Annotated in this window: 45 protein-coding genes and 7 pseudogenes (1 of these 52 cut by a window edge); 24 read left to right on the forward strand and 28 right to left on the reverse strand. The window is 70.8% G+C overall.

Annotation, left to right across the window (positions count from 1 at the left end):
* Window positions 1-828 precede the first annotated feature (828 nt).
* Window positions 829-3,093 (reverse strand): catalase, encoded by a 2,265-nt coding sequence (locus ACZ4UX_RS14600; protein WP_465706864.1) that lies wholly within the window; start codon window positions 3,091-3,093, stop codon window positions 829-831.
* A 146-nt stretch (window positions 3,094-3,239) separates the two neighbouring features.
* Window positions 3,240-3,740, reverse strand: coding sequence for a hemerythrin domain-containing protein (locus ACZ4UX_RS14605; RefSeq protein ID WP_352292618.1), 501 nt, complete (start codon window positions 3,738-3,740; stop codon window positions 3,240-3,242).
* Between the two features lie 448 nt (window positions 3,741-4,188).
* On the opposite strand from ACZ4UX_RS14605, the gene ACZ4UX_RS14610 reads away from it, so the two are divergent.
* The 4 genes from ACZ4UX_RS14610 to ACZ4UX_RS14625 all read left to right on the forward strand — a co-directional run bounded on the left by ACZ4UX_RS14610 (window position 4,189) and on the right by ACZ4UX_RS14625 (window position 7,662).
* Window positions 4,189-4,605 carry an SRPBCC family protein gene (locus ACZ4UX_RS14610; RefSeq protein ID WP_465706865.1) on the forward strand — a complete coding sequence of 139 codons (417 nt, stop codon included), beginning with the start codon at window positions 4,189-4,191 and terminating at the stop codon, window positions 4,603-4,605.
* Complete coding sequence (locus ACZ4UX_RS14615) at window positions 4,605-5,033, forward strand: MarR family winged helix-turn-helix transcriptional regulator (RefSeq protein ID WP_465706866.1); 429 nt, start codon at window positions 4,605-4,607, stop codon at window positions 5,031-5,033. The genes ACZ4UX_RS14610 and ACZ4UX_RS14615 overlap by 1 nt, the downstream gene beginning before the upstream one ends.
* 282 nt (window positions 5,034-5,315) lie before the next feature.
* Complete coding sequence (locus tag ACZ4UX_RS14620) at window positions 5,316-5,762, forward strand: hypothetical protein (protein WP_465706867.1); 447 nt, start codon at window positions 5,316-5,318, stop codon at window positions 5,760-5,762.
* 298 nt (window positions 5,763-6,060) lie between these two features.
* Window positions 6,061-7,662: a protein kinase domain-containing protein gene (locus ACZ4UX_RS14625; RefSeq protein ID WP_465707013.1), complete on the forward strand. Its 1,602-nt coding sequence runs from the start codon at window positions 6,061-6,063 to the stop codon at window positions 7,660-7,662.
* 60 nt (window positions 7,663-7,722) lie between these two features.
* Here the strand turns inward: ACZ4UX_RS14625 and ACZ4UX_RS14630 are convergent, their stop codons facing one another.
* Window positions 7,723-8,436, reverse strand: coding sequence for a response regulator (locus tag ACZ4UX_RS14630; RefSeq protein ID WP_465706868.1), 714 nt, complete (start codon window positions 8,434-8,436; stop codon window positions 7,723-7,725).
* Window positions 8,437-8,480: 44 nt separating this feature from the next.
* Window positions 8,481-9,677 (reverse strand): sensor histidine kinase, encoded by a 1,197-nt coding sequence (locus ACZ4UX_RS14635; RefSeq protein ID WP_465706869.1) that lies wholly within the window; start codon window positions 9,675-9,677, stop codon window positions 8,481-8,483.
* Window positions 9,678-9,746: 69 nt separating this feature from the next.
* Between ACZ4UX_RS14635 and ACZ4UX_RS14640 the strand changes: the two genes are divergently transcribed.
* The 3 genes and pseudogenes from ACZ4UX_RS14640 to ACZ4UX_RS14650 all read left to right on the forward strand — a co-directional run.
* Window positions 9,747-10,601 (forward strand): hypothetical protein, encoded by an 855-nt coding sequence (locus ACZ4UX_RS14640; protein ID WP_465706870.1) that lies wholly within the window; start codon window positions 9,747-9,749, stop codon window positions 10,599-10,601.
* Window positions 10,602-11,813: 1,212 nt separating this feature from the next.
* Window positions 11,814-14,786: a hypothetical protein gene (locus ACZ4UX_RS14645; RefSeq protein WP_465706871.1), complete on the forward strand. Its 2,973-nt coding sequence runs from the start codon at window positions 11,814-11,816 to the stop codon at window positions 14,784-14,786.
* A gap of 85 nt (window positions 14,787-14,871) precedes the next feature.
* Window positions 14,872-15,000 (forward strand): annotated as a pseudogene (locus ACZ4UX_RS14650) (transposase); the annotation flags it as partial.
* 545 nt (window positions 15,001-15,545) lie between these two features.
* Here the strand turns inward: ACZ4UX_RS14650 and ACZ4UX_RS14655 are convergent.
* From ACZ4UX_RS14655 to ACZ4UX_RS14670, 4 genes are all read right to left on the reverse strand, one after another.
* Entirely contained in the window at window positions 15,546-17,081 is a 1,536-nt protein-coding gene (locus tag ACZ4UX_RS14655; RefSeq protein ID WP_465706872.1) for a glycoside hydrolase family 30 beta sandwich domain-containing protein, read from the reverse strand.
* Window positions 17,082-17,772: 691 nt separating this feature from the next.
* Window positions 17,773-18,660, reverse strand: a complete 888-nt coding sequence (locus tag ACZ4UX_RS14660; protein WP_465706873.1) for an SMP-30/gluconolactonase/LRE family protein — start codon at window positions 18,658-18,660, stop codon at window positions 17,773-17,775.
* Window positions 18,657-19,571, reverse strand: coding sequence for a sugar kinase (locus ACZ4UX_RS14665; RefSeq protein WP_465707014.1), 915 nt, complete (start codon window positions 19,569-19,571; stop codon window positions 18,657-18,659). Before ACZ4UX_RS14665 ends, ACZ4UX_RS14660 begins: the two co-directional genes overlap by 4 nt.
* 14 nt (window positions 19,572-19,585) lie before the next feature.
* Window positions 19,586-20,233: a bifunctional 4-hydroxy-2-oxoglutarate aldolase/2-dehydro-3-deoxy-phosphogluconate aldolase gene (locus ACZ4UX_RS14670; RefSeq protein WP_465706874.1), complete on the reverse strand. Its 648-nt coding sequence runs from the start codon at window positions 20,231-20,233 to the stop codon at window positions 19,586-19,588.
* A gap of 151 nt (window positions 20,234-20,384) precedes the next feature.
* On the opposite strand from ACZ4UX_RS14670, the gene ACZ4UX_RS14675 reads away from it, so the two are divergent.
* Window positions 20,385-21,161, forward strand: coding sequence for an SDR family NAD(P)-dependent oxidoreductase (locus tag ACZ4UX_RS14675; RefSeq protein WP_465706875.1), 777 nt, complete (start codon window positions 20,385-20,387; stop codon window positions 21,159-21,161).
* Between the two features lie 92 nt (window positions 21,162-21,253).
* On the opposite strand, the gene ACZ4UX_RS14680 is transcribed toward ACZ4UX_RS14675, so the two are convergent.
* The 6 genes from ACZ4UX_RS14680 to ACZ4UX_RS14705 form a co-directional block, all read right to left on the reverse strand.
* Window positions 21,254-21,691 carry a GntR family transcriptional regulator gene (locus ACZ4UX_RS14680; RefSeq protein ID WP_465706876.1) on the reverse strand — a complete coding sequence of 146 codons (438 nt, stop codon included), beginning with the start codon at window positions 21,689-21,691 and terminating at the stop codon, window positions 21,254-21,256.
* 671 nt (window positions 21,692-22,362) lie between these two features.
* Window positions 22,363-23,226: a carbohydrate ABC transporter permease gene (locus ACZ4UX_RS14685; protein ID WP_465706877.1), complete on the reverse strand. Its 864-nt coding sequence runs from the start codon at window positions 23,224-23,226 to the stop codon at window positions 22,363-22,365.
* Window positions 23,223-24,161: a carbohydrate ABC transporter permease gene (locus ACZ4UX_RS14690; protein ID WP_465706878.1), complete on the reverse strand. Its 939-nt coding sequence runs from the start codon at window positions 24,159-24,161 to the stop codon at window positions 23,223-23,225. The genes ACZ4UX_RS14685 and ACZ4UX_RS14690 overlap by 4 nt, the downstream gene beginning before the upstream one ends.
* Window positions 24,162-24,167: 6 nt before the next feature.
* Window positions 24,168-25,487, reverse strand: a complete 1,320-nt coding sequence (locus ACZ4UX_RS14695; protein ID WP_465706879.1) for an ABC transporter substrate-binding protein — start codon at window positions 25,485-25,487, stop codon at window positions 24,168-24,170.
* Between the two features lie 92 nt (window positions 25,488-25,579).
* Window positions 25,580-25,882 carry a twin-arginine translocation signal domain-containing protein gene (locus tag ACZ4UX_RS14700; RefSeq protein WP_465706880.1) on the reverse strand — a complete coding sequence of 101 codons (303 nt, stop codon included), beginning with the start codon at window positions 25,880-25,882 and terminating at the stop codon, window positions 25,580-25,582.
* 39 nt (window positions 25,883-25,921) lie between these two features.
* On the reverse strand, window positions 25,922-27,097 hold the full coding sequence (locus tag ACZ4UX_RS14705) for a mandelate racemase/muconate lactonizing enzyme family protein (protein WP_465706881.1): 1,176 nt from the start codon (window positions 27,095-27,097) through the stop codon (window positions 25,922-25,924).
* Window positions 27,098-27,575: 478 nt separating this feature from the next.
* On the opposite strand from ACZ4UX_RS14705, the gene ACZ4UX_RS14710 reads away from it, so the two are divergent.
* Window positions 27,576-28,244 carry a GntR family transcriptional regulator gene (locus ACZ4UX_RS14710; RefSeq protein ID WP_465706882.1) on the forward strand — a complete coding sequence of 223 codons (669 nt, stop codon included), beginning with the start codon at window positions 27,576-27,578 and terminating at the stop codon, window positions 28,242-28,244.
* 1,268 nt (window positions 28,245-29,512) lie between these two features.
* Here ACZ4UX_RS14710 and ACZ4UX_RS14715 read toward each other — a convergent pair.
* Window positions 29,513-30,100, reverse strand: a complete 588-nt coding sequence (locus ACZ4UX_RS14715) for a TetR/AcrR family transcriptional regulator (protein WP_465706883.1) — start codon at window positions 30,098-30,100, stop codon at window positions 29,513-29,515.
* 100 nt (window positions 30,101-30,200) lie between these two features.
* Between ACZ4UX_RS14715 and ACZ4UX_RS14720 the strand changes: the two genes are divergently transcribed.
* The 3 genes from ACZ4UX_RS14720 (at window position 30,201) to ACZ4UX_RS14730 (ending at window position 33,834) form a co-directional block, all read left to right on the forward strand.
* The gene (locus ACZ4UX_RS14720; RefSeq protein WP_465706884.1) at window positions 30,201-31,475 is read left to right on the forward strand and encodes an MFS transporter; all 1,275 of its coding nucleotides are present in this window, start codon (window positions 30,201-30,203) and stop codon (window positions 31,473-31,475) included.
* 99 nt (window positions 31,476-31,574) lie between these two features.
* The gene (locus ACZ4UX_RS14725; protein ID WP_465706885.1) at window positions 31,575-31,964 is read left to right on the forward strand and encodes a nuclear transport factor 2 family protein; all 390 of its coding nucleotides are present in this window, start codon (window positions 31,575-31,577) and stop codon (window positions 31,962-31,964) included.
* Window positions 31,965-32,655: 691 nt separating this feature from the next.
* Entirely contained in the window at window positions 32,656-33,834 is a 1,179-nt protein-coding gene (locus tag ACZ4UX_RS14730) for a Cmx/CmrA family chloramphenicol efflux MFS transporter (RefSeq protein WP_465706886.1), read from the forward strand.
* A gap of 787 nt (window positions 33,835-34,621) precedes the next feature.
* On the opposite strand, the gene ACZ4UX_RS14735 is transcribed toward ACZ4UX_RS14730, so the two are convergent.
* Window positions 34,622-35,086, reverse strand: coding sequence for a DUF6228 family protein (locus ACZ4UX_RS14735; protein ID WP_465706887.1), 465 nt, complete (start codon window positions 35,084-35,086; stop codon window positions 34,622-34,624).
* A gap of 32 nt (window positions 35,087-35,118) precedes the next feature.
* Window positions 35,119-35,361: a hypothetical protein gene (locus tag ACZ4UX_RS14740; protein ID WP_465706888.1), complete on the reverse strand. Its 243-nt coding sequence runs from the start codon at window positions 35,359-35,361 to the stop codon at window positions 35,119-35,121.
* A gap of 318 nt (window positions 35,362-35,679) precedes the next feature.
* On the opposite strand from ACZ4UX_RS14740, the gene ACZ4UX_RS14745 reads away from it, so the two are divergent.
* The 3 genes and pseudogenes from ACZ4UX_RS14745 to ACZ4UX_RS14755 all read left to right on the forward strand — a co-directional run.
* Window positions 35,680-36,117: a hypothetical protein gene (locus ACZ4UX_RS14745; protein WP_465706889.1), complete on the forward strand. Its 438-nt coding sequence runs from the start codon at window positions 35,680-35,682 to the stop codon at window positions 36,115-36,117.
* Between the two features lie 355 nt (window positions 36,118-36,472).
* Window positions 36,473-37,940, forward strand: a pseudogene (locus ACZ4UX_RS14750) (NF041680 family putative transposase).
* Between the two features lie 50 nt (window positions 37,941-37,990).
* Window positions 37,991-38,170, forward strand: a pseudogene (locus ACZ4UX_RS14755) (transposase); the annotation flags it as partial.
* 190 nt (window positions 38,171-38,360) lie between these two features.
* Here ACZ4UX_RS14755 and ACZ4UX_RS14760 read toward each other — a convergent pair.
* A complete protein-coding gene (locus tag ACZ4UX_RS14760; RefSeq protein WP_465706890.1) occupies window positions 38,361-39,563 on the reverse strand; it encodes an IS110 family RNA-guided transposase in 1,203 nt (400 codons plus the stop codon).
* A 163-nt stretch (window positions 39,564-39,726) separates the two neighbouring features.
* Here ACZ4UX_RS14760 and ACZ4UX_RS14765 point away from each other — a divergent pair, with 163 nt between their 5' ends.
* Window positions 39,727-40,332 carry an IS5 family transposase gene (locus ACZ4UX_RS14765; RefSeq protein ID WP_465706891.1) on the forward strand — a complete coding sequence of 202 codons (606 nt, stop codon included), beginning with the start codon at window positions 39,727-39,729 and terminating at the stop codon, window positions 40,330-40,332.
* 7 nt (window positions 40,333-40,339) lie between these two features.
* Here the strand turns inward: ACZ4UX_RS14765 and ACZ4UX_RS14770 are convergent, their stop codons facing one another.
* Window positions 40,340-40,801 carry a GNAT family N-acetyltransferase gene (locus ACZ4UX_RS14770; RefSeq protein ID WP_465706892.1) on the reverse strand — a complete coding sequence of 154 codons (462 nt, stop codon included), beginning with the start codon at window positions 40,799-40,801 and terminating at the stop codon, window positions 40,340-40,342.
* 245 nt (window positions 40,802-41,046) lie between these two features.
* On the opposite strand from ACZ4UX_RS14770, the gene ACZ4UX_RS14775 reads away from it, so the two are divergent.
* The 3 genes and pseudogenes from ACZ4UX_RS14775 to ACZ4UX_RS14785 all read left to right on the forward strand — a co-directional run bounded on the left by ACZ4UX_RS14775 (window position 41,047) and on the right by ACZ4UX_RS14785 (window position 43,313).
* Window positions 41,047-41,556 carry a helix-turn-helix domain-containing protein gene (locus ACZ4UX_RS14775; RefSeq protein ID WP_465706893.1) on the forward strand — a complete coding sequence of 170 codons (510 nt, stop codon included), beginning with the start codon at window positions 41,047-41,049 and terminating at the stop codon, window positions 41,554-41,556.
* Window positions 41,462-42,079: a transposase gene (locus tag ACZ4UX_RS14780; protein WP_465706894.1), complete on the forward strand. Its 618-nt coding sequence runs from the start codon at window positions 41,462-41,464 to the stop codon at window positions 42,077-42,079. Before ACZ4UX_RS14775 ends, ACZ4UX_RS14780 begins: the two co-directional genes overlap by 95 nt.
* 102 nt (window positions 42,080-42,181) lie before the next feature.
* Window positions 42,182-43,313: pseudogene (locus ACZ4UX_RS14785) on the forward strand (IS630 family transposase).
* A 21-nt stretch (window positions 43,314-43,334) separates the two neighbouring features.
* Here the strand turns inward: ACZ4UX_RS14785 and ACZ4UX_RS14790 are convergent.
* Window positions 43,335-43,718 carry a hypothetical protein gene (locus ACZ4UX_RS14790; protein WP_465706895.1) on the reverse strand — a complete coding sequence of 128 codons (384 nt, stop codon included), beginning with the start codon at window positions 43,716-43,718 and terminating at the stop codon, window positions 43,335-43,337.
* 68 nt (window positions 43,719-43,786) lie between these two features.
* Here ACZ4UX_RS14790 and ACZ4UX_RS14795 point away from each other — a divergent pair, with 68 nt between their 5' ends.
* Window positions 43,787-44,101 (forward strand): DUF6896 domain-containing protein, encoded by a 315-nt coding sequence (locus tag ACZ4UX_RS14795; RefSeq protein WP_465706896.1) that lies wholly within the window; start codon window positions 43,787-43,789, stop codon window positions 44,099-44,101.
* A gap of 5 nt (window positions 44,102-44,106) precedes the next feature.
* Here the strand turns inward: ACZ4UX_RS14795 and ACZ4UX_RS14800 are convergent.
* From ACZ4UX_RS14800 to ACZ4UX_RS14810, 3 genes and pseudogenes are all read right to left on the reverse strand, one after another.
* Window positions 44,107-44,914: pseudogene (locus tag ACZ4UX_RS14800) on the reverse strand (IS5 family transposase).
* A gap of 249 nt (window positions 44,915-45,163) precedes the next feature.
* Window positions 45,164-46,777, reverse strand: a complete 1,614-nt coding sequence (locus tag ACZ4UX_RS14805) for a serine/threonine-protein kinase (RefSeq protein WP_465706897.1) — start codon at window positions 46,775-46,777, stop codon at window positions 45,164-45,166.
* Complete coding sequence (locus ACZ4UX_RS14810; protein ID WP_465706898.1) at window positions 46,774-48,465, reverse strand: serine/threonine-protein kinase; 1,692 nt, start codon at window positions 48,463-48,465, stop codon at window positions 46,774-46,776. The genes ACZ4UX_RS14805 and ACZ4UX_RS14810 overlap by 4 nt, the downstream gene beginning before the upstream one ends.
* A 397-nt stretch (window positions 48,466-48,862) precedes the next feature.
* Between ACZ4UX_RS14810 and ACZ4UX_RS14815 the strand changes: the two genes are divergently transcribed.
* A complete protein-coding gene (locus tag ACZ4UX_RS14815) occupies window positions 48,863-49,171 on the forward strand; it encodes a transposase (protein ID WP_465706899.1) in 309 nt (102 codons plus the stop codon).
* Window positions 49,172-49,173: 2 nt separating this feature from the next.
* Window positions 49,174-49,758, forward strand: coding sequence for an IS3 family transposase (locus ACZ4UX_RS14820; RefSeq protein WP_465707015.1), 585 nt, complete (start codon window positions 49,174-49,176; stop codon window positions 49,756-49,758).
* On the opposite strand, the pseudogene ACZ4UX_RS14825 reads toward ACZ4UX_RS14820, so the two are convergent.
* Window positions 49,754-50,344: pseudogene (locus ACZ4UX_RS14825) on the reverse strand (IS110 family transposase); the annotation flags it as partial. The gene ACZ4UX_RS14820 and the pseudogene ACZ4UX_RS14825 overlap by 5 nt on opposite strands.
* A gap of 343 nt (window positions 50,345-50,687) precedes the next feature.
* Here ACZ4UX_RS14825 and ACZ4UX_RS14830 point away from each other — a divergent pair.
* Both ACZ4UX_RS14830 and lysS read left to right on the forward strand, forming a co-directional pair.
* Window positions 50,688-50,987 (forward strand): annotated as a pseudogene (locus ACZ4UX_RS14830) (transposase); the annotation flags it as partial.
* Window positions 50,988-51,186: 199 nt separating this feature from the next.
* Window positions 51,187-52,851 (forward strand): lysine--tRNA ligase, encoded by a 1,665-nt coding sequence (lysS, locus tag ACZ4UX_RS14835; protein ID WP_465706900.1) that lies wholly within the window; start codon window positions 51,187-51,189, stop codon window positions 52,849-52,851.
* Between the two features lie 97 nt (window positions 52,852-52,948).
* Here lysS and ACZ4UX_RS14840 read toward each other — a convergent pair whose 3' ends face one another.
* The 4 genes in view from ACZ4UX_RS14840 to ACZ4UX_RS14855 are tightly spaced (at most 28 nt apart) and all read right to left on the reverse strand, a layout consistent with a single transcriptional unit that may run on beyond the window.
* Window positions 52,949-53,488 (reverse strand): AAA family ATPase, encoded by a 540-nt coding sequence (locus ACZ4UX_RS14840; RefSeq protein WP_465706901.1) that lies wholly within the window; start codon window positions 53,486-53,488, stop codon window positions 52,949-52,951.
* 28 nt (window positions 53,489-53,516) lie between these two features.
* Window positions 53,517-54,362, reverse strand: a complete 846-nt coding sequence (locus ACZ4UX_RS14845) for a class I SAM-dependent methyltransferase (RefSeq protein ID WP_465706902.1) — start codon at window positions 54,360-54,362, stop codon at window positions 53,517-53,519.
* Window positions 54,359-56,122, reverse strand: a complete 1,764-nt coding sequence (locus tag ACZ4UX_RS14850; RefSeq protein WP_465706903.1) for an amino acid--tRNA ligase-related protein — start codon at window positions 56,120-56,122, stop codon at window positions 54,359-54,361. Before ACZ4UX_RS14850 ends, ACZ4UX_RS14845 begins: the two co-directional genes overlap by 4 nt.
* Window positions 56,119-56,536: the 3' portion of a hypothetical protein gene (locus ACZ4UX_RS14855; RefSeq protein ID WP_465706904.1), read on the reverse strand. 233 nt of this gene lie beyond the right edge of the window; the window shows 418 of its 651 coding nt (coding positions 234-651); its start codon lies off the right edge, out of view; the stop codon is at window positions 56,119-56,121. Before ACZ4UX_RS14855 ends, ACZ4UX_RS14850 begins: the two co-directional genes overlap by 4 nt.

Raw genomic sequence — 56,536 nt, forward strand, 5'->3', positions numbered from 1 at the left:
AAAACACACCTAACGGGAGAGAAGCACCAACCCCTCGTCCACCCCTCTCGCCTTTACCCCCGCTTCCTCCCCCCCCCCTCCCCGCTTTTTTTTTTGTCCTCCCCCCCCCCCCCCCCGCCGGCGTTCCCGGCCGACCGGGCGCCGGGATCCGCGACGGCTGTGCACTGCCGGGACGGTCGGTCGTTGAACCGGGTATCGCCGCCGGCCCGCTCGTCGGCTGTCGGGTGCGGGCGGCCATATCGGGATGGTGAGCGGCTCCCTCCGGAGCAGGTCGGGTGGGGGTGGTCGCGGCCGTCAGGTGGGCCAGGGCGGCGCGGGTGCAGTCCAGCACGGGGGTGGTGGTGTCCAGGCGCAGCGCGGGGACGGTGATCAGGCTCTGCGGAGGCCTTGAGCCGCCGGGGGAGGCCCGGGTCGCGGTTGGCGGCCGGGTGCGTGCCCGTCCGCACGTCCCGGTGCAGACGGGCGGCGGCGACGTCGTCAGGGAAGACGTACTCGATGACGTGCAGCGGCCGGCCGGTCTCCTCGGCCGGCCGCTGCACGTCCTCGACCCGGGAGCGGAGGGAACAGGCGCGGCCGTCGAGGACCACGGCCGCCTCCGGGTGCTCGCCGAGGTGCCGCGCGGCCGTCAGGTGAAGGACATGGGCGCAGAAGCCGTCCTGCTCCCGGGTGTAGGAGTCCAGGTGCGGTCCGAGCAGCGCGTCGCGGACGCGGTCCGGGCCATTGCCCAGCGCGGTGTACCTTCCGCCCCGGGCCTGTCCCGGGGTGCCCGCCGGAGCGTTGGCCGAAGGCCTGCTCCGGCGGGCAGGAGCGTCAGCGGGGTGAACCGCGTCAGCTGGTCGGGGCGGGGAAGCGCGCCCAGACGCGATGGGTGGCGAGCAGCTCTGCCAGGCCTGTGACCAAGTCGGCCGGATTGTCCGCGACGAGGACCCCGGGCGCCTGGGGGTCGACGGCGGCCGACACCCAGACGGGCCGGGCGGCGGGGAGGCCGGCCACGGGCTTGGCGTGCCGGTAGGCCTCGTTGACCAGCAGGGCGACGCGGGAGTCGACCGCTCCCTGGGCCGGCCCGGACTTGGCGTCGCGCGCGCCCAGGTCGTCGGCGCCCGGCGCCGGCGCGCCGGTGACCACGAGGGCGTCGAACTCCACGGAGCGGGCGGCGGCGAACGTCCGCTGGACGGTGAGGTCCTCGGCGAGCGGTGCGCCGGTGGGGGCGATGAGCAGAGCGGTCATGCCGGCCGCGCGGACGGCGTCGCGGGCCTGGCGGACGGTGTCCAGGTCGCTGCCGGGGCCGGCGACGACACCGACCACGCGGCCGTCGACCGGCCAGCTCGCACCGAGCTGGGACAGGGCGGGGCTCGGGGTGGCGTCTGCGGGCTTGACGGTGGCCTGCGGTGCGGGCAGGCCCAGGCCGCTCGCCACCTCGGCACAGAGGGTGGTGTCGATGTTGGCGAGGACGCCGAGGACTCGTTCCTTGATCGCCTGCTCGTAGACCTTGGTGAGTTCGAAGGTGTAGGCGGCGATGACGTGCTGCTGCTCGACCGGGCTGAGGCTGAGCCAGAACAGCCGGGGCTGGCTGAAGTGGTCGCCGAACGACGCGGGCGCCTCGCGGACCTTGTTCGCGGCCGCGAGGGGGGTGGGGAACTCGATGTAGGCGCGCTCGTCGGCACCGGCGAAGAAGGGGCAGCCGCCGTCGAGCGAGTTCGGCTTGTAGGGTGCGACGCCGGTGTGCACCGCGTCCTGGTGGAAGCCGTCGCGGAGCATGTCGTTGACCGGCGCGTGGGTGCGGTTGATCGGGATCTGCGCGAAGTTCGGGCCACCGAGCCGGGTGATCTGGGTGTCGAGGTAGGAGAACAGGCGTCCGGCGAGCAGCGGGTCGTCCGTGACGTCGATGCCGGGCACGAGGTGGCCGGGGTGGAAGGCGACCTGTTCGGTCTCGGCGAAGTAGTTGCTCGGGTTGGCGTTGAGGGTCATCAGGCCGATCGGGCGGACGGGGGCGAGTTCCTCCGGAACGATCTTGGTGGGATCGAGCAGGTCGATGCCGTGAAAGGTCTGCTCCGGGGTGTCGGGGAAGACCTGGACGCCGAGCTCCCACTGAGGGAAGGCCCCCGCCTCGATGGCGTCGGCGAGGTCGCGGCGGTGGAAGTCAGGGTCCATGCCGCCCAGCAGCTGGGCCTCCTCCCAGACGAGGGAGTGTACGCCCGCCTTCGGCTTCCAGTGGAACTTCACCAGACTGGCGGAGCCCTCGGCGTTGACCAGGCGGAAGGTGTGGACACCGAAGCCCTCCATCATCCGCAAGGAGCGCGGGATGCCGCGGTCGGACATGTTCCAGATGGTGTGGTGGGTGGCCTCGGTGTGCAGGGACACGAAGTCCCAGAACGTGTCGTGGGCGCTCTGTGCCTGCGGGATCTCCCGGTCCGGGTGCGGCTTGCCGGCATGGATGACGTCGGGGAACTTGATGGCGTCCTGGATGAAGAAGACCGGGATGTTGTTGCCGACGAGATCGAAGACGCCCTCGGTGGTGTAGAACTTCGTCGCGAAGCCGCGCGTGTCGCGCACCGTGTCCGCCGACCCGCGGGAGCCGAGCACGGTGGAGAAGCGCACGAAGACCGGCGTCTCGACACCGTCCGCGAGGAACGCCGCCTTGGTGACCTCTCCGGCGGTGCCGTAGCCGCGGAACACGCCGTGGGCGGCGGCGCCACGGGCGTGCACCACCCGCTCCGGGATCCGCTCGTGGTCGAAATGCATGATCTTCTCGCGCAGGTGATGGTCCTGCAGCAGCACCGGGCCCCGCGGGCCCGCCTTCAACGAGTGGTCACTGTCGAAGACCCGCGCGCCTTGCGCCGTGGTGAGGTAGCCACCGCTCTGCGACCGCACGTCCCGAGCGGCTCCGCTGTCGCGCCCGGTGGCGGAGACGGCGGCCGGCTCGTCCTGGTCGGGCTTGGGTGGAAGGGGAGCCCGCGGTTCCGTCGGCTCGGCCACCGACGGTGGCTCGGCCCCGGGGGCGCCCGGGACGGCTGGCCGGGCCCGGTCCTTCACCTCGGCCACCGCGTCCGCCACGGCGTCGACGACCTTCCGTACGGGGTTGGACTTGTCCATCGGTTCCTCCGATTGCCGGAAAGGGCAGTACGTGCTGAATCGGTCGGCGCACTCACGACCAGGCGGCCTGGCGCCGCCCCCAGCATCGAGGCCGGGCGGGTGGGGCGCGCTGCTGGGGTGGCTGTTCGGGTCGGGAGCGCTTCGGGTCAGGACAGGATCGCGTCGGCTGCCTTCTTCAGGGCGCCGGGCTGCTGCGGCGCGCGGGGTGCCTTCGCCCGCGCTTCGATCAGGCGGGCGCCGATCTCCTGCAGTTCCTTTCGGCCCAGCGCTTCGCGGACCTTGGGGAACCAGTCGTTCTCCTCCTCCTCGATGTGGTGGCTCACGCTCTCGATCAGCACGGTGGTCTTGGCGTCGAAGCGCTCGTCCTCGGGGCTCATCGCGGACAGTTCGGTGCAGAGCAGGTCGGCGACGTGATGTTCCTCGTAGGACTCCAGGATGTCGCTCTCCAGGTCCGGCACGAGCCTGCGGACCTCGGGGTACATCACCTCGTTCTCGATGTAGGTGTGCACGGTGAGGGCTTCCAGGATCTGCTTCACCAGGTCGGCCTTCTCCGCGCGGGCGTTCTCGCCGGCGCTCGTGAAAGCACGGAACAGACGGCGGACGTCCTTGTGGTCCTCCTTGAGGAGAACGATGGCGTCGGTGGACATGAGGGTTCCTTTCCGCGGGCTGCGAGGTGTGCCTCCCCGTCTCCCCCGCCCGCCCCCGCCGCATGCATGCCCGCCGCCGAACGGGTGGATGCCGTCGGCCTCCGAGGACCGGTCGTCGAGACCGTCACCGCGGCAGGAACCGCCGGCTGGGGGATCGCGTGCAGTCGATGCCGGCGGCGTCCTCTCCACCGTCGGATCGCTCGAGCCCGACCAGACCGTCGACGTTCGCCTGCTGGGCCTGTTTCGGTCGGCGGCCTTGACCTCGACGGCGCCCGGTGCGCCATCGACCGGGATCTGCGAGGGGTCGTTGCCTGGACCGCTCTGCGTCGTGGCGGCGGGGCCGGAGCGGTGACGCGCGGCTCCGCGGGATGGGGGCGTGCCACCATTGGACGGATAGTCTTTGCGGAGATAATCTATGCGTAGATCGCCTAGCCGAGGAGACCGCCTTATGTGGGAGTACGAGCACAGCATCGAGACCAGCGCCACCCCCGAGGCGATCTGGCGACTCTGGGCCGACGTCCAGAACTGGGGTACCTGGAACGCCGAGATCGACAAGATCGAGATGAATGGCCCGTTCGCGGCGGGCACGCAGATCACGATGGTGCCGCCCGGGGACGACCCGGTACTGCTGCACATCGCCGAAGCCGTCGAAGACGAGCTATTCGTCGACGAGGCGCGCTTCGACGGCCTGCTGCTGCGCACGATCCACCGGATCCACCGGATCGACGAGACCCGCATCCGCGTGGTGTACCGGATGGAGATCACCGGCACCGGCGCCGACGAGGCCGGCCCGCAGATCGGCCCGGGCATTACCGCCGACTGGCCCGAGACAATGGCCTCGCTGGCCGAGCTGGCGCTTCGCTGATGCCCCTCAGCCCCGGAGACAGTCCCGGATTCCTGCTGTGGCACGCCACCCTGCGCTGGCAGCGCGACATCGCCACAGCCCTGTCCCCGCTCGATCTCACCCACGTGCAGTTCGTGCTGCTCGCCTGTACCTGGTGGCTCAACACCCAGGGCGAGCATCCCAACCAACTGGCCCTCGCCCGCCAAGCCGGCACCGACGTCAAGATGACCTCCCAGGTACTGCGCACCTTGGAACACAAGGGACTCATCGAGCGTGACGTCGACCCGGCCGACACCCGCGCCAAACGACTGCGCGTCACCGCCACCGGTTCTGACCTGGCCCCACGCGCGATTGCCGCCGTCGAGCGCGCCGACGCGCGGTTCTTCGAGCCGGTGCCCCTCGACGACGCGGTGGCCCTGCTCGGCCGCCTGGCCCATCCCGACACCTGAAACGCCCTCACCGGCAACCGCAAGCCACCGAACCCGGACGGGAAGGTCGACTCCGCCGCGTCCGCAGGCCCGAGGAGACCACGCTTCTCCACCCTCCGCTGTAGCAAGCCGGTGAACTACCGCCAGGGTTTACCTCCCGGATCAGTCAGGAGGGGGAAGCTTCCAGCCGGACATCTCCCTAGCGTGGTGGCCACACCGGAGCGGCGCCACAGACGGCCGCCCCGGCGGCCGCAACGAGAACGCTGCCCACGGGGGCACGGCTGCGGCAGACAAGGGGGAACCATGAACGCACTTCGACGCACGGCCACCGGCTTGGTCACCACGGCGTGCGCCATGAGCATGCTCGCCTTGACGGCGCCCACCGCGGGTGCCGCCGACGCCGAGTCCCAGGCCGTAGTCCGGAAGGACAAGTACAAGACCGTCTCCTGCTTGGGACAAAGCCTCAAGGTCTGGTACCGCGACTACGACAACAACCGGACCATGCTCCGTGAGGCGTACCACAGCAGTGGCGGAGACACCTGGTCGCTCGTGCAGCTGAAGTGGCGCGCGGACGGAGGGAAGACGACCATCCAGACCGAAGAACTGACGCCGCGGTTCTCCGACATATGGCCCGACTCCGCCACCAAGGACGTGGCCATCGCCAAGAGCCGCAAGCCGTACCTCAAGGTCACCTTCAAGACGGCCTTCCCCGGCGTCGGCGATTGTTCGAAGTACATCGAGCTCGACTGACCTGACCGCGCCGCGGACGAAGGGGGTGACAGCGCCGGTGCTGCGAGGGTGGCGGCACCGGCGCTGCCCGTTGCCGCGGCGCCGGTTGTGGCCAGTGACCGACCCTTGGATGGACGGTAGGCCGCGGGCCCCTCAATACGGTTGACCATCTGGAGGTTCGGAGACGGTAGGGCCGCCTGCGGACGGCGGTACGTGTTCCGGGCGAGTGCGCAGCTCGCCAGGGGAGTCAAGGGGAGACGTGGACATCAGCGGAGTACAGGGCGAGCCGACCAGCTACGGTCTCCGGCCGCCACCACAGGTGCGCCGACCGGAGCAACAGCGCGAGACGAGCACCGGGACGCCCGCTGGCTCCGAGTCGCTGCCGGCCGGCCGTCCGGCGCCTCGACCGGTGCCGGGCGCGGCAGCCCCGGCAGCCGGTGCTGGGCGGCTGATCGGCGGCCGGTACCGGTTGCTGGAACGCCTCGGCGCCGGCGGCATGGGCACGGTGTGGCGGGCTCATGATGAGGTAGTGGACCGGGACGTGGCGCTCAAGGAGCCGCAGGTGCCGGACCACTTCACCCCCGCCGAACGTCGAACGGCCTACCTGCGCATGGAGCGCGAGGCCCGTGCGGCGGCCCGGATCGACCACCCGTCGGTGGTCGCCATCTTCGACGTGGTCACCGAGTCCGGTCGGCCGTGGATCGTGATGGAGCTGCTGCGTGGCAGGTCGCTCGCCGAGACACTGGAGGAGGGCACGCTGGCCCCGCAGGAGGCGGCCAGGATCGGGCTGGCGGTCCTGGGCGCCTTGGGTGCGGCGCACGAGGCGGGCGTGCTGCACCGCGATGTGAAGCCGGGCAACGTGATGCTGGGCCGTCATGACCGAGTGGTGCTGACGGACTTCGGCATCGCGCAGGTGGAGGGGGAGCAGCGGCTCACCGAGACCGGTGCCTTCGTCGGCTCGCCGGAGTACCTGGCCCCGGAGCGGGTGCTGGGGCGCCGCCCCGGGCCCGAGTCCGATCTGTGGTCCCTGGGCATCATGCTCTACCAGGCCGTCGAAGGCGTCTCGCCGTTTCGCCGGCAGACCACTCCCTCCACCCTGCAGGCGATCCTGCTCGCCGAACTGCCGGCGCCCCAGCAAGCGGACGGGCTCACCGGTCTGCTGACCGGGCTGCTGCTCAAGGAGCCGGAGCGCCGGCTCACCAGTCAGCAGGCCGGACCGCTGCTTGTCGCCGCCACGGAGCCGCCGCCCCGGCAGGTCGTGCCCTTCGCCCCGACCCTGCGGGGCACGGACGCCCTTCCGGCCCCGTCCGTGGTCCGGACCCGGCGCTGGCTGCGCAGTCGCACCGGACTCACCACGAGCGTGGTGGGCGCGGTCGCCCTCGCCGTTGTGGTCGCCCTCGTCGTGCAACTGGCGGGGGGCGACCTCCCGGACGGGTGGAAGCGCTACGACGAGTACCGGATGCAGTTGGCCCTCGCAGCCCCGGCCGACTGGACCATCAAGACCCTGGACGGCCTGGAGGACACCAGCGGCGCCTACCGGGGCACCTCCTACACCTCGCCCAAGGGAGACATGTGGATCGGGGTCGACCGGAAGGAGAAGTCCACCGAGACGGCCCGGGCGATCGCCGAGCGCTGGAAGCGGGAACACGAGAGGGCCACCCCTCCGCAGGGTGGCGCCGCCAGCGTGGCGACGGTGGAGTCCGCCACCGAGCAGGGCCGGGACGCTGCGATCATCACCGAGACCTACAGCCAGGACAGCAAGGGGACGCCCAGGCGGCTGTCCAAGGCCTTGATCCTGGTCAGTTCCCGTCAGGAGCGGCTCAGCATCTGGGTGGACGTCCCGGCCGGCACGACGGCGGGCCAGACCGCCGACGACCTTCTGCGGAAAGTCAGGTCGGCCTACCAGGTCCGGAACCTGTGAGGAGGTCCCCGCGACGCCGCTGCCACCCGGTCAGCTGCCGCCTGGTCAGTTGCGGCCCGGTCAGCTGCCGCCCGGCGCGGCGTCTCCCGCCGAGGGACCCCAGCCGGGGGTGACCTGGCCGGGGGTGACCAGGCCACTCTCGTAGGCCGTCACGACGGCTTGGGCGCGGCTGGCCAGACCGAGTTTGGACATCACCCGGTTCAGGTGGGTCTTGACGGTGGCGATGCCCACCACCAGCCGCTCGGCGATCTCGTCATTGGTCAGGCCCTGCCCCACCAGGCGCAGCACCTCGGTTTCACGGCCCGTGAGCGCCTCAAGGCGCTCGGGCCGCTCCTGGTCCGGGCCGGGCTGCCGGGCGAACGTCGCGATCAGCCGCCGAGTGATGCTGGGGGCGAACAACAGCTCACCGCCGGCGATCGACTCGACGGCCGCGAGCAGGCGTTCGGGCGGGGTGTCCTTGAGCAGGAAGCCGCTCGCGCCGGCCCGCAGGGCGGCGTAGACGTACTGGTCGAGGTCAAAGACCGTCAGCATGACGACCTTGGGCTTCGGTTCGCGCGCCTCGGCAAGAATCCGTTCCAGGGCGGCGATGCCGCTCATGCCGGGCAGCCGAATGTCCATCAACACCACGTCGGGGCGGCACCGGGCCGCGAGTTCCACCGCCTCCTCGCCCGTGGCGGCCTCTCCGACCGCCTCCAGGCCCGGTGCGGCCCGCACCAAGGCGGCCAGCCCCGCTCGGATCAACACCTGGTCGTCCACGATCAGAACGGACGTCATGGTTGCCGTCTCCCCCTCACCGGCGGGGCCGAGGCCCACCACCCCTACGTGCCGGACGCGGGAAAGGGTATCGAGAAGTGCACCTCGAATCCCCCTTCCGGCCGGGGGCCCGCTTCCACCGACCCGCCGTAGAGTCTGACGCGCTCATGCATCCCGATCAACCCGAGTCCGCTGCCCGGCACTTCGGCCTCGCCGCCCCGTCCGTCGTCCGCCACCCGGCATGTCAGCCGGTCGGCCCCGTACTCCAGACTCACGGCGGCGGTGACCGGCCGGCCTCCGTGTTTGATGACGTTGGTGAGCGCCTCCTGGACGAGCCGAAAGACGCAGAGGTCGGCGCCCGCAGGCAGCGGGCGCGCGCGGCCCCGTACGGTGACCTCTACTTCCGCACCGGCTGCCCTGGTCCGTTCCACCAGGTCTTGGAGCCGGTCCAGACCGGGCGCCGAGTGGTAGAGCCGGTCTTCCTCGGACGAGGCCTCTGGAGCCAACCGCAGAACCTGGAGCAGCCCGCGCATCTCCTCCAGAGCCACACGGCTGGTGGTCCCGATCGAGGTGAGCGCCGCCCGAGCGGCGGCCGGGTCGGAGGTGAAGACGTAGTCAGCCAATCCGGCCTGCACAGCCAGGGCCGAGAGATGGTGGGCGACCACGTCGTGCAGCTCGCGGGCGATTCGCACCCGTTCCTCGACCACGGCATGGCGGGCCCGCAGAGCCTGCTCCTGCCTCAGCCGCTCGGTCAGTTCGGCGAGTTGGGTGTTGCGCTCCGACAGGTTGCGCATGCCGGTGGCGAAGTACCACACCGTCCCGACGCAGATCGCCGACTGCGCAAGCGCCAGCGCGGGTCGCATGTCGGCCGCAACTCCGCTCACCATCCAGATCCCGGTGGTGACCGCGGCGGCGGCGGTCGCCCGGGTCGGACGGTGCACGATCACGGTGTAGCAGGCCAGCAGCGGCGCCCACGGGTTCACCGACGGCTGGAAGCGGGCCGCCGTGTAGACCAGCAGCCCCCCGCAGGAGACCAGGAACACGAGCCACGGCGCCCGACGCCGCACTGCGAGCGGCAGGTGGACCAGTACGGTCAGCCCTATCGCCCAGACGTCGAACGGACGCCATCCCTCGGCGCGGTACTGGGCCGCATACGTTTGGAAGGCGTAGACGACGGTTACTCCGGCCAAGGTGGCCGCGAGAACCGAGTCGAGCACCCCGGGATCGACTCGAAACCGCCGTCCGTCCCCACCCTCGCGCATTCCCGCACTATAGGCGGCAGCCCGGCCATGCGTCGTCAACCCTGAGGTTGATGGCGGTCCGTCCAGGCCGTGACCGGGCAGGTGGCGCCCGGCTCGCGCGAATTGGCGTTGATGGTTGCTTCGTCACCGGCAGGCTTGCTGGGTATCGCGTGGACGGTCTGCCCGGTCGGGGTGGATGATCCGGTCATGCCGACTGAAGAAGAGCTCGTTTCGATGGAGGTGCGCATCGCCGCCGCGTCCATGGGTGCGTGGGTTCCCGTGCTGGAGACTCGTGGTGCTACCGGCGGGGCGAGCTGTATCCAGATCGCTCCAACCACTGCCGTGGATGACGATGAGATGTATCTCAGTCGGTTCATCAACGGAGAACGGGTCCAGGTCGGTCCGGATCTGCAACTGGATGCCGATCTCGACTTCATCGCTGCCGCGCGACAGGACATGCCCCGCCTGGTCGCCGAGGTGAGGCGGCTGCGAGGCCTGCTCCAGGGGGACAGTGACCCGCGGCATGCCGCTTTCGTGGCGCTCGGTGAGCTCGGGCGAAGCCTCGACTACCGTGACCGGGCGGATGCCGGTCGCGGCCTGGCTGCCTTCGCCGACATGCCAGAGGCCCTCGGGCCGCTGCTGGAGCTCGTGCTCGACCGGGGTAACACCTTCGTCACCCGGGTGACTGCGGAAGCCGTGCTCCGGCGCGTGGACAGGGCCGGGCTGACGGTAGTCGCCACCGCGATGGCGGTCGCCAACTCGAATCACAGCGATTGGATCCACACCGCAATCGTCGATGTGTTCAGCATCTTCTCCGAGGACCGGGACAAAGCGATGCAGCTGTGCGAGGAGATGCTGCGGGACACCGACGACCGGGTTGCCCTGGGGGCCCGTCAGCTGCACGAAATCCTGGCCGAGATCGACCCAGTTCTTCGCCCCGCGTAGCGCGATCATCCCGGCGGGGTGGCGATCTGGGCTTCGAGGTCGGCGACGCGGCGGTGCTGGAACCGCAGGTTGGAGCGGGTGGCCGGCAGGCGTTCGTCGAAGCCTCCTGGGTCCATTCGGCTGCCAGGCTCTCGTCGCCGAGCACTTCCGTCTCGCCGCTCGCCGGGGCTTGGGCGCGCCGGCCGCCACCCGCAGTGCCAAGGGTGATGCGGTGGTCGTCGAGAGCTGGGATAGCGGTCCGCGGCTGTGCGCCGTCCGCGGCATCGACCACCGGCTGCTCGGATGGGTCCGGGAACTGCGCCGGGCCCATCAGGGCCGGCCCCCTGGGGAACCGTCGTTGACGGGCGCCTGGTCATCGACGCGACCGACGCCGTGCCCGTCCTCTTCGAGGAACCGCACTACGGCGTCTCCCTCCTGCACCGCGCCCTCGGCCAGCACCTCGTCAGACCCACGACACCGGCCTGACCGCGGGTCCTCCGCCTTGATTCGACGAGCCGGAGCGGTCAGACACTAGCTTTAGAATCGTATATCACATACCTTTCATCTAGCTCGGGAGACGGCATCGTGGGACTGGCGGCGGCGTTCCCCGGTGCGCGGCTTCCCGACCTCCCCACCTGCGTGTAGAAGCGATCCGTGACCGGATCCCGGTCGATCTGCGGGTGTCCGAGCACGGCGTCCTTGCTGTCCCAGAAGAGATTCGCGCTCGGGCTTCGCACTCGACGAGACATTGCCGACACATCCTTGTCCGACCTGGAAACCCCCAGACTCCGTCACACACAGCAAAGCCGCGTCCCGGTCCAAGCACCACCGATTCGACCACCGGCGGTGCCGCTGTCCGCGGTGCCCTTCCGGTTCGGCCCGGGCGTGGTCGATCGCGTGGTTGTGGTCGTTCAACCCCCCGGCCAGGTGTCCGGCATCCCCATGTGGTTTCCGCTCATGGGGTGTCCTCTTCATACCCCTCGCAGGTCCAGAGAAGAGAGATGAGGAACAGTTATGCGAAGATCCCACCCGATTCGGCGCGGGGCTGCCTTGTGGGCAGCGGCCGTGCTGTCGGCCGCGTTGCCGATCGCGCTGTCCGGCCCGTCGGTCGCCTCCACCCCGTTGCCGGAGGACTTCTTCGCCTCCCCGACCGGGGCAGGCAGTACCTGCAGTGTCACGGCCCCGTGCGCCCTTGCCACGGCCCGCGACATCGTACGCACCCACACCGCGGGCATGACTCATGATCTGCGGGTGTTCCTGCGCGGCGGCGCCTACCGCCTGGACGCCCCGCTCACGATGGGTCCGGCAGACTCAGGCACCAACGGTCACACCGTGACGTACCTGTCCTACCCGGGCGAGAAACCTCAGCTCACCTCGGCCGAACAGATCACGGGGTTCTCGCTGTACGACTCGGCGACAGGCATCTGGCGGGCTCAGGTGGCAGCAAGCCCCCGCCGCGACCTCGTGCTCAAGAGCCGGGACATGTTCGTCAACGGCACGCGTGCCCAGCGCGCCAGGACCAACTCCTTCGACAGCAGGGTGTGGTCCGGCAACAGCGGGTCGTGGACCAGTACCCGCTACACCCCCACGGGACAGACCGCGCTGCAGGGCATCGACATCAGCGCCTTCTCGCGGCCGAGCGAGGTGGAGATCGTCGACGACACGGCCTGGAAGCAGGAGCGTTGCCCGCTGAGCAGTGCCTTCGAGGAGACCGTCACGCCCCCGGCGGGCGGCACCAGCACCGAGATCAAGCTGACGGCCGCCCCGGCCTGCTGGGCCGATCAGGGTATGCGCTTCCCCGGGTACCCGCTGAGCGGGGCCGGTGCGCCGAGACTGGCCAGCATCGACTGGCTGGAGAACTCCTACAAGTTCCTCGACGCCCCCGGGGAGTTCTACCTGGACCAGAGCGCCGGCTACGTCTACTACAAGCCGCGGCCGGGTGAGAATCTCGCCGCCGCTGATGTCGAGGTGGCCACCGCCACGGAGCTGTTGGACCTCTCCGGCACCCCGGGGCACGTGGCCCTGGTGAACGCGACCTCGTCCAACACCACGATGACCGGCGGCTTCGCAAAGGCGAACGACAACCCGCCCTCGCCGCCGGCGGGTGAGGCGGCAGGCACCCGGTTCGGCGACTACAACATGGACGCGCTGGTCTCGACCACCTCCGGCGCAACACTCAGCTACACCTTCACCGGTACGGGCATCGACGTCATCGGTGAGAAGCAGGTCGACGGCGGCAACGTGGACGTGTCGATCGACGGCGGCGCCCCCACCACGGTCTCCAACCGTGGCACGGAGCGCCTCGCCCAACAGGTGCTGTTCGCCCGCAGCGGGCTCAGCGTCGGCCAACACACCGTCAAGGTGACCAACCGCACCGCGGCGGCTTTGCGGGTCGACGCCTTCGCGGTACTTCCGTCGCCGATCGCAACGGTCCACGACATCGCCTTCCGGGGCATCACCTTCGCCTACACCACCTGGGCCGATGTCAGCACCCACGGCTTCACCGACGGCCAGGCCGGCATCGCCTGGGCGCCGGGCACGCACACCCCGCTGAGGATTCCCGCCGCTGTCGAGGTGCACCGCGGCAGCAACATCACCTTCACTGGCAACGAGATCGTCCACACCGGCGGAGTGGGCATCGCCTACGCCGACGGCACCCAGAACTCCGCGATCAGGGGGAACTGGATCCACGACACCGCCGCCGGCGCCGTCAACGTCGGAGAGGTCGACGACTACTACCTCACCGACCCCGCCCGGATGACCAACCAGATCGCCGTCACCGACAACACCGTGGAGCACACCGGTGTCGGATTCGCCGGCACCGTGTCGATCTGGGCCGGCAACGGTCGTGGCATCGACATCTCCTTCAACGATGTCGGCCACGCCCCGTACAGCGGGATCTCACTCGGCTGGGGCTGGGCCTGGGCCTCCGACTGCGGCATGCAGGCCGCCGAGTACAACCTGGCCCACCCGGCTCCCGCTCCCCAACGCACGGCATCCACGCCGTGCACCCATGGCACGGTCTACTCCGGCGGCAACTCGATCACCGGTAACCACGTCCACGACGTGATGGGCGAACTCGCCGACGGCGGCCTGATCTACGTCCTCGGCGGGCAGGGCTCGGGCGGCACGGTCCCCTCCGTCATCTCCGGGAACCTGCTCAGCGGCTACAACAAGGCGACCGGCATCTTGTCCAACAAGGCTCTCTACCTCGACGAGGGCGCCTCCTACTGGGACGCGCACGCCAACGTGATCCGGTTCGCCGACCGTGCGCAATGGACCCGGCTGTGGACGCCCACCATCCACGACGACACCATCCGGGGGACCTACGCCAACATCAGCACGTACTCCACCAACGGCACCGACTGCACTGTCGAGCCGGCGGTCGTCGTCACTGACGGAAACTGGCCGGCGGCCGCGCAGCAGATCATCGCCGGCGCCGGACCCCGGGCTCCCTACCGCCAGAGCGCAACCCAGCTCGACGACGACAACCAGGCCGTCGGGTACCTCGGGATCTGGACCGTGGCCGGCTTCCGAGGGCAGGGCGACCTGCACGACACCCTCCACACCACCACCGTCGACGGCGACTCCGCGACCCTCACCTTCGCCGGCACGGGCGCGAGCGTGATCGCCGAGAAGAGCCCCCTGCAGGGCACCGTCGAGGTCTTCGTCGACGGCACCTCCAAGGGCCTGGTCGACACCGCCGCCCCCAGCATCCTGGCCCAACAGACCATCTACACCGTTAGCGACCTGAACGCGGGCAGCCACACCATCAAGGTGGTCAAGCGCGGCGGCTCCAGAATGTCCGTCGACGGCTTCACCACGACTCACAGCACCACCACCCTGAACGACACCGACCTGCCCCCCACCGCGTACACCCCCTCCGGGGCGTGGACCGCCCAGAGCAACATCTACGGTTATCACCACAACGACGATCACTTCGCCTCCGCCGACGGCTCGGCGGTCACCGTGACCTTCACCGGCACCGGTATCACCGCCCGTACCAAGTTCGACAACGACGGAGGTACCGTCGGCGTCCGACTCGACGGAACGGACCAGCCCGACGCGACTACCTCGTTCGCCGTCCTGCTCAAGCCGCAGGTTCTCTACTCCGTCTCCGGTCTCCCCTACGGGCAGCACACCCTCACCCTCACCAAGCGCGACGGTATCCACATCGTCGCCGACACCTTCGACGTCACCATCTGACCACCCGCCAGGTCCGGGACCCGCCGTAGCCGCCCGGCTACGGCGGGTCCCGGCCGAGGGGCTGCCGGGATGTGCCACGGAGTGACTGGGCGTCCACCGCTGGGTCGTCGAACGGACCATGGCCTGGCTGCACGGCTTCCGCCGCCTGCGCATCCGCCGGGAACGGCGCGGCGACATCCACGAGGCCTTCCTCGGCCTCGCCACCTGCCTGATCACCCACCACCACGTCCAACGCCTTTGTCAGGACCTCTGGGGCCGCCCTGGACGCCCGGGCCCTCGCAGGAGGAGGACCTTGCCCGACGCGGACGTGTGTCCCTTTCGGCCCGCGCGCCTTCGCCGCACACTGGGCTGACGGTCGACATCCAGCAGCGCGCCGTCGGCCCACCCGAGCCGCGAGCGGACCGGGCCGGTGTTGTCGGTGGCGCTGGGGCGGTCGCGCGGGTAGGACCGTCCCAGGCTCACTGCTGGGACGGTCCTGGGGTGCGGGTCGCGGTCTCGGTGGTCACTGGTTTGTGCGTGAATGGCCGACCACCTGGCGTGGCGGCGCGCGTACGGAGGCCGGCCGGGCGGTGGCGGTTCGGGGTCCTTTCCAGCGGGCTCTGCGGCCTGGCCGCGCCGGCAGATGGCGGAGAGGCCGCTGGTGGTGGCGGCGGGTACCGGGGTGAGGGCCCGGCGTGTGTGACGGATGGTGGGTTGGGGCGGGTGCTGGGGCCGAGGGCGGCGCCGGCCGGGCGGCTGTCGCCCTCGGCGGGGTGGATGTCAGGGGGTGCGGACCCAGAACTCGATGGAGCGAGGCGGGACCGTGAGGGTGAGAGTGGGGCCGGCCAGGCGGCCGATGTACTGGTTGTTGAGCGTCGGGCTGTAGCGCTGGCCCTGGAACTGGGCCGTGGTTCGGGTGTTGATCGTGTAGGTGAACGGCGTGGTGGAGTTGCGGTTGGTGACGACGAGCACGGGCTTGCCGTCGGGGGTCTTCCAGGCCATGATCCGGTGGTCCCGGAACGGGTACCCGTCGCTGGCCAGGGGCTCGTCGACCTGGTAGCGGACCGAGTCCCAGGGCATGTACTTGACGAACCCGGAGACGGCGTTCCAGGCCTGGGGGTTGAAGTCCCAGTGGCCGGTCTGGATGTTCGGGAAGTGGCCGGAGCTGAAGTCGGTGTCGCTCGGCGGGCGCCAGAAGCCCAGCCCGTAGTTCCTCGACTCGGAGTTGGTGGTGGGCTTGAGGGCATGCAGCCAGAACCAGGTCGAGGCGTTCTGGAAGGTCATCCAGTTCATGATCGACTGGGCGGTGTTGAGGCACTGGCCCTCGGGGGTGAAGGCGTTGTCCAGGTATTCGAACTCGTTGTTGAACACGGCCTTGCCTGCGGCGCCCGAGGTGAAGTCGCCGGTGAGCTGCTCGTTGCTGTTCGTTCCGATCCGGTGGTACGTCCAGGCGTCGACCAGGGCGAGGGCTGCCGGGTCCGCCTTGATCGACGGCCCGATCGCGCCGCCCCAACCGCCTTGGCTGTCCGCGTGGATCGTGATGTCCGGGTAGGCGGCCTTGGTCTTGGGTGCCACGGCCTTGAGCGCCTCCACGTACTGGGCGGCGGTGTACACGCAGGTGGAGTACCCCACGCCTCCCTGCCGGGGCTCGTTCTGCAGGCCCCACATCGAGATCGGGACGCCCCGGGCGGAGAGGTACTGCAGGTCGGCGACCATCGCGTCGCCCAGGGCACTCAGGCTGGCGGGGGTGAAGGAGGCGAGCGAACCGCCGACCAGGTTGTTGTTGCTCTTCCAGCCCGGGGCAGGCGACCAGTACTCGGCGGCGACGCCCTCGATGCCGGCCTGCTGAATCATGTCGGCGAGCAGGGCGGCCTGACCGAGGTAGGGGCTGTACTGGTCGATGTAGCGGTCCTGGAGGTGCTTGCCCGTGGAGTCCGTGCCCCGGTAGTACAGGCCGAGGGCCAGGCGGCAGTAGCGGAAGCCCCGGTCGGAGCGGCCGGCCTTAAGCATCTGCTGGTAGAAGCGGGTGCGTTCGCTCGGGACCAGGTCGTAGGGGACGCCGTTCACCGCGGTGGGCAGCCCGTTGTTGCCGGATCCGATGGAGTCGGACTGGATCTCGAAGCCGAGGCCCTTGATGGTCTGCTTGGCGGCCATGTCGAAGCGGATGTCATAGCTGCCGGAGGCGCCGTCGGCGGCGAACGCCGGGCCGGCGGCCACGAGGTTGAGCACGGGGCCGGCCGCCGCAGCGGCACCCAGGGCGGCGGCGCCGCGCAGGATCGATCTACGGCCGGGGCGGTGGGGCTCGGACTGGTTCATGGGATCGTCTCCGGAGGTGGGGGCGGAGGATGGGCTTGGGTGGACCGGGCGGCGAAGCTTCGCCTTCGACGACGTCCTCGTCGAAGGCGAAGCCGCGCCCCGTGTCCTCGGGGGACGCTGAGGACACCGTCCTCGAACTCCGGCGCGTCGGCCGGGGCCCGGTACAGGCTCGGGGCCGACAACCGGCGGTATGCGTAGGCGTGCAGGTCGGGAACGACCGCGCGGAGGCCGGTGCCCGCTGCCGACACTGTGGGACAGTGCGGACCCCGGCCCTCGCCTCCTGGTCCGGCGGCCCCGCCGGCTCCTCGACGAGGGCTCGTCGGAGGCCGACAATCCTTCCCATGACCGGATGGGCGAGGGCGGAGGCGTGGGGCTGGGAGACCGGGCCCGTGATGACGGACCGAGGAACGTGGAAGCAAGGTATGCCATATACGAAAGGAGCGCCAGGGGCGTTACCGCTTCACTTCCCGGACATTTCGTTTTTGCCGCCAGCTCACGGCCAGCCGGCCGGCTCCCCGGATGCTCCGGCGAGTGTCACGACGGTAGACATGGAGCCGCGTGGGCCGTGCGGGCGCTCCGAAGGTCGGTCGTGAGAGGGGAACCCGCGAGGAGCCGGCTGGGCAGAAGGGGACGACGCCATCGAGGACATCGTGCCCTCAGCGGCGCCCGCCCCGGAGTGCCCGGGTCGGGGTCAGGCCGGGGCCGGTCGGTACGGCGCGGCGGCGGGGGCAGTGACGGCGCAGGGTCGTGAGAGGACGGCGCCGGCCAGTGGGTCGGGGGTGGTCAGTCGGTGCTGGGCGGTGGTCACGTACATCCGTCCGCCGCCGAAGGCGACGCTGCTGACGTGGGGGGTGGGGACCGCGACGTCATCCCGTAGGCGCCCTTGGGGGTCGTAGCAGTGGACGCGTCCGGTTCCCCAGAGGGCGACCCAGAGCCGGCCGCGGTGGTCGACGGTCATGCCGTCGGGTCTGCCCTCGTGCGGGGCGAGGCGAACCAGGGGGCGGGCGGGGCCGAGGCAGCCGGTGGCCGGGTCGACGTCGTGGGCGGCGATCAGGCCGCGGGCGCTGTCGGCGAGGTAGAGGGTGGTGCCGGTGGCGTCGAAGGCCGGCCCGTTGGGGACGGTCAGCCCGGTCAGGACCCGGTGGGTCGAGCCGTCCGGGTCGATCCGGTGGAGCGCGCCGGCGCCGGGCGCGGCGTCCACGGCCATGCTGGTCGCCCAGAAGCGGCCCGCCGGGTCGCAGGCCCCGTCGTTCATGCGCAGCGGGCGCTCCTGTCCCACCGCCACCCGGGCCAGCCATTTCGGCTGCCTGCCGGGGCGCAGCAGGGCGATGCCGGTGCCGGTGGCGGCGATCCACTGGCCGGGGCGGCCGGTGAGGGGGGCGACCGCCCCCAGTGGCAGGTGGAGGTCCTGCTCCAGCCGGGGGCGGGGGTAGTCGGGGTGGCAGCTGTAGAGGGTGCCGCGGAGCAGGTCGACGTAGTGGAGCCGGCCGTCGTGCCAGCGTGCGGCTTCGGCGAGGTGGTGGCGGTCGGGGGTGGTGGGTTGCCAGTCGTGCGGTGCGGTGGGGTGGGCTGGGGTCATCGCAGGGTGGTGCCGGGTGCGTGGTCCAGCAGGTCGAGTTCGTGGCGCTGCGGCAGGCCCTCCCAGTCGCCGGTGGCGGCGACGGCGAAGGCGCCGGTGGTGACGGCCCGCGCGAGGCGGCCGGCGGGCGGCAGGCCGTCGAGGAGTGCGGAGAGGTAGCCGGCGACGAAGGCGTCGCCGGCGCCGACGGTGTCCTTGACCGGCACCCGGACGGCCGGGCGGGCGATGGACCCGTTGCGGGTGAACACCTCGGCACCGGCTGCGCCGCGCTTGACCACCACCTCGCCCACACCCGCGGCGAGCAGCGACTCGACGCAGTCGGCTTCGTGATGGGCGCCGGCCGGGGCGATCAGGGCGAGTTCGTCGTCGGAGGCGACCACGATGTCCAGCAGGGGAGCCAGGGGGCGCAGCGCGGCGGCGGCGTCCTGGCGTGACCAGAGGGCGGAGCGGTGGTTGACGTCCAGGCAGACGGCGGTTCCCTCGGGGGCGTCCCGGGCGGCGGTGGTGAGGGCGGCGCGGGGGCCGGGGCCGAGGGCGGCGGTGATGCCGGTGAGGTGGAGGACCCGGGTGCCCTCGGCGAGGGCCGTGCCCAGGTGGCCGGGGGTCAGGCGGGAGCCGGCCGAGCCGGTGCGGCGGTAGGTGACCCGGACGAGGTCGGCGACGCGGGGTTCGAAGACCACCAGGGCGGTGGGGGCGGTGGGGTCGACGGCGGCGTGCGAGACGTCGACGCCTTCGGCGCGCAGGGTGCGCAGGACCAGGCGGCCGAACTCGTCGTCGCCGTTGACGCCGACCCAGCGCACGTCGTGGCCCAGGCGGGCCAGGCCGATGGCGACGTTGGCCTCGGCGCCGGCCACCGACAGCTGGAGCGTGCCGCCCAGTTGCAGCGGGCGGTCGGCGCGCAGCGCGGCCATCGCCTCCCCGAAGGTCAGGACGTCGGGCACGGCGACTCCTCGGCGAGGGCGCGGAACGCGGCGATCCGCGCGGGCAGCAGAGGGTCCCCGGCGGTGGTGGCGGCGGCGCCGACCAGGGGGCCGCCGACGCCGACCGCGAGGGCTCCGGCGGCCAGGAACGCCCGCGCCCCGTCGGCGTCCACCCCGCCGACGGGGACGAACGGCACCGTCGGGAAGGGGTCGCGCAGTGCCCGCAGGTAGGCGGAGCCGCCGAGGCCGGCGGGGAAGAGCTTGACGGCGGTGGCGCCCTCGGTGAGCGCGTACGCCACCTCGGTCGGCGTCACGGCGCCGGCCAGCACCGGCAGGCCCAGCGAGCGGGCCTCCGCGACGGCGTCGGTCACCCCCGGGGTCACCGCGAACGTCGCCCCCGCCCGGGCAGCGGCCCGCGCGTCCGCCGAAGTGAGCAGGGTCCCGGCGCCGAGCACCGCGTCCGGACCGAGCGCGGCCCGGGCCCGCTCCAGCACCGTCAACGCGCCCGGCGTGGTCAGCGACACCTCCACCACATCGATGCCCAGGGCGAACAGGGTGAGCACCGCGTCCAGGGCCGCATCGGAGTCATCACCCCGCACGACGGCCAGGATCCTACGGCTGCGCAGGGCTTCGATCAGGTCGGCTGCTTGCACGAATTCCTCCAGGAGACACGCGCGGCGAGGGCTCACGACAGAGCACTTAAGATATCGTATACCTTTGTCTCCTTGTGTGGTCCAGGCCCGCACCGCTCACCCGCCCCACCCCGCCTCCGCCCCCGCAGCGCCCGACGAAAGGTCTCCCACGATGACCCGAACCGCCCTGATCACCGGCGCGGCCGGCGGCATCGGCCGCGCCGTCGCCACCCGCCTGCTGGCCGACGGCCTGCGCGTGGCCGGCCTCGACCTCACCGACCCCCAGCTGCCCGGCCTCACCCACCACCACGCCGACGTGACCGACCCCCACCAGGTCCGCGACGCTGTCCGGGCTGCCCTCGCAGACCTCGGCCGGATCGACGTCCTGGTCACCTGCGCCGGAATCACCGAAGGCGCCCCGCTCCACCTCACCACCGACGAACAGTGGCGACGCGTCCTGTCGACCAACCTCGACTCGGTCTTCCACTGCGTCCGCGAGGTCCTGCCCGCCATGATGGCCGCCGGCTCCGGCGCCGTCGTCACCGTCGGATCCATCCTGCACCGCACCGCCGCACCCGCCCTGCCCGCCTACGCGGCCGCCAAGGGCGCCATCGCCGCACTCAACCGCCAACTCGCCGTCGACTACGGACACCACGGCATCACCTTCGTCACCCTCGCCCCCGGCTGGGTCCGCACCCCCGCCACCGAAGCCAGACTCGCCCCCGGCGAGGAGGACCTCGCACGCCTGCGCGAGAGCAACCCCATGCGAACCGTCACCGACGCCACCGAGATCGCCGACGCCGTCGCCTTCGCCGCCTCGCCCGCCGCCACCATGCTCACCGGCACCGAACTCGTCCTCGACGCCGGCGCCTCCGTCACCAGCCCCGCCAGCCTCCTCCGCGACCCCCACCGCGAACGCATGGGGCTCCCGCCGCTGACGACTCGCTGACGCGGCTCGCCCGTGGAGGCGGTGGCGCGCGGACGACACGGCCGGATCCGTTCGGGGTGCCGGGCGGCCGTGCTCGCCGGGTCAGGGGAGTGTCACGAGTCCTTCTGGCTCTCGTACGCGGCCTGTGAGCTGATGTGCGCCCGTGCCGCCGCCGCGGCCGCCTCCGGGTCGCGTCGGCGCAGGGCGTCCACGATCACGTCGTGCTCGGTGACCACGGACCGCCAGTCCTGGTCGAGCACGGGGGCGATGATGCGATAGCGGCGGATGGTGAGCAGCAGTTGCTCGGTGAGTTCGACCAGGATGCGGTACCCGGCCGTCTCGGCCAGGGCCCGGTGGAAGCGGGAGTTCAGCTCTGCCATGGGTCCGAGCGCGCCGGCGTCCAGGGCGTCGTGCATCGCCTTCTGGATCCCCTCCAGTTCGCCGAGGCGGGCGTCGTCGATCCGCTCGGCCGCGAGTCCCGCGACGAGCGCCTCGATCTCCTCGCGGGCGAGGAAGACGCCGCGCATCTCGACGACGTCGACGGAGGCCACGGTGACGCCCGCGTGGACGCGCGCGACCAGGAGGGCCGGGCGGCCGCGTACGTACTCGGGACGGGCAGGACCCTACGACGGTGCGGGCCATCCTGGGCCCGCACCGTCGTAGGGTCCTGCCGGATCAGAGGGACGGCGCCGGGGCAGGTACTGAGCCTGCGGTAGGCGCGTAGCGCCGGTGCGCGTCGAGCGGGGCGGGGGCGGGCGCGCCCGGCGGCGGCGATCCGTGGCCGGTGGGCCAGGGGCCCGGGAGTTCGAGTACGCGGCAGCCGAACTGGCGGAGCCGGCGGACGACGGCCGCGGCGGCGAGGTCGTCCAGTGAGAACACGAACGGGCCGGGGACGAGTACCAGGTCGATCCAGCCCCGTTCGGCGTGCCGGAGCAGACGCTCCCGGCCCGGGAGGGTGTCCACCGAGCGGTAGCCGTCGTCTACGTAGCCGACGGGGTCCGGCAGGCCGAGCCGGTGGGCGAGAGCCTGGAGGGTGCGGCGTTGGTGTTCCAGGCCGAGTCCGTCGGCCGGGTACGCCCTGAGGTAGAGCGCCGTGCGGAGAGCTCGGCCCCGGGGTGTGCAGGGTCCGGTCATAGTGGTCACTTCCCGGTGCGCGAGGGCAGGGGGCGTCCCACGGGGTGCTGTCGTGGGCCGATCTGGAGCGGTGTACACGCCCGTCGCGCTACTCCTTGACGGCTCCTCCGGTGAGGCCGCGGACGAAGAGGCGCTGGAGGAGGACGAAGCCGATGACGACGGGGATAGCGGCGAGGACGGAGCCGGCCATCAGGAGGTCCCAGCGCGGGTCGAACTGGTTCTGGAAGCGGGCGAGTCCGACGGGCAGGGTGCGGAGCAGTTCGTCGTTGGTGACGAGGGAGGGCCAGGCGAACTCGCCCCAGGTCCACATGAACTTGAGGGCGGCGACGGTGCCGAGGGCGGCCCAGGAGTTGGGGATGAGGATGCTGGTGAGGGTGCGCAGGCGGCCGGCGCCGTCGATGGCGGCGGCTTCGTCGAGTTGGACGGGGAGGGTGACGAAGTGCTGGCGGAGCAGGAAGATGCCGGTGGGGCTGGCGAGGAAGGGGATGATCAGCGCCCAGTAGGTGTCGATCCAGCCGAGGTCGCGCATGACGAGGTAGAGCGGGACGAGGATGACCTGGGTGGGGATCATCAGGGTGGCGAGAATGAGGGTGAGGACGGCCTGGCGGCCGCGGAAGCGGATGCGGCTCAGGCCGTAGGCGGCGAGGGTGTCGAAGACGAGGTTCCCGGCGACGACGGCGCCGGAGACGATCAGTGAGTTGAGGAACCACTGGCCGTAGGGGTAGCGGCTGACGACCTCGTGGTAGGCGTTGGTGGTGAGGTGGTCGGGGAGCAGGTGGTGGCCGGTGCCGATGAGGTCGGCCATCGGCTGGAACGAGGTGAGGACCATCCACAGCACGGGGACGCCGGCGAAGAGGGTCGCCACGCTGAGCCACAGCGCGGGGAAGGTGCGCCTCGGGGCGCGGCTCCTGGTGCGGGCCGGGGCAGGGCGCTGGGCGTGGGGGTGGGTCATGACTCCTCCCGGGAGGTCAGTCGGAGCCGGACGAGGGTGATGCCCAGGAGGATCAGGAAGAGGACGACGGAGGCGGCGGCTGCGACGCCGACGTCGGTGAGCAGGTGGGTGTAGATGAAGGTGACGACGGTGAGGGTGGCGTTGCCGGGGCCGCCCTCGGTCATCACCCAGACCTGGTCGAAGACCTTGAAGGAGTTGAAGAGCAGGAGGAGGAAGACGGCGGCGGTGGCGGGCCGCAGCAGGGGCAGGGTGATGGAGCGGAACTGTCGCCAGGGGCCGGCGCGGTCGATGGTGGCGGCTTCGTAGAGTTCGCCGGGGATGCGCTGGAGGCCGCCGAGGAGGATCAGGGCGTAGATGCCGAACTCCTTCCAGATGCTGACGACGGCGACGGCGGGCAGGGCGAGGTCGTTGTCGAAGAGCCAGCGGGCGCCGTCGGAGCCGACCAGGGCGGCGAGGGTGTTGATCAGGCCGTGGTCGGGTTCGTAGAGCCATTTCCAGATCAGGCCGGCGACGACCATGGGGATGACGGCGGGCAGCACGGTGACGGTGCGGACGAAGCGGGCGGAGGCGAGTTCGCGGTTGGCGGCGAGCGCGGTCGCCAGGGCCAGCAGGTAGGTGCCGACCAGGGTGATCGCGGTGAACACCAGGGTGTTGACGAGGCTGGTGCGGAAGGTTCCGGGGGCGAGGATGGTGGCGTAGTTGTCGGCGCCGACGTAGGTCTTGGGGCCGAGCAGGTTCCAGTGGTCGGTGCTCAGGAGCATCGACTGCACCATCGGGTAGAAGGTGAAGCCGAGGATCAGCAGCAGCGCCGGGGCCACGCAGAGCCAGCCCGCCAGGGCCCCGGTCGGCCGCCGGCGCCGGCGCCGCGAACGCGGGGCGCCGACCGGGGGTGTGGCCTGGGGCGGGCGCCCGGTGTCGGTGATCGTCATCGTCATCGGGCTCTACTTCTCGCTGCTCAGGGCCTTGCCGACCTGGTCGTCGATGGACTGGAGCGCCTTGTCCACCGGCTGCTGGCCGTTGACACCGGCGACGATCGCGGCCTTCTGGGCGTCCCAGCGGGTCTGGAAGGCGTGCCGGTCCTGCAGGAGCAGGTCGGGGGTGTTTCGGCCGAGCTGCTCGAAGATGGCCTTCCAGTTCGGGTCCGCGGCGACCTGGGCGTCGACCGCGGACTTCACCGCCGGGTCGACCTTGTCCAGCTGGTAGGGGAAGATCGCGTGGAAGTCCATGTACTGGGCGCTGCGCTGCGGGGAGGCCAGCCAGCGCATGAAGTCACCGGCGGCGGAGAGGTTCTTGCCGCCGGCCTTGGCGACCAGGCTGTGGCCGCCGACCATCGAGCAGCCGCTCTTGGGGCCGGCGGGCATCGGGGCGACGGCCCACTTGCCCAGCGTCTGCTCGTTGCCCGCCTGGACGTTGGCGATGACGGACTGGAAGAACGGGAACATCGCGACCTCGCCGCTGATGAAGCCGTTCAGCGCGCTGGTCCCGACCGGGGAGACCTTGTCGGTGTAGAAGGACTTCATGTAGTTCATGGCGGTGCGCCCGGCGTCGGTGTTCTGGGTGGAGCCGGCGAAGTCGGGTGAGGTGAGGGTGCCGCCGGCCTGGCAGAGGAAGCTCTCCCAGGTGGAGTTGACGGCGTTGAGGTGGTCATCCATGCCCTTGAACTGCCAGCCGCTGACCTTCTTGCCGGCGGCGGCGGCCTTGGTGGTGATGGTGGCGGCGGTGGACTTCAGCTCGTCCCAGGTCTTGGGCGGGCCGGGGATGCCGTACTCCTGGAGGATGTCGGTGCGGTAGAGCATGACGTCGACGTCGAAGTAGAGGGGGACGCCGTACATCTTGCCGTTGTACTCGTCGACCTTGGCGAGGGGCAGGAACGTGTCGGTGTCGGCGGGGGTGTAGCCGAGGGCGTCGAGCGGGGCGAGGGAGCCGGACTTGAGGTAGTCGAGTTCGAGGCCGTTGTTCATCAGCCACACGTCGGGGCCGGTACCGGCGGCCACGGCCTGCTTGATCTTGTCGCGGCCGTCCTTCCACTCCAGCTTGGTCAGCTCGACGGTCACCTTGGTCTGCGAGGCGTTGTACTCGTCGACGAGCTGCTTCACCTTGTCGTCCTGGCCGATCCAGTACGGCATCGACCAGAACTTGATGACGGCGCGGCCCGAGGAGTCCTCCGAGGAGCCGGACCCGGCGGAACAGGCCGAGGCGGTGAGTGCGCAGGCCGAGGCCAGGGCGATGGTGGCGGCGAATCTGCGACGAAGGGTTGCCATGGTGCGGTCTCCTTGCGGGCGGAACGGTGAGGAGGAAACGGGGTGGGGAGGGCGGCGGGCCGGGTGGCGTCGCCGCCCTCGGGGTCACGGCGTCAGGGGGTGCGGACCCAGAACTCGATGGAGCGGGGCGGCGCGGTGATGGTGAGGGGCGGGCCGGCCTTGGCGGCGACGCTCAGGCCGTTGACGGTCGGTCCGAAGCGGTTGCCCTGGAAGCTCGCCGTGGTCGGCATGGCGATCGTGGAAGTGGAGGGCGTGGTGGGGTCGCGGCTGGTGATCGCGAAACGGGACGCCCCGGGCGGACGGACGAGGGGGCCGACCGCCATGGCGGCGCCGATGACGGCGGCGCCGCGCAGCGGCGATCGGCGGCTGAGGGGGCGGGGTTCGGGCTGGCACATGGGACTGTCTCCGTGGGTGGGGCGGAGGGGTGGGGTGGTTCAGAGTCGGGCGACGACGTAGCCCTCGACGATGTCCTCGTCGAGTTCGAAGCCGAGTCCGGGGCCTCGGGGGACGGTGAGGGCGCCGTCCTTGAACTCCGGCGGGTTGGTGAGGATCCGCTCGCGGATCGGGTTGGGCAGCCGGTTGTACTCGTAGGTGCGCAGGTTGGGGACGGCGGCGCAGAGCTGGAGGGCGGCGCAGAGGCTGACGCCGGAGCCGACGCCGTGGGGGGCGATGTCGACGTGGAAGGCGGAGGCGAGGGCGGCCAGGCGCATGGCTTCGGTGATGCCGCCGCTGCGGGCGACGTTGGGCATGAAGACGTCGATTGCGCCCAGCAGGAGTGAGTCGCGCAGGTCGAAGCGGGTGAAGTGGGTTTCGCCGTTGACGACGGTCAGGCCGGTGCGGCGGCGCAGTTCGGCGAGGTTGGCGAGGTCGTCGACCTGGAGGGGTTCCTCGTACCAGTGGATGCCGAGGTCGGCGAGGACGGCGCCGACGCGGGTGGCTTCGTCGAGGTCGTAGGCGCAGTTGACGTCGGTGAGGATCTCGGTGTCGGGGCCGACGGCGACGCGGACGGCGGTGAGGTGGGCGCGGTCGGTGCGCTCGCCGCGGCCGATCTTGACCTTGAGGGCCTTGAAGCCGTCGGCGACGAAGCCGAGGGCCTGGCGGGCGGAGTCCTCGGGGTCGGCGTGCAGGGCGACGGGGCTGGCGTAGCAGTCGACGCGTTCGCGGACGGGGCCGCCGAGGAGGCGGTGGACGGGGGTGTCGGCGACCTTGCCGCGCAGGTCCCACAGGGCGAGGTCGATGCCGGCGAGTGCTTCGAGGTAGAAGCCGCGGTTGTGGCCGCCGGCGGCCTGGCCCTGGTAGAGGCGCTCCCAGACCGCGGTGGTGGCCAGGGCGTCCTGGCCGATGAGCAGGGGCGCCAGAACGGTGGCGACGACGGTGGCGGTCACCTGGGGCGAGGGTAGGCCGTAGCACTCGCCGATGCCGACCGTGCCGTCCTCGGCGGTGACCTTGACGAGGCAGGCGTACTGGCCGCGCCGCGGCAGGACGAGATGGCTGGAGGCGGGGTAGCGCAGCCAGTCCGGGACGTCCGCGGGCGAGTCGTAGAGGTCGTCGAAGCTCGCCGACAGCGCGATCGCCTCGACCTTTTCGATACGCAGGGGCTCCGAGGACATGGCGGGTCTCCACTGATTCGTGTGCCGCACCGGGCGGTACTCCGCCGGGTGGAAGTGCCCGCTGCGGCGGCGTCCGGGTGGAGCCGGTGGTGGTCGGTCCGGCGGTGCCGTCTCGCGGGGCATGGCATGAAGGTATTCGATATACGAAATCAGCGCCAGTGGTGTTGCCGATTCGTGTCCCGGAGGTTGCGCGCGGCGGTCGAGGGGCGTACGCGGCGGGGTCGGGGGCGCCGGTTACCGCCGGCTCGACGGCGGCCCCCGGGTCGGCGCGCCGAACGCTGCCCGCATCGTCCGACCCGAAGGCCGGGGCGGCCGAGTCTATCCAGGACCGGTCGGATTCGTGCCGGTCCGACCCGGTCGATTTGGGCCGTTCCGTCGTCCTGTGGTCACCCGGCCCACGGCGCCTTCGAGTGCCCCCCGCACACAGTGCTGCCTTCGGGCCGTTCGTCGCCGGAGAGATATCGCATACGATAGTCGAATGAGTCGAAGGAACTGGGCAGAGCCGCTACCCCCCGCGAAGAGCAAGGCCGACCTCGTCTACGGCAGCCTGCACGCGGCCATCGCCGACGGCGACCTGCGCCCTGGCGAGCGCATCAACATGGACGAGCTGGCCCGCAATCTCGGCGTGAGCAAGATCCCCGTCCGCGAGGCCGTCAAGCGCCTGGAGGCCGACGGCCTGGTCGTCTCCCGCGTGCACTCCGGCGTGACCGTCGCCGAGATCGACAAGACCGAGATGCGCGGGGTCTTCCTCGCCCGCGAGGCGATCGAAGGCCTCGTGGCCCGCCTCGCGGCAGAACGGGTGACCGACACCCTGCTCGCCGACCTCGATACAGCCCAGCACGAGATGCGCGCCGCCCTGGCCATCGGGGCGGTCGACCGGCTGCCCGAGCACAACTCCGAGTTCCACCGCGCACTGGCCCGGGCCGGTGGCTACCGCGTCCTCGGCGAGCTCACCGAGCAGCTCCTGCTGACCATCCGCCGGCACCGGATCACCGCCCCGATGGACCTCCACAACTGGAAGGCCGTCATCGAGGAGCACGACACGATCATCGCCGCGCTGCGCAGCGGGGACCCGGAGGCCGCCGAGCGGGCCGCGCGGGCCCACATCGACTCCCAGGCCGACCACGAGGTGGCCACGAAGATCTGACACCCGGCAGACCCGAGCAGCCGGTCACGCCCGGGCGGTCAGGAGGGCCGCTCCGCCCGCGCGGAGCGACCCGAGACCACCAGCGGGTAGAGGCCGGGCGCCGCCGCTCCCGCTGCGCCTCCCGGCTGCGACGAAAGCGGCCCTCGGCATGGTCGATCACGCCTTCGATCTCTGCGCGACCCGCGCACGCGCGCCCTTCTGACCCTTGCCGGTCGGTCGGGGAAGCGAGAGGGCCGGCAACCGGCGGATTTCCATCGAGGATCCGCCGGCCCGGGCCACCGCCGGGACGACCCGATGGCTACCGGGTTGTCCGCGACCTCACTCGCACCCTTGACCCCGTCGGCCCCGGCCCGGCCGCGCGCGGCGGGAGGGTGCTGCTGGACCCGGGCGGGCGAGCGCCTCGCCCCGGGCGTCCCCGTCGTGCGGGCGACCCGGCACGAGCCCGCCTGTCCGGCCCGGTTCCGGCGGTGACCACCGCTGCGGGTGCCGGGGGAAAGGAAACGGTAACAACGCTGGCGCCCACTTCGTTCGTATATGGCATACCTTGCTCCGTATCGATCCCTGGCCCGGGGGATCGGGCGCCACCGGGGCTGCCCGATGGCCTGGCTGACGTCCCGGCGGCGTCCGAGCTCCTCACCCTCGGCGAGCGGCTGGCTCGCGCCGACCGGCTGCTCCTCCGCAGCTCGACCGGGCGGCCCGCGAGGGTGACCCGGCCCTTGCCCACCAATCCCTGGCCGACGTCCTCCATCCGCGTACGGGGTGATGGCGCGCCACCGCGAGCTGGCCGAGTGGCTGCTCGCCGCACGCCCCACCGACCCCCGGGAGGCGGGACAACCCGCACCGGAGGCCCTCGAAACGCCCCGGGGCGAAACGCGGCCCGCATCGGAAGCGGACGCCGGCACGGCCGGGGCAGCGGCGGGTGCCGTGCCCGACCCCCGCCCTTCGGCTGGTCTCCCGCACTCCGTCGCCGGACCCGCCACCGAAACTCCCCGAGAGAGACCCCGGCCACCGCCGACGCACCCCGCCCCGCCCGGCCTCCACGGTCGCCCACCCCGACGACACCGACCTGCGGCCTGACACGGTCCTGCGTGCCACCTCGGATCCCGTGCGCCGCTACGGCACGCCGGACCGCGCCGACGACCTCGTCCACACCTTCGGCCCGGGCTGGTCCCTCCCGGGCCCGGGGTCCGCTGCTTCGCGGCTTCGTTCGTCGTCGCGGACGGACGGGGTCTCCGGCCGTCCGCGACCGGCGTGGACGCCTCCCGGGCCTACGCCCTGTCGTGGTGCGCCGGGCCCTGCCCGTCTTCGGTCGGCAGGGCGCGGACGGCGTGGGCGATGGTGGAGCGGAGATCGTCGAGGCTGTGGTCCGCGCCGAGGATCATGCGGCGGAGCTGAGGCATGGCCAGGGTCCAGCCGACCAGGCCGAGGGTGAAGAACACTCGAGTGCGGGGGTCGGCGTCGCCGTCTGCGGCCCGAGCCGCGTTGATCTTGTCCTGGTAGTGCTGGGTGCGGGTCTGTTCACCGGGAACGGGCTGGTCGCCGAGTTCGAGGGCTTCCCACATCAGCAGACGCAGAGCCTCGGGGTGGGCGCGGTGGTGGTCGAAGAGGCGTTCGGCGTAGGCGGGCAGATCCTCGTCTCCGGGCGGGACGGCCTCGGCGAGGTCGGCCATGAGGCGTTCGAGGACGGCGGCGAAGAGCCTGCCCTTGTCGCCGAAGTAGTCGTAGATCGCCCGCTTGTTGGCCTCGGCCTGGGCAGCGATGCGGTCTACGCGGGCGCCGGCGACGCCGTGGGCGGCGAACTCGGCGGTCGCCGCCGCGAGGATGCGCTCTTTGGTCGCCGTGGAGTCGTATGCCATGGAGCGAGAGTAACGAACCAGTTCGTTTGACGATCCGGCACCAGTCTGCAAGTCTCACTTCCAGGTTCCGAACCATCTAGTTCGTTCGATTGGAGTGGCGATGTCCCGAACCGATCCGCCCGCCCCGCCGACCGCCGCGCGGTCCGGGCGGCGCCTGCCACTGGTAATGGCGCTGGCGTGCGGCGTCAGCGTGGCGAACGTCTACTTCCCGCAGGCTCCCGCCCCGCTCATCGCCGGTGGGTTGGGCATCACGCCGTCCGCCGCGGCGAGCGTCGCCACGGTCACCCAGTTCGGCTACGCCGCCGGGATCTTCCTGCTCGTCCCGCTCGGTGACCGGCTCCCGCGCCGCCCGCTGATCACCGTCCTGCTGGCGGCGACCTCCTGCGCGCTGCTGACCGCAGGCCTCGCCCCGGCCACCGCACCCCTGATGATCGCCGGCGTCGCGGTCGGCCTGACCACCGTCGTCCCGCAGCTCCTGCTGCCGATGGCCGCGGGCCTGGTCGCCCCGGACCGGCGCGGCTCGGTGATCGGCACCCTCCAGGGCGGCCTCATCGGCGGAATCCTGCTGGCCCGCACCTTCGGCGGCGTGATCGGAGAACACCTCGGCTGGCGCGCCCCGTACCTGACCGCCGCCGTACTCACCGGCCTGCTCGCCCTCGTCCTCGGCCTGGCCCTGCCCACCACTGCGCCCGCCACCCGCGACCGGTACCCGGCACTCCTCGCGGACACCGTGCGGATGCTACGCACCGAGCCGGACCTGCGCCGCTCCGCCCTCTACCAGTCCACCCTCTTCGGCGCCTTCAGCGCCGCCTGGACGGCGCTCGCCCTGCTGCTCACCGGCCCGCACTACCGCATGGACGCCCAGGCCGTCGGCGTTCTGGCCCTGATCGGCGCGGCCGGCATGGGCTGCGCCCCGGCCGCCGGACGCTGGGTGGACCGGCGTGGCGCGGACCACGTGAACACCTGGTGCACCGGCGGCGTCCTCGCCGCCGCGCCGGCGCTGACCGCCGGCGTCGCGGGCGGCGCGGCGGGGCTGGCGGCCGTCGCCCTGGGACTCCTGCTGCTCGACCTGGCCGTGCAAACCAGCCAGATCGCCAACCAGGCCCGCATCTTCTCGCTGCGCCCGGAGGCCCGCAGTCGCCTCAACACCGCCTACATGACGTGTTCGTTCCTCGGCGGCACCGCCGGATCCTGGCTCGGCATCCACGCCTTCGCCCTGCTGGACTGGCCCGGCGTGTGCGCGCTCATCGCCCTCGCCGCGACCCTCGCCCTCACCGCCAGGCTCGCCGACCGCCGCCGCTACCACCACCGTCCGCGGCCCGAGAGGTCGGACGCCGGGGAGCAGATCGCATCGCACGCGGGACCACCGCGGTGAACGGCCACCGGAACTCGGCGCGGGCACCACCACCGCTGCCGTGCCCAGCCACGCAGACGCAGACGCAGACGAATCAAGCACCCGACGTGAAGGATCACCATGACGTTCCCGGCCATGCCACCCGCCATCCTGCAGTTCTTCAGCGCCTCCCGGGAGGGCGATGCCGACACCTGGGCGAAGGCGTTCGCCGAGGACGGCGTCTTCCACGACCCCGTCGGCACCCCGCCGATCGTTGGACGCGCGGCGATCCGGGACTGCATCGCTGCCGTCCTGCCCGCCTTCCAGCCCTTCCTCGGGCTGACCCCCACCGAGGCCCACACTCTCGGCAACCACGTCGCCGTCTCCTGGCGGGGAGCCGCCGTCACCGTCGAGGGCAGGCCGGTCAACTGGTCCGGCATCAACATCTTCGAACTGGACGAAGCCGGCCTCATCCGGGACGCCAAGGCCTACTTCAACCGCGCAGTCTTCCAGGCCCAACTCGCCAACTGAACCCCGCCGTCCCGATTCCGGCGCGGGCCACGAGGCCATAGCCCCTCGCCCGCGCCGGAAGTCCGGCGAGACCAGCGGCGACGGCTTCAAGTCCTGGCTCCTCAGCGTGGCCAGCTACGCCGAAACCGCCACCTTCCGCGTGGCCCTGCGGCCGGACGTCCCGGTGCCGGGGCCGGAAGCCTTCGGCAGCATGGACGTGAGCACCTGCGTGAGAGCGGAAGGATCCACGCCGCCGCCGTCACCGACGCTCGCGCCCGCAGCGGGGCTCGCGGCCCACTCGGCTCGTCCGGCCGTCGACCGCCGCCCATACCCGGGCCGATCAGCTCTGACAGCAGCCGCTGACGGCAGCCGCCGTTCGGCTTCGGCCTCGTCCGTAGCTCGCAGGGGCAGCGCGGCCAGCAGGCACTGAACGAGTCACTGTTTGTCGTGGGACATGACGTCCGCGGCACACTTGCCAACGTTGGTGAAACCAAGGTGCCTCGATGGGCGGTGGTCGGGTAGCGTGCTGACCATGTCGAGTCCTGAGTCAGACACCGTGGGGGCTTTCGGTCACGCCGTCAGCCCCCTGAATCACTGAGCTCATCATCCTGCCGTCGCGCCGCGTTCCGCGGTCGGACGAGCGCGCCCCCGGGGGGCTGGTCGCGGTGACGAGATGACCTTCTCGTGCTTCCCCTCGACTCGGAGCCACTCGATGCTTCTTCCGTTGTACCTCCTTGCCGTGGCGGTCTTCGCCATGGGCACCTCGGAGTTCATGCTCGCCGGCCTACTGCCGGACATCGCCTCGGATCTCGACGTCACAGTCGGGACAGCAGGCGCACTCACCTCGGCCTTCGCGATCGGCATGATCGTCGGTGCTCCCCTTGTGGCTGCGCTTGCCCGCAACTGGCCCAGGCGCTCCACCCTCCTCGCGTTCATCCTCGCCTTCGCCGCAGCTCACGCCGTGGGAGCCATCACCACCAGCTTCCCGATGCTGTTCGCCACCCGGGTCGTCGCCGCGCTCGCGAACGCAGGATTCCTCGCGGTCGCCCTGACGGCTGCCGCCACACTGGTCCCTGCCGACAAGAAGGGACGTGCGCTGGCCGTACTCCTGTCAGGCACAACGGTAGCCACGATCGCCGGCGTCCCCGGTGGGTCGGTACTCGGCATGCTACTCGGCTGGCGGACCACATTCTGGGCGGTCGCCGCCCTCTGTCTGCCTGCGGCTCTTGGCATCCTGAAGGGAGTCCCCGCAGGCCGTGTAAAGGAAGGGGCGACTGGCGGGCCAACCTTGCGCGCGGAGCTCGCCCAGCTCAAAAGCCCTCGGTTGACGCTGGTCATGCTGCTCGGCGCGCTGGTGAACGCGGCGACCTTCGCCGGCTTGACCTTCCTCGCCCCGGTCGTGACCGACACCGCCAGGCTGGACGAGCTGTGGATCTCTGTCGCTCTGGTGCTCTTCGGTGCCGGTTCCTTCGTCGGCGTCACCGTCGCTGGACGACTGTCCGACCAGCGTCCGACCCACGTCCTCGCAGTCGGTGGTCCGCTGCTGCTCATCGGCTGGCCAGCCCTGGCCGTGCTGGCTGACGAGCCGGTCGCGCTGCTTGGCGTCGTGTTCGTTCAAGGCGCTCTGTCGTTCGCGCTGGGCAGCACGCTGATCACGCGGGTTCTCTACGCGGCGGCGGGAGCGCCCACCATGGCCGGCTCGTACGCGACCGCGGCACTCAACGTGGGCGCTGCCGCCGGACCTCTCGTCGCCGCGACAACTCTTGGCACCGCGGCCGGGGACCTCGGGCCGCTGTGGGTAAGCGGGCTCCTGGTCGCTGTCGCGCTGCTCATCGCCTTCCCCCTCCGTACTGTGATCGCCCCTGGCCGACGCGCCGAGGCGCTCCGGTGACGCATGCCAACGTCGGCGAGAGGTAACGGGTGGTCTCGACCACGGCCCGGTTCGATGCGGCTGACCGCCACTGGGACCCCGCCAAGGGCGTGGCCCGGGCCCGCTCGGCGATGTGCTTGAGGTGGATGCCGGCGCGATCTCGGAGTTGGGGAACTGGTCGGGGACCATCGCCATCGTCCTGCGGACCATGTGCGGGCGTATGTAGGTGATGGGGATCTCGTCGAGGCCGGTCCAGGCCCGGTTCGTGTTGCGGGCCTGGACGGCCAGGTCGGTGCCCTTGGGGAGTACTGGTGGAGCAGGCCGTGGTGTACTCGTCGGAGCCGGGCTGCCAGGGGCTGTCCGGATCACAGAAAGTAGACCGGGCTGTCGGTGGCCAGGGTGAGCAACTGCGGAGGTCGAGGGTTACCAACCCCATCCCGGTGCTTCCGGTGGCGCCGCTCGTCGCCCCGTGGCCGGCGACCATCAGCGTCGTGGCGGCGACGGTACTGGCCGCTGGGACGACCACATTTCGGTGCCGGCGTTGTCGTGCTTGGAACCGTCCGGTAGTTGAAGGAGGCGAATCCACACGTCGTTGCCCGCGCGGTAGATGATCCACCGGAATGCAGTGGGTTCCGCTTCGAACTGGGCACGCGTCTCGGCTTCGCCGGTTACCAATCAGGCGACGGCAGTCAGAAGGTTTTCAGGGACGTTGGTGATATCGGAGGCGGTGACCATGGCTTCCATCTGGTCGTCGGCGACGGTGCAGTCGGCCCACCCGCGTCCACTCAGCGTTCATACCAGCCGCATGTCAGCCATGGACCTCGGGCCCCGAACGGAGGAAGTGCCGGACATCCCCTGCCAGGGCGGACATCTGCTCGCCGGCCTCCAGCCAGGTGGTAACAGATGCAGACCAACTGTCAACCGATGTCCGCCACGGTCGAAGAGTCCAGGTCAGCCCGACATGACCGCCCGATCGGGCGACTGCACTGACGGTCAGGTCACGGTCGTTGGTCTGCCAGACACGGTCTCCGTCCCAGCCTCGAAAGTCGTGGGCGAGTCCCTCCAGGAAGGGCGCCAGGTCCGCGTCCCAGTTCCAGGCTGCGACTTCGTCGACACGGGCGTTCAAGCCGAGTGCGTGAACTTCGATCGCATAGAACACGCAGTCCGGATCCTCGCGGGAACGGTCGAAGAACCTGACGCGCACCGACCGGTCCTGCAGGCAGCGGACGATCAGTTCGTCTGACTCGTTGAGGGCGGCGTCGTGTGTGCTCATCTGCGAAACACTAGGTCAACCGGCGCACAACGTCATCGTGTATTCGGCGTGGGCAAGCGGCCCGCGTCGACGTGGTCGGCGAGGTAGATCATGACGCCTTCGGGATCCATGCCGAAGGTCGCGGCGACGAGTTTGGGGTCGAGGGTGTTGACCAGGTCGGCCAGGCGGGTGCATCGCAGTGTCCGGGGCGGAACCCCGCAGGGGTCCAGGATGTGACCGACATAGGCGGTCGAGGCTGCTGACCGACCGGATTTGGTGATTCTGGTGACGATCACGTGGGGGTTGTCGGTGCCCTGGCTTTGACCCGGGAGAGTTCGGACACCGCGGTGAGCAGCTCCCGGCCGAGGCGCTCGGTGAACTGTCCCCGGGACAGGGGCACGGCGCGGTGGCCCGCACAAGCACCGCCCGTCACCGGGCCCCGGCCGGACCGGGCCTGATCGCCCCCACCCACGGAGCCAGAGAGGCGTTCTCCGCAGGCTTCGCCGCCGCCTACCTGTCGGCCACGACATACCCACCGGCCTGCGGCAGGCGTGCGCCATCGACACCGCACACTGCACCGCCGTCCACCCGCGCCCACTCCAAGGAGCCCGCACATGACCACGATCCAGACCTACGCCGGCCAGCTGAGGGGACTCGACTGGAACGACACGGCCAAGGTCGAGGCCGCGGCCACCGACCTCCTCGCCCACCTGGCCCAGGACCGCGCCGCCCTGCGGGCCGCCGTCGAGACCACCTTCACCGACCCGCACCTGCGGCCCTGTGCGAGCACTACGACATCCTCGACAAGATCGTCCACGTTGGCGGCCTACAGTTTCCGTACCGACCGCTTGATGGGAGGCCACCTGGCCAGGCCAGTTGTTGCCGCGATCCTGTTCGACTCGACCTGGGGTGGCGAAGCCCCGGAGGAGCCCGACCGCCCTCACGAGACGGTCGCCGACTGGCGGCTGCTGCGGAAGTTCCTCGACGACAACGGCTACACCGACGTCCGGATCACCGCAGGGCGCCACGGCAGCATCAACCTGAGCCAGTAGGGCCGGCCGGCCCGAGGACCCGTTCCGCCCTGGGCCGTAGAACGCCGGCGGAGGCCGCCGTGCCCGGTACGCTGCTGCCGGTGCCCGCCGGACCCGAGACGCACAATCCGGGCCATCACCGGCGGGCACCGCCGCGTCGCCGTCGGCTTGGGGCGGGGGTGCCCCAGCACCGTCCCAGGCCGCCCGGTATGCCCCGATTCCCTGGGGCGGTCCTAGCTTGATCTTTAAGCAGTTGCCTCGAACGGGCTGCCGAACTTGATCACTCGGATCGGTAACTGCCGTACACGGAAGCGGCCTTCGCCTGATCCTGTGCTCCGACCAAGGAACACACAAGACCAGAACGAAGGCCGTGGGCATGAGTGTGCTGTACGAGGGCGTCCGGCAGGACGGGTTTGCTGAACTGTCACGCTTCCGGGGTGAGTTCTACGCCTGTCTGACGCGGCGCGGGGATGCGATGTTCGAGCTGGCCGACGCGGTGCTGTGCGCCGACGGGCCCGTCAGGTCGCTGGTGGAGCTCTCACTGGTCGGCGAACACCGCCGCGGCCACGGAGGTCTCTACGATGCCCTGGCCCGCGGTCGCCTCGATGCCGACCGACTGCGGCAGGCGCTCGCGGCGGTGCCTCTGCCCCGGTCCGCCGACGGCCGGCTGGTCCTGGCGGTGGACATCACGTGCTGGCTGCGGCCGGACGCTCACACGTCACCTCAGCGGATCTTCTGCCACACCTACGGCCGGGGAAAGGACCAGCACATCCCCGTCCCGGGCTGGCCCTACTCGGTCATCACCGCTCTGGAGCCCGGCCGCAGCTCGTGGACCGCGCCGCTGGACGCGTTGCGGCTGGCGCCGGGCGAAGATGCCGTCACCGTCACTGCCCGGCAAACTGCGCGAAGTCGTCGACCGCCTGATCACGGCCGGCCAGTGGCAGCCGGGCGACCCGGAGGTGCTCGTCGTCGCGGACGCCGGCTACGACGCCCCGCGCCTGGCCTTCCTGCTGAAGGACCTGCCCGTGCAGGTGCTGGCCAGGATGCGCTCGGACCGTGTCCTGCGCAGGACGTGTCCGCCCCGGCTTCCCGGCACCAGGGGTCGTCCGCCCCGCCACGGCGGCGAGTTCGTTTTCGGCAGCCCGGCCACCTGGGGCGCCCCGGACACCGAGATCGTCACCGAAACCCGGCTCTACGGCAGCGCGAGAGCCCGGTCCTGGGACCGGCTGCACCCGAGGCTGACCCACCGCTCCTCGTGGGCTGCGCAGGACGGCACTCTGCCGGTGATCGAAGGCACCGTGATCCGCCTGGAGGTCGACCACCTGCCCAGTGGCGCCACCCCCAAGCCGGTCTGGCTGTGGTGGTCGGGCACCAACGCAGTCCCGGCGGGCATCGACCGACTCTGGCAGGCCTTCCTCCGCCGCTTCGACATCGAGCATACTTTCCGACTCTTCAAGCAGACCCTGGGCTGGACCTGCCCAAAGATCCGCACCCCCGAGGCGGCCGATCGCTGGACGTGGCTGATCCTGGCCGCCTACACCCAACTCCGGCTCGCCCGCCCGCTCGCGGCCGACCTCCGCCGCCCCTGGGAGAAGCCCTCGCCGCCCGAACGCCTGACTCCGGCCCGCGTGCGACGCGGATTCCGAAACCTCCGCCCGAAGGCCGCCTGCCCGGCCAGCGCGCCGAAACCCGGCCGCCCCGGCCCAGGCCGACCTCCCGGCCGCAAGAACACCCGGCCCACCCCTCGGCACGACGTCTACACGGCCGGAAGGACCGGCCCCGCGAAGCCGTCAGCGAAGAAGAAACCTGAGCTCAGCAGCCCTCGCCCACGCCGCACAGGTTAAAGATCAAGCTAGGGCCTGTTTCAGAAGTGGATCAAGGGCGTGCGGTGATCATGTTCCATGGCTCGGGGAGATCTGACGGACACCCAGGGGGCGGTGCTGAAGCCGCTGCTGCCGCGCGGCATCAGCCGGGTCGGCCGCCGGTGCACACCAAGCGGCAGCTGATCAACGGCATACGGTTCCGTACCCGCACGGGCATACCGTGGCGGAATCTGCCTGACCGGTACGGGCCGTGGGAGACGGTGTACGGGCTGTTTCGCCGCTGGCAGCGCGACGGCACGTGGCACCGGATTCTCGAGCAGCTCCAGGCCTGGGTGGATGCGAAGGGCCTGATCACCTGGGACATCTCCGTCGACTCCACGATCGCTCCCGCGCGCACCAGCACGCCGCCGGTGCGCGTAAAAGGTGCCCCTATGGTCTTCGTCAAGCGGCAGCGGTGGCCGGGGGTTCGTAGAAGGTGCCGTCTCGGAGCATGGCGAAGAGCACGTCGATGCGCCGGCGGGCGAGGCAGACGAGGGCGGCGACGTGGTGTTTGCCCTGCCGTCGCTTCTTGTCGTAGTAGGCACGTGACTCGGGCTGGGACAGCGACGCGAACGCGGCGAGGTAGAAGGCCCGTTTGAGCTGCTTGTTGCCACGCCGGGCGGGGTGCTCGCCGCGTATGGAGGAGCCGGAGCTCCTAGTCACCGGTGCCAGTCCGGCATAGGCGGCCAGGTGGCCGGCGGTGGGGAAGCTGGTGGCGTCACCGACGTCGATGAGGATGCGGGCTCCGGTCCTGACCCCGATCCCGGGCATGGAGGTCAGGACTTGGGAAAGAGGGTGGGCATCCAGTAGTTCCTCGATGCGGGCGGCGAGGAGTCTGCGCTGGTCGAGCACGGTGCTGAGTGAGTTGGCGAGGCTGGGGACGATCAGCGAGGCGGCGTCGGTGCCGGGCACGACGACGCTCTGCTCGTCGAGGGCTTCGAAGACGTCCTCGACCAGGCGCTCGGCCAGCCGCGGGGCCTTGGGCCGCAGCAGGGTCACCAGCCGACGACGGCCGGCCTTCCTCAACTGGGCCGGGGAGCCGTACCGTTCGAGCAGCGTCAGGACGGCCGGGTGATCCAGCCTCGGGCCGAGGGCCCGCTCCAGCGAGGGGTGGATCTGGGTGAGCAGGCCGCGCAGCCGGTTCTTGATCCTGGTGGATTCGCCAGCTAGGTCGTCGTCGAAGCCGACGGTCATCTCCAGCTCGGCGACGGCCTCGTCGGACGGCGCCAGGTCGCGCAGGGTGTGGGGCATCGTGCGTGCGGCGTCCGCGATGATCGCAGCGTCGCGGGCGTCGGTCTTGGCCTCGCCCGGGTAGAGGTCGGCGATCCGCCGCATCGTCAGGCCCGGCAGGTAGGCGATGCGGCAGCCCATGTCGCGTGCCACTGTCAGCGGCAGGGCTCCGATCGAGGCCGGCTGGTCGACCACCACCAGCACCGTGCCGTGCTGGACCTGCAGTCTGGTGAACACCTCGCGCAGCTTCGGCTCGGTGTTGGGCAGCCGCTTGTCGACGACCCGCTTGCCCGCCGGGGTCAGGGCGGTGGCGTGGTGCTCGCCCTTGCCCACGTCCAGGCCCAGATAGACGTCGATGTCACCCGTGTCGATCACGTGCGCTCTCCATGTCGTGCCCTCCCCGGCCCTACCTGCGGCATCAGCGTGCCGGCATCCACGTTACGAAGAGCCTGCCGTGCCCGGGACGGGATCGGCGCTCGTGCCCCTAATCAGCGGTCTGCCGATGCCTCCGGTGCCCGGTGACACCACCTTTTCGATCATGATCGACTGGGGATCTCAGTCATGCCGGGCCCGGAGGCCGGGAGCCCCGTTGCGGGGCCGCGAAAACGGTAACGGGGACCTACAGGTCGAGCCGCCCGGCGGAGTATTCGCCGAGCCTGCCGACCACGGGCTCGGGCGCTCCCGCGGTGGACTGACCACTAAGATCCACCTGGCGGTCGAGCAGGCGCAGGAGCTGATGTCACTCGTGATCACGGCCGGACAACGCGGCGACTCCCCGCAGTTCCAGGTCGTTATGGGCCGCATCCGTGTGCCCCGACCCGGCCCGGGACGCCCGCGCACTCGGCCGGACAAGGTCCGCGCCGACAGAGCGTATGGATCCCGCGCGAACCGCGTCTACCTGCGCAAACGCCGTATCGGCTGCACGATCCCGGAGAAGCGCGACCAGATCGCCTACCGCAAGAAGCGCGGCTTCCGCGGCGGCCGTCCGCCGAAGTTCGACAGGGCCGACTATAAGGAGCGCCACGCCGTGGAGTGCGGCATCAACCGCCTCAAGCGCCACCGCGCGGTCGCCACGGGATACGACAAACTCGCCGTCCGCTACGAGGCGACCGGGCTGGTCGCAGCCATCAACGAGTGGCTGTGACGCATGTTCACGACCGGCCTGAGGACGCCTGCTGCGCGAGTGACTTGAACAGGTGCACATCCGCGTTCCCACCGGGAATACCTAGGGTCCGGCCAGTCTCGATATAGCCGTGGCGCTCGTAGAAGCCGGGGGCCTGGAAGGTGAAGGAGGAGACGACCACGCGATCACAGCCACGTCGTTGCGCCTCTGCCTCGGTGGCACGCAGGATCCTGCTGCCCCAGCCGTCCTTGCGGCTGTCCTCGCGCACCCAAAGCAACTCGATGCCACACAGGCCGCCCCAGGTCCATGCAGCCAATCCACCGATCAATTCACCTGCTTCATCGGTGACCTTGACCGAGAACGTGCCGCGGTCGGCCGCACCCGTCGCGGCTGTGTTGAAAGCGACCAGTTCCTCGGTCAGACGGTCGTTGAGCTCGGCATCGCGTTCGCCGGTGGTCAGAATCGGGCCGGTGCTGTGGTCAGTCGTCACGGCGCGGAGTATGTCAGGCCGGACAGCCCCCAAGCACGCGATTAATTACGCCCTTGATCCACTTCTGAAACAGGCCCTAGTGCTGCGTTCCTCAAATCGTGGGTATAGAGCGTGTGTTGGGGCTTCTTTGTGGCTGGGGGTGGGGCGTGCCGGGTTTGCTGCGGGCTCGGGCTGCCGTGGGGGCGGACGAGGAGAGGGCTGTTGCCAGGCTCGCCGGGGCGCGGAAGGCGCCGGCGGATCTGGTGATGCGGGCGCGGATCATCGCCCTGAGCTGGGACGGTCTGCGGGTGGCGGCCATCGCCGCCGAGCTGGGCTGCCATGCGAAGACGGTCCGCTGGTGGCTGCACCGGTTCAACGATCTCGGCCTGGAGGGGCTGGAGGACCGGCCGATCACCGGCCGGCCCAGGCGGCTCACCGAGCTCGAGCGGTCCCGGATCATCGCCCTGGTCAAGCAGGTGCCACCCGGACGGCCCGCCCGGCAGGCGGACGGGGAGCTGGCCCCTGCCGACGAGGCGGCCCCACCGGAGTGGACACTGGACGCTCTGGCCGAGGAGGCCCGGCGGCTGGGGATCGAGGTCGGCCGCTCACAGGTGCGGCGGATCATCCTGACCGAGGGCACGAGGTGGCGCCGCACCCGCTCGTGGACCCGCTCGAAGGACCGTGACTTCGAGGGAAAAGAACGCGGATCATCGGCCTCTACACCTGCCCGCCCGACGGCGCGACCGTGGTCTGCGCCGACGAGCTCGGGCCGGTGATCCCGCGCACCTTCCCACGGCGGCGGGCTGGTCACCGGACGGGCACCGCATCAAGAACGAGATCGACTACTCCCGCGGACCGGAGAAGACCTGGGTCTACGGCGGCCTGCGCGTGCGGGACGGGCAGCAGGTCACGATGTGCGCCCCATCCCGTAACAGCGCCTTCTACCAGCAGTTCCTCCAGCTGATCGAGGACGCCAATCCCACAGGCGACATCTACGTGGTGACCGACAACCTGTCCTCCCACAACAGTGTTGCGACCCGCGCGTGGCTGGAGGGACATCCCCGGATCCGGCATGTCTTCATCCCTGTCGGCGCGTGCTGGCTCAACCTCCAGGAGGCCTGGTGGCGGATCTTCCGCAAGGCCGCACTCGCCGGCCAGTCCTTCGCCGACCCCGACGAGATCGCCCAGGTCACCAGAATCGCTACCGCCCAGCTCAACGCCCGCGCCCGCCCCTGGATCTGGGGCCGGCCCGCTCCTCCAACCCGACAACTGCGACGCCGCTACGTCTACCTGATTTGAGAAACGCAGCACTAGTGCCGCATCAGACAACGTTCGCCTCGTTGTGATGTGACGCCGTCCCGGGGGATGCTCTGGACGGCGCATCTGCGCCAAGCTGTGCGGATGGCGGAGCGAGTACGGGTCAGAGAGATCGATGACAACGAGGGGCAACGGCTGCTGCGGATCGTCCGTCGGGGAACCGGGTCGGTGGTGACCTGGCGGCGGGCCCAGATGGTGCTGCTGTCCGCGCAGAGCATGCCCATAGCGAAGATCGCCGAGGTGATGTTCACCAGCGCGGACAGGGTCCGCGACGTGATCCACAACTTCAACACCGACGGCTTCGACTCGCTCTACCCGAAGTACCGGGGAGGCCGTCCCAGAACGTTCACGCTGCCCGAGCGCCGCGAGATCAAGAAGATCGCCAAGTCCAAGCCGGCCGAGCACGGCCTGCCCTTCTCGACCTGGAGCCTGGCCAAACTGGCCGACTTCCTGGTCGCCGAGGGGGTGGTCGATGACATCAGCCACGAGGGCCTACGCATCCTGCTCCGCGAGGAAGGCGTCTCCTTTCAACGCGTGAAGACCTGGAAGACCTCCCGCGACCCCGACTACGCCACCAAGAAGGCCCGGGTCGAACACCTCTACGCCATCGCCGACCGCGAGGTCATACCCGAGGCTGGCGAGCCCGAAGTCATCTTCTGCATGGACGAGTTCGGCCCCCTCAACCTCCAGCCCCACCCCGGACGGCAGTGGGCCGAGCGCGGCGGCAAGCACAAGGACTCCGACCGGGAACCCCGGCCCAGGCGGCGGGCGACTTACACCCGACCGCACGGCGTCCGCCACCTGTTCGCCGCCTACGACCTGGCCAAGGACAAGCTCTACGGTCACATCAAGAAGACCAAGAACCGCTCCAAGTTCCTGGAGTTCTGCCGCTACCTGCGCGCGCTGCACCCGGCCGACGTGCGCATCGCGATCATCTGCGACAACTACTCACCCCACCTGACCACCAAGCGGTGCCAGCGGGCCGGGGTCTGGGCTGCGGCGAACAACGTCGAGACCCTACACCCCGACCAACAGCTCCTGGCTCAACCGCATCGAGGCCCAGTTCACCGCCCTGCGCTACTTCGCCCTCGACGGCACCGACCACCCCAGCCACAAGGCCCAGGGCAGCATGATCCGCCGCTACATCATCTGGCGGAACAAGCACGCCACCGACAAGCACCTCAACGCCCTTGTGGCCAGGGCAAACGTCGCCTGAGCCCGGCCCCAGCAGCCGAACTCACCAGATGTGCAGGAAGCTCCGGACGTCGTCATAGCCGTCGAGTGCCCGCCCGTCCACGTCCGTCGGGTCCGCTTCAGCACGCGTCGCCAACGACTCCGCCAGCGCCAAGGCCTCATCGCTGAGACGACCGAAGCGCCGAGCAGTATGTCCCAGGCACAGGCCGGCCAGCCCGAGAAGAGGGCTGCCCGGCGCGGCCCGCCTCCCGACCTCCACGCACCAGTGCTCGACGAACGTCTGCTCGTCATCGTTCAACGCGGTCCCGACCAACACACTCGCTGCCTCGGGCTCGTGCACCCGGTCCCTGAGCGCCCGCTCCAACGTCTGGGCGACCACGTCGTGAGGCAGGGCAGGAGGGTTCTCGAAACGACGATGTGAATGCATGCCGCGAGACTACGCATTCCGCAACGGCACCCACCCGTTCGCCCCAGCCCCACGGGACGGGGCGAACGTTGTCTGATGCGGCACTAGCAGATGTCCTCGGCCTGGTCCATCCGCGCCGGATCAGCAGGAGTGGGCAGGTCGGCACCTACGCATTCACGGTTCATGGGGCAGGGTGCCGCTTCGTCAGCGGCAACGGCCCCGAGGTCGATGTCGACTTCGCAGCCGACGGGAGCGAAATCTTCGACCTCTGGCGGCTGCGCTGGTACGGGCTGAGCCTGCCGGAGCCTCTTGACGTCGCGGATCAGGACCTGCGGACCGCGGTGCGGTTCCTGCAATCGCTTCTGACCGAGGTTCGCCCGGGATGGTTCAGCGTCGCCAACTGATCGCTTCAAGATGAGGTTCGCAGGCGACGCAGGCATATGAGGCTGCGGGCCAGTTCGAGCAGGCCCTGATGGAGATCTGCGCGTCGCTCGTAGCGGGTGCGGAGCCGTTTGAACTGGTGCAGCCAAGCGAAGGCAAGCTCGACCACCCAGCGGACCTTGCCCAGTCCGGAACCGTGAGCGACGCCGCGTCGCGCGATCAACGGCTTGATGCCCCGCTTCCACAGCGCGCGGCGGTACTTGCCGAAGTCGTAGCCCCGGTCGGCATACAGGCGCCGGGGCTTGCGGCGGGGACGTCCCCGAGCTCCCCGAATCGGCGTGACCACGTCGAGGAGTGGCAGGAGCTGGGTGACGTCGCGCCTGTTGCCGCCGGTGAGCGTGACGGCAAGTGGGTTCCGTGACGGTCGACGATCAGGTGGTGCTTGGAGCCGGGGCGGGCGCGGTCGACAGGTGAGGGGCCGACGTGGTCCCCCCTTTGAGGGCCCGGACGTGCGAGCCGTCCACGGAGCAGTCGTCCAGGTCCAGGCGGCCGGCACGGCGAAGCTCGGTCAGCAGGGCTGCGTGCAGGCGGGGCCAGACGCCGGTCTCGGTCCAGTCCCGCAGCCGGCGCCAGGACGTCACGCCGGAACAGCCCACGGTCTCCGCCGGGACCTCCCGCCAGGCGACACCGGTCCGCAGCACGAACAGGACGCCGGCGAGTGCTGTTCGGTCAGGAACACGCAACCGACCGGGATGCCGGTGGCGTCGTTCGGGAGCGGGTGGCAGCAACGGGGCCACCCGCTCCCACAGGTCGTCCGGAACAAGATCAGCACGCACCCGGACACCTTGCCGACCAAGATCGTCGAGCACAAGACCCGCAGCTCAACTCATTCTGAAACGATCAGTTTCAGTGACGGTGGGGCCGTTGATCCCACGGCAGCGCACCGGGCACCTCCCGCGGTCCGGTGGCGCCGTGGTCGACGTGGCACAGCCACTGGCCGTCGCCAGCCGGGGGGAGGCGGTGACCGTGTCGGCCCCGGCCCCCTCCCGCGAGGGCCCGGGATTCCACGGCCCCGGACAACGCGGTCACTTCAATGACTCTGCGGGGGGGATGGCCGCCAGGGCCGCGCGGGCGATCCGTGCGGCCTCCGTCTTGCAGGTCGACTCCGGGTGCTCGTCGCCGCCCAGTACCACCCAGAAGGTCATGTTGCCGTCGCGCACGGTCAGGTCGCAGTGTTCGTCGACGCCTCTGGGCTGCTCCCAGTACGCCTCGTCGCCGATGCCGAGTCCGCTGTCGCGGGTGCCTTTGGCCGCGGCCTCGGTGAACTCCTCGCGCTGCACGTCGGTCGCGTTCTTGTCGCCCCCGACGGTGCGCTTCAGCGTCCACTTGACGTAGGCGAGCGTATAGGCGTTCTCCAGGACGTAGCCGCCCCCGAGGTCGTCCGTGCCCATCCAGGTGCAGCTCGTCGACGCATCGCCGGTGCTGTCTCCCGTCGTGTCGCGCTTCTTGTCCCGCTCGGGCAGCCCCAGTTGACCGGCCGCCTCCGGGCAGGTCGGGACCTTGCTGTACTTGTCGGGCGGCCCGGACAAACCGCCCGCTTCGCCGCCGCGAGTCGTCAGTACGTACGCGCCGACGCCGAGGCCCGCGACGGCGAGCACGCCCGCGAGCACGAGGGCCGTGATCCTCATGGCGCGTCCGCGTGGGGGCGTACCCGCGAAAGGCAGCGGTGGCCCGAAGCCGGGACCAGGAGCAGAGGGAGAGACCCAGGTGGGGGAGTGCGCGACCGGGGCGGGGGTGGGGTCCGTGGTGTCGAGCAGTCGGTCGATCTCGGTCCGCTGGGTGGCGATCAGGCCGTGTACCGAGGGCGGCCAGGGCCGTTCGGCGGCTGTGATCGGGCCGAGGAGAGCGAGGAGTTGCTGCGGGGTCGGCCGGTCGGCGGGGGCCTTGGCCAGGCACGGTCCGATGAGGGCAGCAAGACCTGGCGGCAACGTGGTCAGGTCGGGCTCGGTGTGGACGACGTTGTAGAGGGTCCCCGCCATCGAGGTGCCGGAGAACGGGCTGTCGCCGGTGGCCGCCATCGCGAGGACCGCGCCGAGTGCGAACACATCGCTCGCCGGGGTGAGGTCCTGGCCCTCCGCCTGCTCGGGCGACATGAAGGCGGGCGAGCCGACCACCCAGCCGCTGTGGGTGACGGCGGTGGCGTCCGCGCCCTCGGCGACGCGGGCGATGCCGAAGTCGATGACACGTACGCCGTCCCCGGCGAGCAACACGTTGTCCGGCTTGAGGTCGCGGTGGACGATGCCGGTGCGGTGGATCTCGACCAGCGCGGTGGCCAGGCCCGCGGCGAGACGGCGTACCGCCTCCTCGGGCAGCACCCCGGCGTTTTCCACCGCCGCGCCCAGTGACGGGCCTGCCACGAACGCCGATGCCAGCCAGGGCAGTCGGGCCTCGGTGTCGGCGTCCAGGACCGCTGCCGTGTAGGCGCCGGAAACCTGGCGCGATGCGGCGACCTCGCGACGGAAGCGGGCGCGGAACCCGTCGTCGGTGGCGAACCGGGCGTGCACCTGCTTGACCGCGACAAGGCGGCCGTCCGGTGCGGCGCCGAGCAGCACCCGGCCCATGCCGCCCTGGCCGAGCTCGGCGAGCAGCCGGTACCGTCCGGCCGTGGCCGGGTCGGCCGGGCCCAGTGGCTTCATCATGCCGAGCCCGCCTTGTAGGTCCCCTTGGCCACGGACACGGCGAGGGCCTCGCACTTGTCGCCGGCGGGGTAGGCGGTGCCCTCCACGGCGACGAACACTTGGAAATTGACGTCCCGCGCGTACAACACACAGCCGCGGCTCGGTTTGCCGTGCCAGAACGCCTCCTCGCCGGTCCCGATGTCTGCGCGGTGGGTGGTGCCGGTGATGTAGAGGGCCTCGTAGTGCTTCTTCGCCCGTTCCGCGCCGCTCTTGTCCTTCGCTGTTCGGTACTGGTCCCACGTGAGGTCGATCTTGTCGCCGGAGCGGCTCTGCCAGATACAACGGCCCTCCTGGTAACGGGCCTTGTCGTCGTGGTCCTCCTGGTCCGAGATCTCGGAGCCGGGCCGCATCGGCTGGAGCGCGAACTCGGCCGGCACCTTCACCTCGCCCGCGATCTCCTCGCAGGACGGGGGGAAGCCGGTGTACTTGTCCGCGACTTGGGCAAGGGGCTTGTTGCCCGGCGTCGGGACGGCCTCCGTGTGGAACGGGTTCACCTCCGGCGGCAGGAACGTAGCGAGCAGCGCGATGGCCGTGGCCAGCGCGGCGACGGAGCCGCCGGCGATCCAGGCGTGGCGCTTGCGCCGTGAACCGGGGATGGGCGGGGGCACGGGCGGCGACGGATACCCCTGATTCCCCTGATATGCCGGATGCGGCGGAGCGGCGGGGAGGTGCGGGGCCTGGGCGGCCGCCGTCATGGTGGGGGCGTGGTGGAGGGAAGCGGGACCGAAGGGGGTGGCGCTGGGCGCTGTGGCGCTGAAGGGGGTGGCATCGGCGGGCGGAGGCGCGGCATCGGTGAGCGTCGCGCTTCCGTCGGCTCCGGTGACGTACCGGTCGATCTCGGTCCGCTGCGCGAGCGCGAGTTGGTGCACCGCATCCGGCCACGGCCGCACCGAGGGCCGTACCGGCCCGATCATGGAGAGCAGGGCCTGCGGCGACGGACGCTGTGCCGGATCCTTGGCCAGGCACGCCTCGATCAGGGGCAGCATGGCGGGCGGCACAGCGCTCAGGTCGGGCTCGGAGTGCGCGACGTTGTAGAGGATGCCCGGTACCGAGGTGCCCGTGAACGGCGGCCTTCCGGTACAGGCCATGACCAGGGTCGAGCCCAACGAGAACACATCGGCGGCTGCGGTCAGTTGGCGTCCGTCCACCTGTTCCGGCGCCATGAACGGGGGCGATCCCACCAGGGCCCCGGTGTACGTGAGCTTCGTCTGCCCCTCCGCCGCCCGGGCGATGCCGAAGTCGATGACGCGGACGCCGTCCTCGGCGAGCAGCACATTGGACGGCTTGAGGTCCCGGTGGACGAGACCGACCCGGTGCACGTCGGCCAGCGCCTGCGCGAGACCGGCCGCGAGCAGCCGGCTCGACTCCAGCGGCAGCGCACCCATGGCGTCCAGGGCCTGGCTCAGCGAGGGCCCGGGCACGAACTGGGCGGCGAACCACGGCGTCGCCGCGTCCGGATCGGCGTCGACCACGGGCGCGGTGTAGGCGCCGGACACCTGCCGGGAGGCCGTCACCTCGCGCCGGAACCGGGTCCGGAAGCCGTCGTCCCCGGCCAGTTCGGCATGCACCTGCTTGACCGCGACGAGCCGTCCGTCGGGGGCGACGCCCAGGAGTACCCGGCCCATACCGCCCTGTCCGAGCTCGGCCACCACCCGGAACGGTCCTATGTGCGCCGACCCTGGCACTCCGGAAACCCCCATGTTGCCCCGCCCTCCCCGCCGACCGTCGAAGCAGGGCGATTATACGGGGGGTGCAGTTACGGGTGACGAGCGCGTTCTCCCTACCCGCTGTAGGTGAAGTACCCGCAGTAGAAGCTGTGGAAGACCTCGCTGACGCGAATGCGCGATTGAAGGTTCTGTCGCACGGCCGGAGTAGAGCTTGCCGCCGCTCCCGTCATCCCAAGGCCCCCATAGCCCTTTCCGGCGCTGTGCGGCCTCCTGCGCCGCTGGTCGCTCCCGGGAACCCTGGGGTACGGGCCCTGGGCTTGATCCGCTTTGGCGGACACCCCTGATCAGGGGCTTCGGCCCCGGAGGGATGATGTCCATCATGGAGAGCGTGGGAAAGAAGAAGCCGCGTCCCAGGCGCTCGTTCACGCCGGAGTTCAAGGCGGAGATCGTTGACCTGTGCCGACGGGGTGACCGGTCGGTGGGTCAGGTCGCGAAGGACTTCGATCTGACCGAGACCGCGGTGCGGGACTGGGTGAAGCAGGCCGAGACCGACGCCGGCCAGCGGGACGGTCTGACCAGCGACGAGCGCGAGGAACTGGCCCGGCTGCGGCGGGAGAACCGCCGCCTGCGCGAGGACGTAGAGGTTCTCAAGCGGGCCACGGCTTTCTTCGCGACGGAGACCCGGTGACGGTGCACCCGTTCATCGAGGCGGAGAAGCAGGCAGGTCACAGCGTCAAACGGGCGTGTGAACTGCTCAAGGTCTCCCGAGCCGCCTTCTACGCCCGCCGCAGCGGCGAGTCCGGCCCCCGCGCCGTCCGCGACGCCGAGTTGACCGAGAGGATCATCGAGATCCACGCGGACTCGCGGGGCAGCTACGGAGCCCCGCGTGTCCACGCCGCCCTCCGGCGGGGCGGCGACCGGTGCGGCCGTCGCCGGGTCGCCCGACTGATGCGCCAGGCAGACCTACAGGGCCGGCACCGTCGTCGGCGCCAGCGCACCACGATCCTTGACCCGAACGCCGCCACCCGCCCGGACCTGGTCCTGCGCGACTTCGAACCCGACCCCGCCGCCCTGGACGCGCGCTGGTGCGGTGACATCACCTACATCCCAACAGACGAAGGCTGGCTCTACCTGGCGACCGTCATCGACATCGCCTCCCGCCGTGTCGTCGGCTGGGCGACTGCGGACCACCTGCGGACCGAGCTGGTCGCCGATGCCCTGCGGGCCGCGTGCAGAACCCGCCGTCCCGCCGGTCCGGTGATCTACTGCGGGTGAGCTTGGCGGCCTCGGCCTGTGTGGGTGCGATCGCCAGGATTGCGCGGGCTTCACGGGCCAGCAGCCGCTCACGCTTGTCGGCGAACGCTTCCAGGATCGCCGGGTAGTACTCGCGAAGGTGCGAGCGCAGGCGGTTGTGGGCGCGGGTGCGGTCCCAGACCGCGTCCTGCTGGGCTCTGGCGAGGACGGCAATCGCCTTGACCAGGTCGGAGTCGCCCGGCAGAGGCCTGTGGAGCTCCGCGTCGGTCCGCAGGATGTTCGCCAGGACGACGGCGTCCTGGTGGTCGGACTTCTTGCGCGAGACGGTGTGACGGTCCCGGTAGCGGGCCACGGCCATCGGGTTGATCGCGAAGACCCGGCGCCCGGAGGCCCGCAGGCAAGCCACCAGGAGCCCGCGCGAGGTCTCGATCGCGATCGGGATCGGTTCGTCGGGAGTGTCTCCGTGCTCGGCGAGCAGACGCAGCAGGTCCTGGAAGCCCACCGCGTCGTCACTGATCCTGAGCTTGCCGAGCAGGCGGGCGTCGGAGTCGACCACCGCCACATCATGATGGTCTTCGGCCCAGTCGATTCCGCAGGTCACGTGCATGCGTGCCTCTTCTCGATCCTTCGCTGTCCGCTGGCGTCGAGCCGCGGCAGGACCACTCGGCGACCTAATAGAAGCGCTCGCCGGCGCACCACCCCATCAGCCGTCCGTGGCCCCAGCTATTCTCAGGGTCCTCGCTCTCGTGAAGAGCTCCACGGCTCCGGCTGATCAAGAGGTGGCCCTGGGAACGGCTCGAACCACGGCACGCTACGGCGGCCGAGTCCCAAGCGACAGGGGCCGCGCACGTATCGCTCTTGTCGAAGCGCTCGAAGCGCGGCATACAGCAAGACGTCTCGCTCGGCCCCTGCCAGAGCTGAGCCAACTCCCAGCCCTCAACGCCTATTAGGCCTACTCCTCCCGGGCCAACCGCGCCTACCTCCGCAAACGCGGGATCAAGGCGGTCATCCCGGAGAAGAGGGACCAGGCGGCCAGCCGGAAACGGGAGGGCGGTAAGGGTGGGCGACCTGTCGACCACGACACCGAACTCTACAAACAGCGCAACACCGTCGAGCGCCTGATCAACAGGCTGAAGGCCTGGCGGGGCATCGCCACCCGGTTCGACAAGACACCCGAGAGCTACCTCGCAGGCCTTCACCTCCGCGCCTCGATGATCTGGATAGACGACCTCATACGACCGATCCACTGATCACAACATCACGCAGGCCCAGCTACCCCCGCCCCACCCGGTACCACTGCCCCATAGTCTCAACCGGCAAGACGGCGGGCGACAACCCATCGCTACGGGATCCGCCCGGCGGTGACGCACTGTCGCGTTGCGGTTTGGATCAGTGGCTGACGGCTCTAATCTATGACCATCTGAATTCCCATCAGCCGGAGGACTTGACGTGGGCGTGAAGCAACAGAGCGATTGGGTGGTCGCCGCTGCGGACCAGGTGATCGCCGAGGGCAAACGCCGTGGCGGCGCGCCGCTGGTGTGTGCTTCCGGGATCAGTCCGTCGGGTCCGGTTCACTTGGGCAACCTGCGCGAGATCATGGTTCCGCACTTCGTAGCGGACGAGATTCGCCGGCGGGGGCTGGAGTGTCGGCACCTGCTGTCCTGGGACGACTATGACCGGCTCCGGAAGGTGCCGGCCGGCGTTCCGGCGAGCTTCGCCGAGCACATCGGTCGGCCGCTCACGGCGGTTCCAGATCCCTGTGGTGAGCACGAGAGCTGGGCGGAGCACTTCAAGGCACCGCTGCGGGCTGCACTGGCTCAGCTGGGTGTCGAGGTCGACGAGATCAGCCAGACCCGGATGTACACCTCCGGGGCCTACCGCGAGCAGAGTGTGCACGCGATGCGTCACCGGCGGCAGATCGACGAGGTCCTGGGTCGGTACCGGACAAAGAAGGCCGCGGCCGACGCCGAGGTGGAGCAGGACGACGAGGACCTGGCCGCGGCCAGCGCAGGCGGCTATTACCCGTACCGGCCGTACTGCGAGGTGTGCGGGCGGGACTCCACGACGGTCACCGCATTCGACGACGCCAGTACGGACCTGCGGTACCGGTGCGAGTGCGGCCACGAGGGCGGCTTCGTGCTGTCCGACACGGACAGCGGGAAGCTGGTCTGGAAGGTGGACTGGCCGATGCGCTGGGCGTACGAGGGCGTGACCTTCGAGGCCGGCGGCGTGGACCACTCCTCGCCGGGATCGTCCTTCACCGTCGGGTCGCAGGTGGTGCGCGAGGTTTTCGACGGGCTCCCGCCCTCGTACCTGGGATACAGCTTCGTCGGGATCAGCGGCATGGCGAAGATGAGCAGTTCGAAGGGCGGTGTGCCCACGCCGATCGACATCCTGGAGGTGCTGGAGCCTCCGGTGCTGCGGTGGCTCTACGGCCGGCGCCAGCCACGGCAGTCGTTCCAGATCGCCTTGGACGCGGAGATCCTGCGGCTGTACGACGAGTGGGACTCGCTCGGCCGGAAGGTGGCCGCTGGGACGGCGACGGAGCTTGAGGCCGCGATGCGGGACCGTTCGGTCGGCCCGGCAGCCGGACCGCTGCCGGCTACCCCAAGGCCGCTGCCGTTCCGCACGCTGGCGTCGGTGGCGGACGTGGCGGCCGGTGACCCGGAGCAGACCCTGCGCATCCTGCGGGACTTCACCGTCGAGGAGCCGCTGGCGGGCCTGGACGAGGCCCGGCCCCGGCTGGACCGCGCGCAGGCGTGGGTGAGCACCTACGTCCCCGCCGAGGAGCGGACCCAGGTACGGACCGAGCCGGACCGGGAGCGGCTGGAGCAGCTGCCTCCCGAGAAGCGGGAGGCGTTGAAGCTGCTGCTGGACGGGCTGGACGACAACTGGTCGCTGGATGGGCTGACGTCGCTGGTGTACGGCGTGCCGAAGATCCAGGCGGGGCTTTCGCTGGACGCCGCGCCGTCGCCGGAGCTGAAGGCGGCCCAGCGGGAGCTGTTCGTGCTGCTGTACGAGCTGCTGGTCGGCCGGGACACCGGGCCGCGGCTGCCCACCCTGCTGCTGGCGCTCGGGGCGGACCGGATCCGGTCGCTGCTGACCGTCGCGTAGCGCGGGCTGCCGGAGGCATTGGCCGCCGGCCTGGTCTCGGACGTGTTGAGGGTCGGGCCCGGAGCATGCTGCTCCGGGCCCGACCCCCGGTGTCTGCTCAGGCTGCCGCTCGCAGCCCCGTGCGGGTGAGGATCTCGTCGGCGACGGCGGTGGCCGGGCGGTGCTCGGTGTCGATGTGGTGGGAGAACTCCGGTCCGCGGAGGGCTTCGAGGCAGCGCTCGACCTGGTTGCCCTCCCAGCTGAGCGGCCCCCACTTGTCCGGGCCCTCGCCGCGCTCACGCAAGCGGGTGCGGATGGCGGCGGGTGGGGCGAGCAGGGTGAAGTGGCGCACGTCGTGCCCGGCCTCGCGCAGCGGGCCCACGATCCGGTCGAAGACGCTGTGGCGGACGATGGTCATCGGGACGATGATCGGGCGGTCGTAGGCGCGGGCGGCCTGGTCGAGCATGCAGTGGGTGAGCGGCGGCCAGAGCGGTTCCAGCTCGAACTCCTCGGTGCGCACGGTCTCGGGGAGCTGGGACCAGAGCATGTGTCCGATGGCCTCGGGGTTGATGACCATGGCCTGGGGCAGCCGCTGGGCGATGAGAGCGGTAGTGGTGCTCTTGCCGACGCCGAACGGTCCGTTGACGAAGACGATCACGTGACACTGGTGCCTTTCTGCTGGCTGGTCAGAACAGTTCGACGTAGCGGTTCGGGTAGGCGCGGGCGTCGTAGCGCAGGACGAGCACGGTGTAGCGCTGGTGGGCGCGCAGGGTGTTGGTGGCGTTCTTGATCTCGCGCAGCCGGTCGGTCATGGCGGTGCGGACGGCGAGGTCGGTGCTGCCGCTCTGCGCGAGGGCGCGGTCGACGGTGGAGCGGCAGTAGTGCTCGATGGCGTCGGCCGGCTCCGGGGTGAGGGTGTGGTCGCCCTGGTGGAGGACGTCGAGGCCGGTGAAGAGGGCGAGGGCCTGGTCGCGGGTCTCCATCGGGCTGCTGATGCCGAAGACGTCGCGGCGCACGGTGGCAGCGTTCTCGGGCAGGGGTTCGGGGGCCCAGAACGGGGCGGCCAGGACGTATCCGCCGTCGTGGAGGAAGCCGAGGAGCCGCTTCGCCATGGCCGGCGGGGCGGGGAAGAAGCCGAGGGCGGCGCCGACGGCGATGTGGCTGAACCGGTGATCGGGCTGGTAGGTGGTGCCGTCGGCCTGCTGGTAGGTGAGGCGGAGGGAGGGGTCGAGGAGCTGGTGGTTGTAGCGGGCGAGGTTGACCGAGTCGTGGCTGAGGTCGAAGCCGGTGGCGGCGGCGCCGGTGAGGCGGGCGAGTTCGCGGGAGGTGAAGCCGGTGGTGCAGGCGACGTCCAGGAGGTGGTGCTGCGGGCCGAGGCGGGAGTGCAGGGCCCAGGTGTTGAGCGTGGCGTGGGCGCCGGGCATGACGTTGGTCTGGTTGGTCATGGCGACGAAGTCGGGGTAGCTGGCGGCCCGGACGTCGTCGGCGGACCTGGGCACCTTAGCCAGGGGCCAGGCGGTCGTGGTGGTCATGGAGTCCTCTCGGTGGCGCGGAGACGAGTTCGCCGCTGGGCCGGTACGGGGGCGGGGCGGAGGGAGGCCAGGCGGGTGACGCTCATGCCGAAGCCGACGCACGGCGGCAGGCCGCTGTCGTACAGGTCGATGACCTGCTGGTAGGTGCGGTGCGCGAGGTGGTGGTCCGTGGCGAACTGGGTGGTGAAGGCGTCGGCCAGGCGGGCGGGGTCGCGTTCGTTGGTGGCGATCTCGGCGAGTTCGATGCCGTCGCAGTAGAGCCAAACGCGCTGGGCGCGGCGGCCGGTGCCGGCGATCAGTGGTGAGGCAGGGCCGGGGATGTCGGTGATCGCGGTCAGGCCGCGCAGCTGCTGGCGGACGTGGTGGCGCCACAGGCGCCGGGCAAGGCGGTCGGGGCCGTCGGTCTGCTCGGCGGTGTAGGGGGTGTGCTCGGCGGCCATGGCCCGGACGGCGACGGTGTCGGCGGGGTCGGTGCCGGTGATGTCGGTGAAGGCGTGGTCGAACGCCCGGCGGGTCAGCGGGGCGGTGATGCCGGTGGTGGCGGCGACGAGGTCGGCGAGGTAGGTCGTTACCTGGTGGAGGGTGAGGTCGGCCGCGTACGCCTCCAGCATCACGAACTCGACCGTGGGGCGACCGCGTTGGCCTTCGTTGCGGAAGCTGGGGCCGATCTCGTAGCAGCGGGTGGTGCCGGCCGCGATGACGGCGAGCAGATCTAGTTCGCTGGTGACGCGCAGGTACTGGCGCTGTGCTGCGGCGTGGGCCCAGGTGGTGAACGGACTTGCGGAGCCGCCGAAGTAGCCGCTGGTGAGGACGGGACTGATCGCCTCGCGGAAGCCGCCCGCGGCGAGGTGCGCACGCAGCGGACCCAGCACCGGGGTGAGGTGGGCCGCGACCGGTAACGGTGGTACTGCTCCGGATTCGTGGCGCTCCAGGTAGCGGACGAACAGGGTCGGGCGGCCGGTGCGGCTGGTGGAGCAGGTGCCCCGGGCGGCGACGAGGTCACCTGGGTGGAGACCGGCGGCGGTGGCGGGGTCGAGGGCGAGCTGGGCGGTGCGGCCGTCCCAGGCAAGGTCCGCGAAGGTGACGTGGCTGTGGGCGCGCAGGGCGGTGATGCGCCCGGACAGGGTGACGACCTGGTCGGGGGCCGGCCAACGGTTCCAGTCGGCGAGCGGGAACGGCTCGGGGTCGCGGGTGCGGGTGCGGGTGCGGCTACGGGGCGTTGGGGCGAGCGGGTCGGCGGTGGCGGTGAGGGTCAGCAGCAGGGCGACCGGGTCGTCGGTCCGGGGATCGAGGAGCCAGGCGGTGCGGCGGAGCAGGTCGCGGTGCAGGTGCGTGCCCGTGCCGGGCAGCAGTCGCAGAAGGTACAGGACCGCGGCGGCGCGCAGGGCGGTCAGGCGGCAGGGGATGGTGGCGGTGAGGGCGGTGGTGGCCTCGGCCAGCCGGGCCGGGTCGGCGGGACCGTCGGGCCAGGACGGTCGGCCCGGTTCGGCGGCGGAAGCGAGGGCGTGGTGCAGGACGTCGGCTTCGCGCGGGCCGAGGGCGGGCCGGGCGGAGTGGAGGGTGACGGCGGGGTGGGGACCGAGACGCAGGAGGCGGGCGATGCCGGCCAGGAGTTCGTCGGCACCGTCGGGGGCGTGGGAGGTGAAGAGGACGACGGCGGCGCTGAGCAGTTCGGTGGGCGCGTCCCACGTCGTGGGCGGGGTGCAGGCGTGAGTGGCGGCGATGTCGGCGGCCAGGATGGCGAGGTGGGTGGTGGTCATGTCGTCTCCCGTTCGGTCGGGCCGGGGCGCCACCAGGTGACGGGCGGGTCACCGGGGTCGAGAGCGGCGACGAACTTGGCTGCCTCGGTGGTCCCTTGGGCGAGGTCGGAGTCGTAGGGGGTGCCGGCCGCGTGATGCGCGACGCGGATGCGGTCCCGGATCGCGGGCGCGATCTCGGCGCCCTTGGGTGTGGCGTGCCGGTCGAAGGAGTGGACGGGCTGCAGGAGGAGGAAGGTGGCGGCCGACCCGCGGGTGGAGCGCGGGGAGGTGTCGGGGTAGCAGGGGGCGAAGACGACGAGGAACCAGCGGATGCCGGCCAGCCGCAGCCACCAGCCGTCGGTGCCCGCGTGCGCGAGTTCGGCGGCCGGATCGCCGCCGGTCGCGGCCAGCAGCCCGCTGACGCACGCGCGGACG

This window comes from Kitasatospora sp. NPDC028961 (genome assembly GCF_055564815.1).

Coding starts and splice junctions, on each gene's coding strand:
- ACZ4UX_RS14790 (WP_465706895.1), bottom strand. CDS start 43,718: ATGCATTCACATCGTCGTTTCGAGAACCCTCCTGCCCTGCCTCACGAC.
- ACZ4UX_RS14605 (WP_352292618.1), bottom strand. CDS start 3,740: ATGTCCACCGACGCCATCGTTCTCCTCAAGGAGGACCACAAGGACGTC.
- ACZ4UX_RS14765 (WP_465706891.1), top strand. CDS start 39,727: ATGATCGACTGGGGATCTCAGTCATGCCGGGCCCGGAGGCCGGGAGCC.
- ACZ4UX_RS14620 (WP_465706867.1), top strand. CDS start 5,316: ATGAACGCACTTCGACGCACGGCCACCGGCTTGGTCACCACGGCGTGC.
- ACZ4UX_RS14720 (WP_465706884.1), top strand. CDS start 30,201: ATGTCCCGAACCGATCCGCCCGCCCCGCCGACCGCCGCGCGGTCCGGG.
- ACZ4UX_RS14660 (WP_465706873.1), bottom strand. CDS start 18,660: ATGACCCCAGCCCACCCCACCGCACCGCACGACTGGCAACCCACCACC.
- ACZ4UX_RS14685 (WP_465706877.1), bottom strand. CDS start 23,226: ATGACCCACCCCCACGCCCAGCGCCCTGCCCCGGCCCGCACCAGGAGC.
- ACZ4UX_RS14815 (WP_465706899.1), top strand. CDS start 48,863: ATGGAGAGCGTGGGAAAGAAGAAGCCGCGTCCCAGGCGCTCGTTCACG.
- ACZ4UX_RS14735 (WP_465706887.1), bottom strand. CDS start 35,086: ATGAGCACACACGACGCCGCCCTCAACGAGTCAGACGAACTGATCGTC.
- ACZ4UX_RS14775 (WP_465706893.1), top strand. CDS start 41,047: ATGCGGGCGCGGATCATCGCCCTGAGCTGGGACGGTCTGCGGGTGGCG.
- ACZ4UX_RS14630 (WP_465706868.1), bottom strand. CDS start 8,436: ATGACGTCCGTTCTGATCGTGGACGACCAGGTGTTGATCCGAGCGGGG.
- ACZ4UX_RS14805 (WP_465706897.1), bottom strand. CDS start 46,777: ATGATGAAGCCACTGGGCCCGGCCGACCCGGCCACGGCCGGACGGTAC.
- ACZ4UX_RS14600 (WP_465706864.1), bottom strand. CDS start 3,093: ATGGACAAGTCCAACCCCGTACGGAAGGTCGTCGACGCCGTGGCGGAC.
- ACZ4UX_RS14675 (WP_465706875.1), top strand. CDS start 20,385: ATGACCCGAACCGCCCTGATCACCGGCGCGGCCGGCGGCATCGGCCGC.
- ACZ4UX_RS14705 (WP_465706881.1), bottom strand. CDS start 27,097: ATGTCCTCGGAGCCCCTGCGTATCGAAAAGGTCGAGGCGATCGCGCTG.
- ACZ4UX_RS14845 (WP_465706902.1), bottom strand. CDS start 54,362: ATGACCACCACGACCGCCTGGCCCCTGGCTAAGGTGCCCAGGTCCGCC.
- ACZ4UX_RS14700 (WP_465706880.1), bottom strand. CDS start 25,882: ATGTGCCAGCCCGAACCCCGCCCCCTCAGCCGCCGATCGCCGCTGCGC.
- ACZ4UX_RS14655 (WP_465706872.1), bottom strand. CDS start 17,081: ATGAACCAGTCCGAGCCCCACCGCCCCGGCCGTAGATCGATCCTGCGC.
- ACZ4UX_RS14850 (WP_465706903.1), bottom strand. CDS start 56,122: ATGACCACCACCCACCTCGCCATCCTGGCCGCCGACATCGCCGCCACT.
- ACZ4UX_RS14690 (WP_465706878.1), bottom strand. CDS start 24,161: ATGACGATGACGATCACCGACACCGGGCGCCCGCCCCAGGCCACACCC.
- ACZ4UX_RS14615 (WP_465706866.1), top strand. CDS start 4,605: ATGCCCCTCAGCCCCGGAGACAGTCCCGGATTCCTGCTGTGGCACGCC.
- ACZ4UX_RS14645 (WP_465706871.1), top strand. CDS start 11,814: ATGACTCATGATCTGCGGGTGTTCCTGCGCGGCGGCGCCTACCGCCTG.
- ACZ4UX_RS14715 (WP_465706883.1), bottom strand. CDS start 30,100: ATGGCATACGACTCCACGGCGACCAAAGAGCGCATCCTCGCGGCGGCG.
- ACZ4UX_RS14610 (WP_465706865.1), top strand. CDS start 4,189: ATGTGGGAGTACGAGCACAGCATCGAGACCAGCGCCACCCCCGAGGCG.
- ACZ4UX_RS14695 (WP_465706879.1), bottom strand. CDS start 25,487: ATGGCAACCCTTCGTCGCAGATTCGCCGCCACCATCGCCCTGGCCTCG.
- ACZ4UX_RS14635 (WP_465706869.1), bottom strand. CDS start 9,677: ATGCGCGAGGGTGGGGACGGACGGCGGTTTCGAGTCGATCCCGGGGTG.
- ACZ4UX_RS14745 (WP_465706889.1), top strand. CDS start 35,680: ATGACCACGATCCAGACCTACGCCGGCCAGCTGAGGGGACTCGACTGG.
- ACZ4UX_RS14725 (WP_465706885.1), top strand. CDS start 31,575: ATGACGTTCCCGGCCATGCCACCCGCCATCCTGCAGTTCTTCAGCGCC.
- ACZ4UX_RS14710 (WP_465706882.1), top strand. CDS start 27,576: ATGAGTCGAAGGAACTGGGCAGAGCCGCTACCCCCCGCGAAGAGCAAG.
- ACZ4UX_RS14730 (WP_465706886.1), top strand. CDS start 32,656: ATGCTTCTTCCGTTGTACCTCCTTGCCGTGGCGGTCTTCGCCATGGGC.
- ACZ4UX_RS14665 (WP_465707014.1), bottom strand. CDS start 19,571: ATGGCCGCGCTGCGCGCCGACCGCCCGCTGCAACTGGGCGGCACGCTC.